The sequence below is a fragment of the Spiroplasma kunkelii CR2-3x genome (genome assembly GCF_001274875.1).
GTDB classification, from domain to species: domain Bacteria; phylum Bacillota_I; class Bacilli_A; order Mycoplasmatales; family Mycoplasmataceae; genus Spiroplasma; species Spiroplasma kunkelii.
In genome coordinates this window covers 461,370-519,040 of the sequence record NZ_CP010899.1, presented here as the reverse complement: position 1 = coordinate 519,040, position 57,671 = coordinate 461,370, and the positions used below count along the sequence as shown (strand labels likewise).

Sequence of the window (57,671 nt, the reverse complement as noted above, 5' to 3'; positions counted from 1 at the left end):
TTAATTTTTTGATAAATTGATAAACCAATTTAAGCAAAAATTTATAATATAATAACAACACTAAATATTGTCTTTAATCAAGTTGGCATATTATATCTCCCCTATAAAAACAAAAAAAATTGAAATTTGCAAACTCGCTCCGCTCATTGTCGCTTTGCTCCTTTAAAAAACACTATTGAAAAAATTATTCCGCATAATTTACTAACGGATAATTTATTCTTTTACTTTTTAATTTCAATATCTTTTGCAATCTTATTAACAGTATTAATAACATTATCTTTACCATACTTTTTAACTAGCGACCGCAAAATAAAATATTGCTTTGTTTGCATAATTTCAACTCCTTAATTAAAAATATTAAAAAAAATTTACTTTCCAAAACTGTAAAAACCAAAAATACAAAATGTTTGTGATTTCTACAAAATAAATAAAAAATGTTATTTAATAACATTTTTAAAACCACGGCTCAAATGGTACATCAAGGCCAAATCAACCATTAATTAAGTCATGAACTGCTTCTATATTAAAATACAACATTACAATTGTTATAACTACTAAAACTAAAAGTACTAACACAACAATTAAAACTATTGCTCAAACTGGTAATTTTCGCTTGCTTGTTTCTTCATCATATTGAAATGGCATTTTTGTTGCATCAATTTTACCCAAAACATTGCTATTATTAAAACCATCTGATGGAGCAAAATCAGGTGATAAACTAAAGCTTGGTGCTGCATTAAAATCTGGTGTTGGTCCAAAATTTGAATTTCCTTGGCCAAAATCATTTTGACCAGAAAAATTAGCACTACCAAAGTCATTTGTTTGATTAAAATCATGGTTTGTACCAAAAGGAGTTCCCTCATTAAACGTATCATCAAAATTATCATCAAAATCGTTATTGATTCCCTGTTGTTGTTTCATCAAATCTGGATTCATAATTGCGTAATGACGACCTGAATCTTGCGAATACTGTCTTTTATTAAAATTAGAATCTTGACCAGCAAATTGTTGCTCTACTTCTGGTGCTACCATTGAAGGATAAGTTAACATTCCGGGATATTGTGACATTTGCGGATAACCCATCATCATTGGATAAGGGAACATTTGCGGATAACCAATCATCGGATTATATGCCCCCATTCCCATCGCATTCATTGGATTAGGAGGCATAATAGGCATAACAAACGGTTGATAAATAATTGGTTGATAAATTGGTTTATTATGTTGCGGTTTAATTTCTGTTCCATTAATTCCCAAAGTTTTTGAAATGTAAGAAGAATTAAAAGGTGGATTAGTTTTTGTTTTAAAATCGTTTGGATTACCAGGAACTCTAATTGGTTTTGTTAGTGGTGTTACTGGTGCATTTTGGTTTAATAAATTATCATTGCCAAAACTATTGTTATTTTCAAACGAATTAAAATGATTTTCATTTCCACCACTAAATTTTGGAACATTATTATTCATACTATATCCCTCCATATCAATATGCCCACTTTTCTTATAAATAAATTATATCACATATTTAAGTAAAATTAAAATAAACTATTGTCATAATTATTAGAAAGGTATATAATTATTTAACATTTTATTTAAGTTTAATACCTTGTTTGTTGTTTTTCACTTTACAAATATTATTGATCTTTTTCATCAACTTCATTAAAAATATGATAACGATGTTTGTATCAAAATAAATATAAAACAATACCTACAATGATAGCTGAAATTAAATCATTTAACCCTAATAATATAAAATAATAAATATTACTTTTGTATGTGCCATCCGATAATCCATGTGTTAAGAAATATCCACATAACATTAAAATTGGTAACACAATAAAAGCACGAAATGAAGAACATAATGCTGTTTTTCGTGCGTTATTAATCCCTTGAAATAACGAAACACCTAAAAATGAAATAGCAGCACAAAGATAACTCATTAACATTAAAACTGCTATTCACCGATATTCATCAACTAAATCAGCAGGAAAAGCAAAAGCCATTAACAATTGTGGCCCAAGAGCAATAAATAATAATAAAATAAAAAGTAATCAACTACTAATAATTGCTAATCCATATCAACAAGTTTGATACATTAGTAAATATTTTTTGCTCCATAATTATACCCAATAATTGTTTTCATCACTTGTGCAATACCTAATGCAATTATTGAAAATAAGACATTAATCGCAATTGCTCCAATTGTAATATAAATTGCAACATGACTTTTTCCATCTGTTTGTAATAATGTTAGTAATAAATAAGGCATCCTGTACGATGAAGCGGCAAAAAACAACTCTTGTTAAAGAGTTGTTTTTTTATTTAAAAACAACCATAAAAAGGAGATGAAAAAAATATGTCTAAAAATACTTTTATTAAATGTAGTAAATGTGGAACACCAAAGCAGTTTCATACAGTTAACCATCGTGAAAAAACAGAATGATTTGAAGATGTTTATTACACTGAATATTAAAATTTTGTTTTTTTAAAACCTTAAATTTTATAAAACAACTTTAAAAATTAAATATATTGGCTCTACAAGTGTTTAATTTAAAATTACATATTTTTTAGGGAAGGTTCCCCAACAAGGCATTTCCGCCGGCATGAAACCATTAGAGCTGTTAACTTGTTTTTTTGCGATTTTGTAAATTAATGACTTTGATTAAGATAGACGCGTAGTGGTGCATTCATAACTATTAATTGCAAGGATAAAAATAAAATCGTGTGCGTAGAGGTTAAATAACTTTTAAGAACTGGGTAAGGATTTCTTAATTAATCTACTAGTGGGGACTTGATGGGGAGGTACTTAATACTACAAGTAACTACAAAATGTAGAACATTGTAGTACTTTGTAGTTAATTGTAAAAAGGAGAATTTAAAAATAACTATGAAAAAGAAAATATGTTTTAAAAAAAGATATTGAGGTTATTGTTTTAAATGTAATAAACAAAATAAATATATTCTTACACACGATGAAATTACTGATGAACATTGAGCATTAAATACTAGAAAGAATTAGGAGGAATTAAATTATGGAAAAAAGATACATATTAATATCAAAAATTTCATTTGATATAGATGACATTGGAAGTGTAAATACAGAAAAATTCTATACATTAGCAGAAGCAAAGGTTGCTGCTAAGCGTGATAATAAAGGCGGATGATTAACAACCATTATTGATTTAGAAAATAAAAATATTGAATGGCAAGGAGATAAATAATATGAAAGAAATTAGAAATTTACAATTATCAGCATTTCAAAAACAAGTTATTAATAAATTAGATGATGAATACTGCTATGAAATTTATACTTATGCATATGATGAAACAATTAAAATTTTTAATAAAAAAATGGAATTAATAATCACAATAAATAAAAGGGATAACTCTGTATCAGAAAATAATCGCCTAGAAGATTATAAAAAAAGAATTAAATTATTAGAACTTATATTAAAGGAAGAAAAATAATATGAGTAAAAATAATATTATAAGATTTAGTATTGATGAATTTTATGAAAAATATCAAACCAAAGAAGATGAAAATTATTCTAAATATGATTTTACCGCAGGTCATTATTATGTTGAAAATGATTGATCATTAAATTTTAAAGAATTACATCTTGATAAATATAATATTGATGAATTTAAACAGTTAATTGAAGATTATGATAATAATCGTAAAAATTGAGAAAAAACCGAAATTTGTAAAGATTGTGAAAGAAGAAAAAGAAATCAAGAATCTTGTAAAGAAGGGAATGAATAATATGTATAAAGATGAAAATGGAAATATTTATACTGAAGAAGATTTATTTAATGAAGCATTAGAAGAATGTCATTCAGAAGAGAGTGCTTATGACTATATTGAGACATTAATTGAAGAAAAGAATTTGGAGGAATTATAATATGAAAACATTAAAAGATATGATTCCGGACTTAACAGGAGTTACTGTTGAAAAAGAAAAATTAAATCAATATTTAGAAAGTGAAAGATTAGATTTAGAAGATGCTAATTTATGAGATGCTAATTTAGAAGGTGCTTATTTAAAAGGTGCTTATTTATGTGGTATTAAAATCACAAAAAAACAATTAGAACAATTAACTATTGAGGAGGATAAATAATGACAAAAACAGAATCAATTAAATTTGATAAATTACAAGAAGAAAATGATGCACTTAAAGCAGAAAATGAAACACTTAAAAAAGAACTTGCTGAAAAAGATAAAGAGTGAGAAAAACTTGTATTAGAAATATATGATTTACAACAACGCCAATTATATAAAGAAGATTTTGATGAATATTGTCAATATGTAAATGGTCGAAGAGAAGATACTTTTATTATAAAAGATAAATCTTTATATAAAAAATTACCTAATAAGGAGGTGAAATAAATGAGTGATATTGTAAAAAATACAGTAAATAATATTACATTTCATTTTCCTTTAAAAGTAGATGATTTTAAAAATGAAAGTATTTTAGCATATAATGTTCAAAAATTTAAAGAAGAAAATAAACAAGAATTAACTGAGTATATTTTTAGACATATTAATCATTATGCTTTAAATGGTTATCAAAATGTACATTTAAAAGATATTCCAAGTGCTATTACTAAAAATAATTTTGTTTTTAAAGAATGATTAGAACTTATTCAAAAATTATTAGATGAACATAATAGAATTGGAAAAATAATTACTAATTATAGAAATTATATTGAAAGATATAGAGTTGAAATTAATAATAATATGACGCAAGCACGCATACAAAAGCAACAAGAGTTTTTAAAAGAACAAGAATTAAAAAAACAGGAATTAATTGAAAAAACAAATAATTTAACACCTGAGATGGGTCTTGATATAGACCAAATTCAAGATGAACAAGTTCGTGTAATGGAACAAATTGAGCAAATTGATAAATCATTAGAACAAAAAGAATTAAAAAAAGTTGGTATTAATTTAATAAAAGAAAAAATATTAATAAAAGATATTGAAATACTGGGCATTGATAATGATTTTTTAGAAAATGCTAATCAATATGAATTAGTTCAATTAATTAAAACTTATTTAGTTATTGATGAAAAAATTGTTAAAAATGAAATTAAAGCACAATGAGATAGTAATGTAAATACTAATACTATTGGTATTAAAGGTATTAAATTCAAAATAAATAAAGGAGTGAAATAAAATGATAACTGAATTACAACAATATATTAAAGGTGCAATTATTAAATATGAATTAAAAGTTAATGATAAATATTTAAAAGAAAATATTTTAGCACTTGAAGAATTAAAAATGAAAAATGGACAAAGTTATATGCAGTTAGTTAATACTGCTGATAATACTAAAATTACAGCATTAGGTATTATTAAATTAAGTAATAAAGGGTTAATTTTTGGAAAAGATTTTAATATTATTCCATTTAAAAATAAATTAACTACTGTTATTGATAGTAAAGTTTATTGTAAAAGAATTGAAGAATCAGGATATAGTCCAAGAAAAGCAATTATTTTTAAAGGTGAGAAATTTGAATGAGATAGTTTAAATTCATGTCCTAAAATACATGAAATTAATTTTAATGCAAATACTAGTGATTATAATGAGATTATTGGTGCTTATGCTTTTGCAAAAGATAAAAATGGTAATTATCAAGGTATTTTATTAAGAAAAGCAGATATTGAACGATTAAAAAATAGTAGTCCGAGTGGAAATAGTGAATATTCACCTTGAAATAAATGACCAAAAGAAATGGTTGAAGCAAAATTATATCGTAAATTAGCATTAGAAATGGGAATTGATATTTCAGATATTGATTTAGATGAAAAAGAAATTAAAGAAGATGGTAATTTTGAATATATTTCATTTAAAGATATTAATGTCGCCAAAAATAAGGGGCAAATTAGCGATGAACCATTATCATCGGCATTCTTAATAAAAATATTAGATATTGTTTTTTCACTCATTTTAGCATTTTCTATTGTATGCAAAATATCTTTATATCTTTTTCCATCACCTAAAAATGAAGTAATTTTATTTATTAAATTTTGTTCATTTCTTTGGTATTTTTTTAAACCCAATTCCTCATCTAAAGGATAGCGATTTATATTTTTTTTTCTTATCATCATATTTGACATATAATCTTCTTTTCAAAGGAATATCTCCATATTCTGTTTTAATTGTTTTTGGTAATTTTGATACTACCTTGTATCCTTGTAATATTTCCCCTTGTTGATATAATTTAAATATCTCATTATCTCTATTAATTAATAAATTTTTAACTTCATTTTGTGTCTCGATTGTTTTATTTTCTTTATAATTTTCTAACAAATTCTGTTTTAACTCCATCTTAATTATTCCCTATCTTTAAAAAACATTTTTAATATAACATTATTAATATTTAATTTGATATTTGATAAGTTTATTTATCTTATCATAAATTTAAAAGCAAGGAGATTTAAAAATGAAAGATTTTACTAAAATTAATAATAAAAAACGAATTACTAGTTATGAGCATTTAAATAAAAAATATGATTTAAATTTTAGTGACTATAATTTTGGTTTTGATTGAGAAGTATTTAAATATTTTGTTGGTGATAACTCCTAAAGGTTGATGAGATTTTGGTACTCATATTAAAAATGCGATGATTTGAATTGTTAACACTATTCCGGGAGTTAAACAAGTTAACGAGTTAGCGAGTGGTGTTGGCAAGGTTTTTGAGACAGTATATAGTTTTTTTAGTCAAATATTTGGGGTATGAAAATTTAATCCTGCATTGTATAGTACAATAACAAATATTTTTTTATTAATTATCTTTATGAAATTTGTACGATTAATATAAAAAAGGAACTGTTATTTAGTTCCTTTTTGTTCTTTTCAGTCAGTAATTTCACCAGTGTTTTCGTTGATTGTTGGTATTTCAGGTTCACCAACGCCATCTCAACGATAAATGTTAATATATTGATATTTTCAATCTATATATTTTCCAATTCATTTTATAATTTTAAAATCATTTTCAATTTTAATAATACCAATATAATTTTTATTATCATTATTTTTTTCATCAATAAAATCATTAGCTAATTTTCAATTACTATTTTCTGGTGGTTGTTGTGTGTTATATGATGGTTTTGGTGATGGTTTTGGTGATGGTTTTGGTTTATTACTTGCCTCGTTTTCATTATTATTTTCTTTATTACAACTGATTAATGTTGTTGTACTTGTTGCGGTTAATCCGATTGTTCCTAAAATACTTATTCATTTTTTCATATATATTGTTTTTTTTTATTGTTTTATATATAATTGATTTTATTATATATCAATTATATATTAATTATTTTGTATTAAATATTAATTTTATATATTTTTGATGGTAGGTGTAAATTAATGAAATATATTATTAATAATTTTAATTTATTTGATTTACAAGCAAAATTAAAAAATTTTTTAAGTAAAAATTATAAAAATAAATATTATAAAAAAATAAAACAAAAAATATTTTCATATATTAATTTGTGTAATGATTATTATATTAATAATGATAAATTTTTGTTGAAAGATTTAATTAAAAAATATTTTAAAAATAAGTTTTCAACTTTTTATTATTGAGCGAATAGAATTTTAATTGCATATAAAAATAATGATTTTGATAAATTGTTATTAAAGTCAACAATTCCTAATAATATTAATTATCAATATAGTAATGATGTTCGTCAAAATATTTGTGATTTATATTTTGAATATTGTAATAAGTGTGCTGGTGGTGTTTTATCTTTATTTTATAATTTAAAAAAAGGGATTAATGGAGAAGAATTAAAAAATAAAGCACCAAAAAATTTAAAAACATTTTTTCGTTGACTTAAAAAAGATGAAAGATGATTAAAAATAAAAAATAAAATTAAAGAAATTAAAAAACAATATCCAAGATATGAAGTTAAAGAAATAGGTTTATTACAGATGGACGCTAAATATTTTGTACCAAGTAAATTTCCAGTTGATAAAAAATATTATGTTTATGATTTTATTGATGAAAAAACAAGATTAGCATTAGGATATGTTTATGATAAAATAAGTATTAATAATGCTATTGATTCTGTTAAAAAAGCAATTAGTGATTTTAAAAATATATTTGGTGTTAAAATAACACGGATTAGAACTGATAACGGTTCTGAATTTATTAATAATTATCGGAATAATCAAAAAAATAATGTTAAAGAAACTAATTTTACTCAATTTTTAACAGATAAAAATATTTTTCATCAGACAACACCTGTTCGTTCTCCACAGTCAAACGGCAAGATTGAAAGATTTCATCAAAATTATACTAAATTATTTGTATTTGAAGAAAAAATATTAAATGTCGTTAGTTTACAGAATAAATTAAATGATTATTATTATTTTTATAATTTTGAAAGAGTTCATAAGTCTTTAAATTTTCAGACACCATTTAACTTTTTGAATAGTTTAATTAAATAATTTTAAATTATTAAGTTTTTGTATTTAAACTAATTTTTAGTTTGTTTAATTTTATATTTTTTATTTATTTATTTTATGATATTTTTATATTATAAATAAATATTTTTATTATTTTTGTTATTTTCTTGTAATCTTTAAAATGTCTGTGGTATACTACATTTTTTTCTCAAATTGTAATATTTTTCACCCATCGGAAGCTAAATCTAAAATATCGTTAATTTTGTAATGTTCCATATAAGAAGCAATTAAATTTCATTTATCTTTAAATAAATTTAAATACATTTTGGCTCATTCTAAACATTGCAAATCATAATGTTTTTTATGATGTGAAATACGGCAATTAGTGGGTTTATAATTAACTCAGTCAAACGATGTTGTTATTTCATCTCAAGTTTTATTAATATACAAACTTTTATATTCTGTCATTTTATCTATACTCCTTAATTATTTTTGCGTAAACCTAATGTTCAGTGTTCATCAGTAATTTTATTTTGTGAAACTGGATAACCTCTAAGCATCAATTCATTTAATTTATTAATAATTTTTTTATTTAACTTTTTCATATTCCACATCCTTACTAGGTAATTTTTTATATAAAGATTTATCTTTTATAATAAAAGTATCTTCTCTTCGACCATTTACATATTGACAATATTCATCAAAATCTTCTTTATATAATTGTTGTTGTTTTAATTCGGCAAGTTCTTTTTTAAGTGCTTCATTTTCTTCTTGTAATTTATCAAATTTAATTGATTCTGTTATAGTCATTATTAATCCTCCTAAATAATATCTAATTGTTCTAATTGTTTTTTTGTGATTTTAATACCACATAAATAAGCACCTTTTAAATTAGCACCATATAAATTAGCACCAGTTAAATAAGCACCTTCTAAATTAGCACCTTCTAAATTAGCACCAGTTAAATAAGCACCTTCTAAATTATCATCTCATAAATTAGCATCTTTTAAATTAGCACGGTGTAAATTAGCACCTTCTAAATTAGCACCTTCTAAATCTAATCTTTCACTTTCTAAATATTGATTTAATTTTTCTTTTTCAACAGTAACTCCTGTTAAGTCCGGAATCATATCTTTTAATGTTTTCATTTAATTTTTTTCCTTTCTGTAAAAAAAACATAATATTCCTTTATTAGTTAATATTTTTATATTTAGTAAATAATTTATTTTATTATTTACTTACTTCGCCGCCCGCTTCACTTTGTGGGTGAGCGGGGGCGGTAGAATATTTTTATAGAGTTTACCCCTCCACGGAAATAAACAAACAATTTACCCAGTTATTAATTACGTTTCATCCATCCCTACACAACTTTATATAAAGAAAATAACCTTTTGGAGCTCCTCCCTCTTGTTTTTTAGTGTCCGATATTGTTTTTTTCGGTTTAACAAAACTCTTTTTATGAAACAAGCAAAAACACACGCTCTGACATTTCGCGGGCGACTAACCCCGCCGAGAATTAAAAAAATAAATATGGGTAAATCCAATCGCTTTCACACTTTCTTTAAGGCTTCGTGTCATAGATGAGTTATTCATCTTTAAGCATCAAAATATTAAGTTTTAGTATTGCATTATTCATCAGATAGTACCTTTATTAAAAATGATATTATTAGCTGTTAAACCAAAAAAATATAATAAATCACAGAAAGGAAATTATAAAAATTAACTAATTAATGGAGAAAATAGGTTAATTTTTAATTTTAAAGATACTATCTGATGAATAATGCAATTAAAAAAAATCGCTCTAATAAGCGATTACTTTAATTTGTATTTAATTACTTTATTTATAATTTTTATAAAACCTAAGCTTTTTTCCGACTATCTAAAAAACTACCTGAATTTACAGAAGAACAATTAAATTTTATTCAAATTAGATTTAATAAATATCGTGATACACCTGAGCAACTTATTTATCGTTATTTTTTGAAATTTAATGTTAAATTTCCTGCTTGTGTTAAAACTTTTTATAAATGAGTTCGTTTGGGTGAGTTTGGATTAAAAAAAGAAAATTTACGATATAGGGGTAAAAAATATAAAACAAAAGGAAAAAAAGATAATCGTGGTCAATTAACTAATTTTAAATCAATTTGAAACATTGAAAATAAATTTTCTAATGTTGGATGATTTGAAATGGATACTGTTGTTGGAAAAAACCATCAATCTTCTCTTTTAGTTTTAGTAGAACAATCAAGTAAAAAATACTTTGCAATAAAATTAGAAAATAATACTGCTAATGAGGTTTTTGAAAAGTTTAAAGAATTAGTTAAAGTAAATAATTTAATTGGGAAAATTAAAGGCGTAATAACTGATAGAGGAAGAGAATTTTATAAATGAAGAGAATTAGAAATATTCGCTGAAACACAAGTATATTTTTGTGAAGCTGGTAAGCCACAGCAAAAACCTTTAATTGAATATATGAATAGTGAATTAAGACATTGATTTTATAAGGGAACTGATTTTAATAAAGTTAGTCAGAAAAAATTAAATTGATTAGTTAATGATGTAATTAATGAAAAAATACGGCCCTGTTTAAATTGAATAAGTGCAAAAGATATATTTTTACAGAATATTAAATAAATTTATTAAAATTACTTAATAAATCCTTTTTAGTGTGCTTAAATATGGTTAAATTAAGCTATATTTATAAAATATTTTATTTTTTTAAAAAAGAGTTGCATTTATTTTAAATGATGTTATCATCAAATTAACAAGAGACAAAATTTGCTGTTTGAATATACTTGATGCACATAATAAAAAAAACATATGCTGGATCTTGATATTTTGAACCAAGTTTAACATTATCTCAATCAATTATTTTTTTAATTTTTAAATCTTGTTCAAAAATAACATTAACGGGAATTAAATCGCCATGAACAATATATTTATTTTTATATTTTAATTTTTGTAAACTTTGTAGGACTGACAAAATACTTTTTAATTCTAACATCCCAGTATTTCCAATTTGAGTAAAAGTATATCCTGCAATTAAATCATATGAAATATAATCTGGAAAAATAGTTATATTAGGAATATAATTATTGTTACTTAATAATTAACTAATAATTGTTTTTGTTTTATTGCTTAATTTAATATATTTAAAAACTTTATTATAATTAATAATAATTTTTTGGTTAGGTAAACCATTATATTTAAAATTTGTTGATAAGTTTATCTCCTAAAAACTTACATTACAATGTTAATTATTACTAAAATAATATAAATATAACACTAAGATTTATTATTTAAATCAGTTTCTGTTACTACTGACAATACTGTTTTAATATGTTCAACTGGTTTAACTTTCGGTCATTCTTGAATAATCTTAAAATCATTATCCAACAAAAAAGTGCTTCGTTCAATGCCAAGATAAACATTATTAAAGATTTTCTTTTTTTTCAAGACACCAAACATTTCACATAATTTAGAATCAATATCACATAACATGGGGAAACTAACATTATTATCATTTTGAAACTTAGTTTGTTTTTTTAAATTATCACGACTAATACCAATAACATTATAACCAGCAGTTAAAAATTTTTGATAATAACGATTATAAGCAACTGTTTCTAAAGTACAGCCTGGTGTTGCTGCTTTCGGAAAAAAATAAAAAATATAGCCCTTTTCTTTTTGAAAATCAGTAATAAGATGTTCTTTTCCATCTGTAAACAAAAACTTTTCTTGTTTTAAATTCATTTTTAAATAACCTCCCCTAAAAATAATAATTAATTATTGTCTTTGAAAAAGTTGGATTAAATATTTTGTTACTTCTAATTTATTTTTTAAAATATTAAATGATAATTTTAAATCTAAAAAAATTAAATATAGTGAAAATTCAGTAATATCAAACTTATATTCTAAATCATTAATTTGCTTAGAAATATTGGCAATTTGCTCACCAATAGTATCATATTCATCAAGAACAGCATTCGTTTGTAAACTTGCTCGTTATTGTAATTCAGTAAGATCTAAATTAATTGTTTGAATTGTTGACATTAGTTCATTCAAAGTTTGTTTATTTTTTTCACGCAAAAAAATTTGTTCTACTTTATTTTTCATTTTTTTACTTTCACCTACTTATAGTTATAATATATCATAAAACTAAAAAAGATTAGTTTTAATAATTAATTACTAATCCTTTAAAACGTGTCACTGAATTAATTGTTTCACGAATCCCTTGAACTCCTTGTCCAGAATCGTGAATTCCTAAAAACGGGAATGAATCAGGTCCTCGTTGAGTACGACCATTAATATTAACAGTTCCTGTTTCTAATTCATTAGCAATATTAAATGCTGCATTAATATCTTTTGTAAAAATACATGCTTGCAATTTAAAATTTGATTTATTTGCTAAAGTAATCATTTCTTCAACATTCTTACAACGAATAATTGGTAAGACTGGACCAAATGGTTCTTCTCATGCTAATCGCATTTCTGAGGTAACATGGTCAATTAAAGTTGCACTAATTAAATTATCTTTTCGTTGATTACCAAGTATTAATGTTGCTTTTTTTACTAAAGCATCATCAATTAAGCCTTGTACAAAATCTGCAGCTTTTAAATCAATGACAGGAATAATATCTTTATTTTCTAATGGCGAACCTGTTTCTAACTTGCTAACTTCTATTTTTAATAATTTTACTAGTTCATCAGCAATTGTTTCATCTACTAATACTCGCTTAACAGCCGTACAACGTTGCCCAGAATATGCATAAGCACCAGCAACAATTTCTTTTACTGCTTTTGTTAAATCAGCATCTTTTAATACTAAAGCTGGATCTTTTCCTCCTAATTCTAATACTAAGTATTTTCCATGTCCTAATTTGCGAATATGATTGCCAACAGCAACTGACCCAGTAAATGAAATAACATCAATTTCAGGATTTAAAACTAATAAATCTCCAATATCACGTCCACGACCAGTTACAACATTAAAAACACCTTTCGGAAAACCAACTTCAAAAGCTAATTTTGCCATATATAACCCAGTTAAACTGCCATTTGTTGCCGGTTTAAAAACAACAGTATTACCAACAACTAAACTTGGTACAATTTTTGCAATACTTAAATTAACAGGATAATTAAATGGTGAAATTGTCAAAATAACACCTTTTGGAACACGAGAAAAAATCCCTAATTTATTTTTAATATTTAAACCATCCCCAGTTAATGTTTCTGGAAAAACTCGTTTTGCTTCTTCAATTGTGTAATCAATATATTCAATACTACGTTCTACTTCAACTTGACCATCTTTTAAACTTTTTCCAATTTCATGGGCCATAATTTTCGCAATCTCTGTCTTATGACTTTCTAATAATTTTGATCATTTTTGCAAATAACTAATTCGTTCAAATAAAGTTAAATTTGCTCATTCTTTTTGTGACTGTCGGGCCCACTTAAACGCTTCATTTATTTCTTTTTCTTTTAGAGCTGGAACACGACCATATGACTTATTATTAATTGGTGAAATTATTTCTAATCAATCCCCATTATTGATTAATTCACCATTAATTAATGCATTCAATTCCAAATTCATTTTTACCGCCTCGTTTCTTTCTACATTATTCTATTTATATTTTATGTTTTTTTAAAATTATTAAAAGATACTTTCCACATTTAAATTATTATTTATAATAAAATGTTTTAATGTTGTTAATGCACGTTCACTATATGCTAAATATTTTTCATTTTTACTTTTAAAATGTTGTTCAAGGAGAGGGATAATTCCAAAATTTGCTTTCATTGGCTGAAAATTAATTTTTGAAGCATTAATAATATAATTAACTAATGCGCTCATCATTGTTTCGGGTGGAAATGTTAACATTGGGTCGTTATTTAATAATCTTGCAATATTTAGGGCACTAATAATTCCTGTGGCTGCTGATTCAACATATCATTCAACGCCAATAATTTGACCAGCAAAAAATACATTCTGATGTTTTTTTACTTGTAAAAATTGATTTAATAAAATTGGAGAATTAATAAAATTATTCTTATGAATAACACCATATCGTACAATCTGAGCATTTGCTAAACCTGGAATCATGCTAATAAGGCGTTTCTGCTCTGAAAACTTCAAATTAGTTTGAAAACCAACTAAATTATATAATGTATAAATTGCATCATCTTGACGTAATTGTACAACAGCATATGGACGATTACCATTTGTGGTTTCTAAACCAACTGGTTTTAATGGTCCAAACAATAATGACTTAATCCCCCTTTTTGCCATTACCTCAATTGGCATACACCCTTCAAAATAAATTTCTTTTTCAAAATCATGTAAAACTACTGTTTCTGCTGTAATTAATGTTTGAACTCATAATTCAAATTCATCCTTGCTCATTGGACAATTAATATAATCTTTACTATTGCCTTGATCATAACGTGATTTATAATATACCTTAGTAAAATCAATACTTTCTTTTGTAATAATTGGTGCGGCTGCATCATAAAAGTAAAAATATTCTTGCCCCAATAATCCTTGAATGGTCGTTTGAAATTTTGATGTTGTTAATGGTCCAGAAGCAATCAATGTAATTGCTTTATCATCAATAGTTGTTGCCTCTTGGTCAATTAAAGTGACATTTGAATTATTTTTTAACCATGTTGTAATATATTCTGAAAACTGATTCCGATAAACAGCTAATGCTCCCCCAGCTGGAACACGGCTTGTATAAGCTGCTTTAATAATTAATGAATTAAATTCTAGCATTTCTTGTTTTAATAAACCAACACCATTCGTTAAACTTTCACTACGTAACGAATTTGAACAAACCAATTCTGCAAATGAATTTTGTTTTTGCACTGGATTTTTTATTAATAGTTTACTTTCATATAAATTAACCTTAAAATCTCGTCGTGCTAATTGATACGCTGCCTCGGTTCCTGCTAATCCAGCCCCAATAATGTTAATCGTTGTAATTGCCATTTGTTATTTTTCCTTTTAATTGTTGATATTGTTCTAAATATTGGGCATATTTTTCTTGTTCAAGTTTAATCTTTTCAGGATTTGCTTTTGCTAAAAAACTTTGATTATTTAAAATATTTTTGCTTCGTTCTAGTTCTTGTTCAAGGCGAGTTAATTCCCCATTGATTTTTTGTTGTTCTACTGTTTCATCAACAATATTATTCAACCCAACTTCTAAAATAATATTCGTTAATGGAATTGTGGCATATTTTTTGTTTGCATCTTTTTCTTGAAGTACACCCATCACTTTACTATTAACCATTTTTAAAATAAATTCATTAATTAATTCAATAAGATTTGTAGTAATATTATTTTTACTACTTATTTGATCAAATCAAATTTCAATAATATCTTCTTTTTTAATTTGATAATTATTTCGCAATTCACGAATTACAGCAACAATTTCCGTTACTAAATTCAAATAATCAACATTATAATTAAAATTAATTTTTGGGTAAACTTCTAACATAATTGACTCTTTTAAATTTAATTTTTGATAAATTTCTTCTGTTACAAATGGAATAAATGGATGTAACATAATTAAAATTTGTTTTAAAACATAAAACAATGTTTGAATTGTTATCTTCTTGATTATGGCATTATTACTTTGTAAATTAACTTTTGTTAATTCAATATATCATGAACAAAACTTATTTCATACAAAATCATACAAATCTTTGCCAACTAAAACAAATTCATATTTTTCCATATTCGTTTGTACTTTAGCAATTGTTTTTGTTAATTCAGTTAAAATTCATTGGTCAATAGCATTTTCTTGATGGTTTAATAATAAATTTTTAATTTCTGTTTCAAAATTAACCAATGGTTTAAAATCACTTGTTAAATTCAGTTCAACATAACGAGCAGCATTTCATAACTTATTAATAAAATTTCAAGCACTATTAACTTTTTCTAAAGAAAAACGTAAATCTTGTCCTGGTGCACTATTTGTAACTAAAAAATAGCGTAATGTATCTGCACCATATTCTTTGATAACATCCATCGGATCAATTCCATTTCCTAATGACTTACTCATTTTTCGGCCTTCTTCATCACGAATTAAACCATGAATTAAAACATCATTAAATGGTTTTTTCTTTGTAAACTCTAATGAGTCAAACATCATTCTTGAAACTCAAAAGAAAATAATATCATAACCAGTCACCAAAACATTAGTTGGAAAATAGCGATGAAATAATGTTTTATCTCAATTTCACCCTAAAGTTGTCATTGGTCATAATGCTGATGAAAATCAAGTATCTAAAACATCTCCATCTTGAATTCAATTTTTACTATTATCTGGTGGAGTTAAGCCAACATGAATTTTTGTTGAATCATCTTTATGATATCATGCTGGAATTTGATGTCCTCATCATAGTTGCCGTGAAATACATCAATCTTGAACATTTTTCATTCAATTAATTAATGTTGTATTAAATCGAGAAGGATAAAATTGAATTTTATTTGGTGATGATTGAAATTTAATAATTTTTTCAGGAAAATATTCCATTTTAACAAATCATTGGTCTGATAAATATGGCTCAACAATAGCACCACTTCGTTCTGAAAAACCAACTTGATGAGAATGATCTTTAATTTCAACAATTAACTTTTGGTGATCTAAATCATGAACTAAATTTTGACGGGCAGTAAAACGATCTTGGTGATGATATTTTCCAGCCAATTCGTTCATTGTTCCATCTAAATTCATACAAATTGGCATTGCTAAATGATTACGCAAAGCAATTTCAAAATCATTAGCATCATGTGCTGGCGTACATTTCATTGCTCCCGTTCCAAAATCTTGGTCAACATAATTATCACAAATAATAGGAAGCAATTCACCATTTGCTGGATTTATCACTTTTTTATTTCAATATTTGCGATAACGATTATCATTTGGGTTAACAACAACACATTGATCAGCAAACATTGTTTCTGGGCGTGTTGTTGCAATTGTCAAAAACTCACTTGTACTATTTTCTAAAAAATATTTAAAATAATACATTTTGCCTTGTTGTTCTTGATAAATAACTTCAATATTTGATAAAGCGGTTTTTTGTACAGGGTCTCAAGAAATAATCCGTTTACCACGATAAATTAATCCTTTTTGGTATAAATCAATAAAAACTTTTTGTACTGCTGATGTTAAATTATTATTTAATGTAAATTGTTCACGTGAATAATCTAATGCTAATCCTAATTTAGCTCATTGCTCACGAATAATTTCAGCATATTCTTCCTTTCATGCTCAAACTTGTTCAATAAACTTTTCTCGTCCTAAATCATGTCGTAAAATATTTTTTGTTATACGTAAACGTTCTTCTACTTTTGCCTGTGTAGCAATTCCCGCATGGTCCATTCCTGGTAAATATAAAGTATCAAATCCTAGTAATTTTTTATAGCGAATAATCAAGTCTTGCAATGTTGTATCTCAGGCATGACCTAAATGTAATTTCCCAGTCACATTTGGGGGTGGAATAACAATACTAAACTTTGGCTGTTTACTTGTAACATCTGCAGTAAAATAACCTTTTTTCTTTCAAAATTGATATTTTTCTGTTTCGACCAAGGCATGGTCATATTTCTTTTTTAATTCTTTTTCCATTTTTGTTTCCTTTCTAAATAAAAACTCCTATTATTTAAATAAAATAATAGGAGAAATTATTTTCTAAATAATTCAGGTACCATTCTTTTTTTAAAAAGTATCACTTATTACCTTAATTAAAATATCAAGTTAAAATATTTAGCAACCTTCATTAAAATAATAGATTAATTTTACACCATCAATTAACTCTCTGAACTTTTTTTAATTACTTCTCTAATATTTATGTTTTTATTATAATTCTTTTTCAATTAATTGCAACCTTTTTTGTTCCTCCAATAATATTATTCTAAAATAAAAATAAAAGTTAATTATAACTTTTATTTTTATTTTTTTCTAATTTTGTGTCTTCTGCCCTTTTAATATTATTGTTTCAATCTTTATACATAAAAAAGACAAATTCACCAAATAAAACAAGAAACAACACAATAATAATCGTCAATATAATAATTAATCAAGTTGCAATCATTTTTTAGTTCTCCAATCCTTCTTTTCACATTTCAACTGGTACTAGTTTAATTTGATATTTTCTTAACACAGTAACCGATAAAATACTACATATTAACTACATAATAATTACTAATAATACTGATAATCATCAAGGTTTTGATAACACTGAACTAATAAAGACATAAAACATAAAAACACTATTAACTGCTAACAACAATGGTGTTAAATACAAAATCGCAAATTTATATGTTTTACCAATTTTAATTCACAAATGTGCATATTGGTTTAGTCTTAATGTTTAAAGATACTAACCAATTACTTTATTCGTTCCAATCTTTAGCTGGTAGTGTTAATATGTTAGTAATGGCTTTAGTTGAAATTATTTTATTTATTCATATTTACAAAAAATTACCAATAATGATTGCCTACCAATGGCAGCCATTAAAATCATTAATAAAATAATAACTTGTTTTTTTCCTTTACCTTGTAATTTGAAAAAATTATATTTATGACAACTTCAATCATTGCAATAATCATTGCAATAATACTACTTAATCCAGCAAATAATAATGCTGTAAAAAATAAAATGCCTAGAAAGTTTCCAAAACCAACAAAGATTTGTTTATTAATAACATTAAAAGTTTGTTGAAAAACATTAAAGATAAAACTAGCACCATCATTCTTTGTAAACGCTTCATCAATTGCTTTGGTATAATCATCAATCGTAATTAATACAGGATTTTGTTCATGAACTAAAATGCCTGCTAAATCAAAAACCATAATTAATGTTAAAAGTGAAATTGATAAAACACCAAATGATAAAATATATGCTTTATTTGTATTATCCTGTGTTTTTGGTGCTGCACCAGCAAATAACATCATAAATCCTGAACCAACACAAACCCGTAAACACACCTAATCCAAAGGCATCACTTCATACTTACAAGTTACCAAAGGAACTTAAGGTTCTTTGCGTTGGCATTAAAACTGTTCCTAGTCCTTCTAATGCTTCTGGAATTGTTAAAACGTAAATTGCTAAAACTAATAAAATAACAAATAAAACTGGAATAAAAATAACATTTGATTTTTCAATTCCTTTTGCTTGAAACATCACAATTGTCCCAGAAATAATAACAATTGCAATAAAGGAAAATACTCCTGCAAATACTTGATGCACATTTAATAAAAATATTGATAAGAGGATGCCTTCCCTGTTTGGTAACAACACTTCCCATGTACTATATTAATAATTTTTCCAATAATTGGATAAAAATAAAATTTTCAAATATTTTGTTCTTGATAAATATTTGTTCATGTTATCTCACTTTGATATTTTATAAAATATAAGAAATAAATAATCATCACAATTGAGCCTATGAAATAAATATATTGAATTGATAAAACAAAACTAAAAAAATAAAGCCGATTAAAATTGCAAACAATAATTGATATAAAATTGTCAATTTTTTCAAGTTTTTTTATTGCAAATCATTCTAATTCTCCCTTTAATAGATATATTATATAACCATAAAAAAAAATACTAATTCTACTTTTTTCAATAAATTAGTATTTTTTTATTTATTTAACTTGTTTTTGATAAACTGATGCTTTTGTTTTATTTCGTCCAAATTTTTCAAACTTAACAATCCCATCAATTAAGGCAAATAAGGTATCATCAGCACCACGCCCAACATTTACTCCTGGGTGAACTTTTGTTCCACGTTGACGATAAATGATTGATCCTGCTCTAATTGTTTGGCCATCAGCTCTTTTTGTACCCAATCGTTTTGAATGTGAATCACGACCATTTTTAGTCGATCCTACTCCTTTTTTTGAAGCAAATAACTGTAAGCCTAATGCGAACTTCATCATTATTCTTCAACCTCCTTTACACTAATAAACTTTTGATATTGCTGATAAATTGTTAAAAATTGATAATAAATTGTTTGTAACATAACTTGTAAGTCAGCACTATTATTTTTTACTGTAATAATAATTAGTCCTTCCTTAACAATGAATTGACAACTATTTGGTTTAATTTGATCAATTGCATTTAAACTACCAATTACAATTCCTGTTATTGCGGCACAAACAAGATCTTTACCATATTCAGCTGCTTTAGCATGACCAGTAATTTCAATTTTTTTAATTTTTTTCTCAGTTTTCGTAATTATAATCTTAATCATAATATTTTACTTGTCACTTTGTTTTGTTTTTTATGCTGGTTTTTTTGCTGATGTTGTTGATGAACTTTTAGTTGCTGGCTTTGCCGCTACTGGTTTTTTATAACCTGAATAAACTGCTTTTGTTATTGCTGTTTTTTCTGTTGTTACTGGTTTTTTATCAGTAACAGGTTTTACAGTTGACTTTGTAGCAGTTGTTGAATTTGTTACCGTAGGTTTAGCTTTGGCATCCGTTGTTGTTCCTTTAGCAGAACCTGATAACAAAATTTGATCAATTTTAACTTTTGTATATGGCTGACGATGCCCATATTTTTTATGTTGTGTTTTCTTTGGTTTATAATGGAAAACAACAATTTTCTTTTGCTTTCCTTGTTTTAAAATTGTTCCTGTTACTGATGCCCCTTTAATAAAAGGAATTCCTACTTCTCCATCAATCATTAAAACTTCAGTGAAATTAACTTTTTCACCTTCATTACCATTTAACATTTCAACAAATATTTCATCACCTTTAGAAACACGAAGTTGTTTCCCTCCAGTTTTAATTATTGCAAACATTTTTACACCTCCAGTTTAGACTCGCCTTGTAAGTAGATAAGTATTGCATATCCTTTAGGTACTTAAAAGTCAAAGAGCGGTTGAAACTGAAACAACCATAATTAATTGTATAGTTATATTAAAAAAAATCAATAAATTTTATGTTTTTCTTAAAAATAAATTATTCTTCAGATTGTAAGACAAGTTCTTCTTTTTTATTACAATTACAACATTCTTCGCAACTATCACATACTTTACAATCTGGATCTAAATCATTAATTTTGTTGCATTTTTTTCCACAATCACAAGTAATTTCACGATATGTCCCCATAATGTTTATATACGTTCCCATTTATTTGCACTCCAATCTTTTTGTTAATTTTATCCCTATATTATTATTATTATTATTATTATATATCTTATTATTTCTTATTATAGACTATATGTTTCATCTTCCTCAACTTGTTCAACAGTAAATCTCCAATTCGTTTTGTTTAATTCTTTTCTATTTTTTGGAAAAAAGTTATTAGCCTCATTAAATATTTTTTATATTCATTAGCATAATCTTGATTATATCCTTTATTTTTTTCAATATTTTTATTTTTTACATTAAATATTGGTTCTAATGATTTGGAATTAATTTCAGCATTAATTCCACTATTTACATATGTTTCTAAAATTTTAGTTGATATTTTAATAGTTTCATCTTTATTAAAACCAAGTTTTTTTAAAAATATATTAAACTATTTTTAAACTGATTTATAACTTCTTTTAAAGGTAGAATTTATTTCTGAAATAAATTTTATATTAAATTTCCTTTTTTATATAAGCAAAGTAATTTATTTTAAAAATATTATTTTTATTTTTAAAATCATCTACATCGTGGTTGATTTTACAATTTTTATTGTAAAGTGTCAATAAGATATAATAAAGAAAATTATAATAATCTTTTATTAAATTTATTTTTAAAATCAACATATTTTAATATTAGTTTCTTTAAAAACACGATATAATATATATAATTTAAGGTAAATGAAAAAAATGAAACAAAAAAAGTATCGACAGAATCCTAAAATTAAGCGAATGTTTTTAACTAAAGGTGAATATGAGGCAACAAAATTAGCACAAAATTTTTGTCCGTTATATGACTAATGCCTTTCAAGATAAACGCATTCGAAATGAATTAATTGATACTAAAAATGAAATTTATATGACCGATATTAGTAATGATGATATTCAAACATATACCATTGCAATTAGTACACAATTAGATTACCATGAAGATGCTACACATGTTAGAGGGTTAGTAAAAGACTATGTTGATAATGACTTAGACTTTTTATGATATACCATTAGTGAACAAATTGATGAAAAAGAACAAGCTTTTTTTGAATAATTAGGATTTATTAAAAATTAAATTTTAGTTGGAAATGTACTTGATTTAACAAAATGAAAAAAAAGTAAAATTAAAAGTTGATAAAAACCTTAAATTTCAACGTGTTAATGATAATAAACGATTAAATGATTTTAGTAAAATTCTTGAAAGTGCAATGGGACCAAAAAATTGAGATTATGCATTTTATAAAACTTTATTAAAATTAAATAAAAATAAAGATACCGCTGAAATTGATTTATTATATAAAAATGATCTTCCTGTAGCAACTGGAAATATTTAATTTGAAAAAGATATTGCAATTATTGATTATATTTCAACTCATCAAAATTTTCGCCAACAAGGATTAGCAAAACTAATGATGAATCATTTAATTAATCGTGTTTATAATCAAGGTTACGATTTTTGGTTGGGTTGATTGCAACATCACAAGGATATAATGTTTATCACAAATTAGGATTTCGTCCAATTAACTTATATTTAAGTGAATACATTACAAAAACAAAAAGCACTAATTTAAGTCAAATTGCAACCAAAATTAGTCGTGGTAAGATTAAACATCTTCAAACAATGAAACAAACAGCAATTAATAATATGATAAATAATTTTAGTTGTAAGAAATGTAATAAAGAAATTACTGATAATAAATTTTAATGGCTTTTAAAAGATTAAATGATTTTGCTATTAAAAATTATCAGCAAAACTGTTATAGTTTTTCAATAAAAGATAAATGAGTAATTTTAGTTAAAAGAGATGATAATAATTAATTTATCTTATAAATTTATCTTATAATTAATAACAAATAATCTTCAATAAAATAGACACATAAAATTAATTTTATGTGTCTATTTTAGATATTCAAACCTTGTTATTTTTTTTGTTTATGTTTCACTTTTAAAACTTTTTTAGTTCGTAAATCTTCTTGATATTCATTAAAATATGGATCAGGCTCATCAACTAATTTGTTACGATATTTTCTTCAGTAGTAAACTAAAATTGGAATAATAATTGCTGCTGAAATTAAATCATTTAAACCAATAAAGAAATAATAGAAAATTGGATTTCCAGTTGCTTGACTAATGCTAAAACCAATTCCAATTAATTGTAAAATTACAATAATTGAACGTAAACTACTTGTAAATGTTGCTAAAAAGGAACGATTAATTCCTTGGAACAACGTTAAAGCAATATAAGTTAATGAACAAAATGGATAAGTCATAAAGTTTAAAACAATTCATCAACGATATTTCGTTGCATATTTTTCAGGAAAAGCAAATAACATCATCATATATTTTCCAAAAATAATAAAGACAATTAACATTAAACAAAATCAAATAATAATTAATAAACTAACCCGTTTTAAAACTTCTCAAATTCGAGCATTCTTTTTTGCCCCATAATTATAAGCAATAATACTACGAGCCCCTTGTGTAACACCAACCCCTGCTGATAATACTAATGTCATTCATGGCACAATTGAAGAATAAAGTTCCTGAAAAACAGCAACCCCGTTATGATATTCTTGGTTTGGTAACTGAACAACAAGGGATATTGCAACATAAGATGTAACGACTAAAGCAGCATTATTAATAAAATTTGGTAATCCTGCTTTAGTAAAATTAGCAATATTTTTTCCTTCAATTTGGAATAAGTCATTTCAGTAAAATTTTGAATAACTATTTTTTGTTTTAAAAACAATAATAAATCCTCAAATTACTTGTACTGTTCAAGAAAAAACTGTTCCCAACATTGCTCCTGACATTCCAAGATGACAAACTCTCATAAAGAAAATGGCAGCTGCGGCATTAATTAATAATGAACTTAAAATCATAATTATTACTCATTTCATTCGTCCTTCACTACGAATTAAGGACATAAAATAATAACTTAAAAACATCATTGGTGCTGCTGCTAACATTGGAAATGAATATTCTCAACATAAACTTTCTGTAATTGGATTATAATGTTTTACCATTTGAGAAGTAATAAATATAGCGTTTCATCCCGGAAATACAATACAAAAAATTGCAAATGCGACAATGATTGAAAAAAGAACTGTTAATGAAAAACCATTTCCTGCAATTCGACGCATACTTGGAATATCACGTTGCCCATAAGCAATTGAAAAATTCATTGCACAACCCATTCCAATCATAATACTAAACGACCATTGTAAGTTATATGTTTGTGAAGCATATTGAGTTGCAACATTAATAAATGACCGCATATCAGCTAAAGGAATTTCTGTAACACTAATATTTTTTAACCAATTATATGCATCAATATAAAATTGGTCATGAATTAAATCGGGTGCGGCAAATGATAATGCTAAACTTTTATCAACAATATTGTATAACCCTTGAACAATCATTAAGAAAACAGTTGGAACACAAAAGTATGCTATTGTTTTTCAAGGTTTTTCAAACCGTATTTTTTTTTCACGATCTGTTAAAACTTCTGACAAATTAATTTCCTCCCACCTAATAAAAAAATAAAAAAACCTTACTATGTAAAGTAATTTTAAAACTACATTAATAATCTTCGTTATAATTATAGCTCAAAAAAATTATTTTACTAAGGTTTTTTAACATTAATTACTTAATGCACTTGCTTTACCAAAATTTTTATTAACTGAAAAAACAACACGATCATAAATTTTGGTAATATTTGTTACAAATGATTTAATAGTAATTAAAATTACTTTTTCTTCAAAAGCACGATAAGCAATTTCTTTAATTTGTTCATTGCCATTTTATAAATGTAAAATTAAACCATCTTCTAATTTTTTGTAGAAACCACACACATTTTGTATTTTTGGTTTTTACAGTTTTGGAAAGTAAATTTTTTTTAATATTTTTAATTAAGGAGTTGAAATTATGCAAACAAAGCAATATTTTATTTTGCGGTCGCTAGTTAAAAAGTATGGTAAAGATAATGTTATTAATACTGTTAATAAGATTGCAAAAGATATTGAAATTAAAAAGTAAAAGAATAAATTATTCCGCGTAATTTATTAGCGGATAATTTATTCAATAATGTTTTTTAATGGAGCGAAGCGACAACGAGCGGAGCGAATTTGCAAATTTCAATTTTTTAATTTTTTAGAAGGGAGTTATATTATGCCAATTTGATTAACGACCAATATTTAGTGTTCTTATTGTATTGGGGATTTTTCTTTATATTGGTTTAGGAATTTATCAAAAAATTCGTCAAATTAAACGAAATAAAAAAGATAAAAAAGAAATTGAAAGAAAGGAGGATAAAAAATAATGTTAGGTATGTATTTAACAACGGCGGTTAATTTTTTAACAACAACAGCACCTACACCTAAAACTATGACTGAGGGTATGACTGGTATTTGAACTGGATTAACTAGTGCATTATGAAAAGTTAAGGATGGTGTAACAAATATTTTACCTGAGATAATGGTTTTCTTAGGCGATGCGTGAATTATTTTAATTCCGTTTGCTATATTTTGTATTATAAAAATATTAAATTTTTTCCGTATTATGGTTAAAGGAGTTTAGTATTTATTATTTATCATATATTTTAGTTGTGGCACACTAACTATTTATATGATTTGATTGAATAATTTTATATTTTAATAACTATTGTTAAAAATTAAATAGTATTTTTAAGTGTGCCAATTTTTATTATTTTATATATTTAACATTGTTAATAACATTGTTTATTAAAAAAACAGTACATTAACATTCTCATCTATAACATTGTTAATAAATATTGTTTATTACAATATATAAACATTATATTAACATTTTTTATAACATTGTTAATAATCAGTGTTTATTACAATAAATAAACATTATATAAACATTATTTATAACATTGTTTATTAAACAAATATTTAGTTAGGAGATTATATTATGGATATGAAATTTAAAACAACTAAGGAATATAAAAAAATAAAGAGAGATTTTATTAAAGATATTTTTTGATTAAATTTGATTTGTTTTTTTGGACATATTATTAATTTATTTATTTTAAGTTTATTTATTTATCTTTCAATATTAAGTTATGGTAAAGATTTTCCATTCTTTGAAATTATTATGTCTGTATTTGCTTTTATATCATTTATTTTTATGATTATTATGCATATAAAATATATTTTTGAAATTAAGGTGGATTTTGATGTTGAAAAAGAAAAATTAATTCAATATTGACAAATTGAAGGAGTTGATAAAATTGAGTAATTATATTAAGAAAAATCAGAATATAGAAAATTATTTTATTAGTAAGGAATTTATCCCTTTTACAACAGATAAAGCAAGTTTTATTAATTTACCCAATCATAATCGCCATATTGGTTTTTGGTTGAGTAATAAGTTTATTTATCCGAGTGAAAAACATTCAGAGCAAGTAGCAATCGGTTTGATTTATGATAATTCTTATCCTATTATAAAGTATGATGAAAATTTAAAGCGAAATATTTGAAAATATTTAACTGGAACAGAATTAATCAATTTATATAATCAATATAAACAAAATTATTTTACTAAAATGAAAGAAGCGTTATTTTCAAGTGAACCTAAAAAAGTAAAAGCAAATAATAACAATAATAATTTAATAAATTGAACTGTTGAAAAAGAGCAACAATTAATTAAAGATTTGGAAGATTTAAATTAAATGAGTTTATATGATTATTGAGTTCAATTTGTTAGTTATATTATTGGTGCAAATGCCCCTGAGTTTTTATATGTTATATCGTTTGTGTTATTTATTGTTTTGTTTTTTGGAATTTTTTTTAAACTTATTCAAAAAATGTGGAGTTTTTAAAAATGCAAAATGATTGAATTAAATTAAAAGAGTTTTTTATTCATATATTTTTGTTTATAGATAAAACAAATGTTGAAACTATTACAATGTGGAATTTAACGCAAAATGAATATTTAACTTTAATGGTTGGTATTTGAATTGTTATTTTGTTCTTAACTTGGTTTTTCTTGTGAATGGTTTTTAAAATAGTTGGGTATTTTAAATAATGAAAAATTTTGTATTTTTCTTTAAAAATTATTGTTATATTAGTGGTTCAATGTTTTTGTTTAGTTTAATTGATTTATTATTTTGGATAATTTCTTTGTATTGTGTTGGTTTAGTATTTTGATTGTTGTTTGCTTTGCAGTGTGTTTATTTTGTGTGATGATTGTGAAAAAATATTTTTTATCAGTTAAATGCTTTTCGGTTAGTTCAATTTATTTGAGATAATCCGTTGTCGGTAATTATTGGTAAATTAGGAACTGGTAAAACATTACTTTTAACTTATTTATCGCAAACTATGAAATTATTGACAGATGAAATTTATAGTAATTATCCGTTAGAAGATGATAAAGTTAAATTTTTAACATTTAAAAATTTAGATTTTACCGATATAACAAAACGAGTTCCACCCGATGATAGTGTTATTTTATTTGATGAAAGTTATTTGTATATTGATGGAACTAGTCCTCACGATGAGAAAAAAGTTCATAGTGGTAAAATACCGTGAATTGTTTTAGCGAGACATTTTGGTAATCGTGCGTTGTTTACTGCTCAGCGTGAGGGTATGATTTGAAATAATATTCGCCAGTTAGCAAGTGGAATTATTATTCCAATTTCATTGAAAAAACTTGTTGCTAAAAAGGGATTTAATTTTTTTAATCGTTTCTTTATTATGCGAATTGGAATTTTTCAAGATATAACAGATTATGAAATTTGAAAAACAAAATCAGTAGAACGAACAGCAGAAGGTAAACGAGTAAAACATAAGTCGGATGTTGGATTAGGAATTCGGTTTTTTAAAATAATTATTCCGCTTGAATTTGCCAATAAGTATGATAGTCAATGATTAAAATTTGTGCGTGATTTAAAAAATGATGAAATTATTAATAAAAAAGAATATTATTGGTCGGAAATTACAAAATTAAGTGTTAAAGAACGATTGGAGTTATTTGATATTGATATTTTGAAAAAGAATTTAAAACCTAAAAAAGAGAAAGGAAATAGGAAAGATGATTAATTTATTAGTTGAAAATAATAATAGTAATTGAGACAAGATTTTTAGTTTTGTTTTTGATATATTTTTGTTTATTTTTGATGTAATTTGAAATACAAAATTACCTATGACAAATACGTCGATTGCTTATTTTTTAATTTTTTTTATGGTTATTAAGTTATCAATTTACGCAATTCACGGCACATCAACACAGTATAATAATTTAGGTTCAACAGTTAATAATGGTGTTTCGCAAATATATTCGTCAACTGTACGAAAAGGTATTAATGTTGGTAAAAATGTTTATCAGAATAGTAATAAGCAACAAGTTAAACGAGAAATTAAACGTCAAAATATTAGACAACAAGCAAAAATTAAAAGAGGTGTTAAATAATGATTAAATTAGTTTTATTGGTGGAGGCAATCGCTATATTTGGAACTGGTTTTATTACTGTTATTATTAATCAATTTACATCAGCAAAAAATATTATTATGGATTTATATAATTCTGATACGTGGTTAATTTGATTATTTGGTAGAATGGCAGTTTTGTTTAGTCATCCGTTAATGTTAACAATATCGAGTTTATATATTGTTGGGTTTATTGTTTCAAAAACATTGTATAGTTAGGAGTTAAGTTTATGAAAAAATCGTTATCTTTATTTGCCATATTTATTTTAAGTTTTTTAGGTTTGGTTATTCCATTTATTACTTTAACGGCGTTTAGACCGTTAAATGAGAAGTATTATACGCTTAAACAAGAGAAATAGTACTGGTAAAGGTATTAATGAAACTGATTTTATTAATACAATGTTTTTACGCAGCAGTTTTTTTGAAAATTGGTCTGAAACAAATTATTTTATTAATCCAACTTTAAAAACATCAAAAAAATTATTGTTTAATGATAAATGGTATTTGGATTTTTTACAAGATAGTTATTCAACAGGAGTTGTTTATGATAAACCAAGTTCATCTTTTTTTAGTTTTTATCACATGTGAGATAGTTGAAAAAATACATATATGGTTGAAAAATTTTATGATGTTAAAAAGGAAAATTTTTTAAATGATTTAACTGATTTTATTTATGCTTTTGCCGTAAAATATAATATGTATGATGTGTCTAAAAAAATTGTGGATAATGTTGAGCGTTATAAAGAAAATCATTATCCAAGAGTTAAGTTAAAACAAGATAATTGAAAATTAATTACTGATTATAATTATTTTGACAAAAATATTGATGATAAATGGTATTTTTTATTTTTAAAAGATGAAAAAAAAGAATTAAGAAATTTAAAATTTAAAAATAATTCTAATAATGCTTATGGAATTATTGAATCAAATGGTTTTATTTTTTTCAAATATCTTATAAAAAATACTTATTTACGAAAAGGATTAATTAAAGGTTTTTATCGTTGAGATGGTGATGGTGAACCTGAAACACCAACTATCAACGAAAACACCGGTGAAATTACTGATTGAAATACTTATCAACAAAATTTTGTAAAAGAATTTATTGATTATTCTTTAACTGCTGTTTTGCAAGAAAATATTAGAGTTCAACAAGGTGGTAGTGCGGATTATGAAAATCCGAATAAGGTTGGAACAAAGCGGATAATTTTTGATTTTGAGACAGTTGATGAATTGGATGTTAAAAATATTAAAAAATCAATTTATCGAATGATTTTGACTGTTGATGAAGCAAATTTAATTATTTCGGGTAGTTTAGAGTTGAATAATGTTAATAGTGATGATTTAAGTTTTAATTTTAGTTTTATACGAACGGGAACGGGTGAAGTTTTTAATTTTAATGGTTCAATTTATTCATCCATAAATAATAAAGATTTAAGATATTTTCAACAGTTTAACGGTCGTTTTGATTTATCTAATTTTTTACAGTCATTTTTCGCAAGTGCTTTGGTGCCAGTGTTTCAAAATCGTAGTTCATTTATTGAAAATGGATATATTGATAATTTACAGTATAATACTGTTTTAGTTAACTTTTTTGCTTTGAAATTAAAAAATTTTAATAATATTTTATTGAGTGAGAATATTAATGATAAATTACAATTTGATAAATTATTAAATAGTATGTTTAAGATTTCACAGAAATTTTATACTAATTATTTACGAACGATTTTTGATTTAGAAAATAATACTTATGTTCAAGGTTATAATAAAAAATATGGTTTATTAGTAAATAATGGTTTTAAAATTTATCCACGATATTTTTATTTTTCGGATAAATATAAGCAATTAGATATTAAATTATATTCAGCATTTAAAAATCGGTTTTATACCATTAATAATTATGGTAGTGTTTTTAATTATGATTTTTCGGTTGCTAATAATTATGATATTAAGTTAAATTCAGGTTATGTTTTTGGTGGTGATTTACAATCAAAATATGGTTTACAATACAAGAAAATTGAAGAACAAAAAATCGGTTACAATGTTTTTGAATTGCAAGCTCAAAAAGAGAATGATATGTACCGATATTATGATTTTAATTTTGGGATTTATAATTGACAAGAGATAAATAGTGGTGGTTTATTTCCTGATAAGCAATGATGACAAGTACAATATGTAACGCCTGAGGGTTGATGATATTTTGGTGCTCATATTAAAAATGCCGTAATTTGAATTGTTAATACTATTCCGGGAGTTAAGCAAGTTAACGAGTTAGCGAGTGGTGTTGGCAAGGTTTTTGAGACAGTATATAGTTTTTTTAGTCAAATATTCGAAGTATGAAAATTTAATCCAGCATTGTATAATACAATAACAAATATCTTTTTATTAATTATCTTTATGAAATTTGTACGATTAATATAAAAAAGGAACTGTTATTAAGTTCCTTTTTGTTTTTTTCAATCAGTAATTTTACCGGTGTTTTTGTTGATTGTTGGTAATTGTGGTTCACCATCACCATCTCAACGATAAAAACCTTTAATTAATCCTTTTCGTAAATAAGTATTTTTTATAAGATATTTGAAAAAAATAAAACCATTTGATTCAATAATTCCATAAGCATTATTAGAATTATTTTTAAATTTTAAATTTCTTAATTCTTTTTTTTCATCTTTTAAAAATAAAAAATACCATTTATCATCAATATTTTTGTCAAAATAATTATAATCAGTAATTAATTTTCAATTACTATCTTTTGGTGGTTGTTGTGGTTTTAGTGTAGTTTCTGCTTTATTGCCCTCGTTTTTACTATTATTATTTGATTTAAGTGTTTTACAAGCAATTAAACTTGTTGTGCTTGTTGCTGTTAATCCGATTACTCCTATTATGCTAAGTCATTTTTTCATATAGATTACTCCTTTTTATTGTTTTATATATAATTGATTTTATTATATATCAATTATATATTAATTATTTTGTATTAAATATTAATTTTATATATTTTTGATGGTAGGTGTAAATTAATGAAATATATTATTAATAATTTTAATTTGTTTGATTTACAAGCAAAATTAAAAAATTTTTTAAGTAAAAATTATAAAAATAAATATTATAAAAAAATAAAACAAAAAATATTTTCATATATTAATTTGTGTAATGATTATTATATTAATAATGATAAATTTTTGTTGAAAGATTTAATTAAAAAATATTTTAAAAATAAGTTTTCAACTTTTTATTATTTAGCGAATAGAATTTTAATTGCATATAAAAATAATGATTTTAATAAATTGTTATTAAAGTCAACAATTCCTAATAATATTAATTATCAATATAGTAAAGAAGTTCGTCAAAATATTTGTAATTTATATTTTGAATATTGTAATAAGTGTGCTGGTGGTGTTTTATCTTTGTTTTATAATTTAAAAAAAGGGATTCATGGAGAAGAATTAAAAAATAAAGCACCAAAAAATTTAAAAACATTTTTTCGTTGACTTAAAAAATATGAAAGATGATTAAAAATAAAAAATAAAATTAAATAAATTAAAAAACAACATCCAAGATATGAAGTTAAAGAAATAGGTTTATTACAGATGGACGCTAAATATTTTGTACCAAGTAAATTTCCAGTTGATAAAAAGTATTATGTTTATGATTTTATTGATGAAAAAACAAGATTAGCATTAGGATATGTTTATGATAAATTAAGTATTGATAATGCTATTGATTCTGTTAAAAAAGCAATTAGTGATTTTAAAAATATATTTGGTGTTAAAATAACACGGATTAGAACTGATAACGGTTCTGAATTTATTAATAATTATCGGAATAATCAAAAAAATAATGTTAAAGAAACTAATTTTACTCAATTTTTAACAGATAAAAATATTTTTCATCAGACAACACCCGTTCGTTCTCCACAGTCAAACGGCAAGATTGAAAGATTTCATCAAAATTATACTAAATTATTTGTATTTGAAGAAAAAATATTAAATGTCGTTAGTTTACAGAATAAATTAAATGATTATTATTATTTTTATAATTTTGAAAGAGTTCATAAGTCTTTAAATTTTCAGACACCATTTAACTTTTTGAATAGTTTAATTAAATAATTTTAAATTATTAAGTTTTTGTATTTAAACTAATTTTTAGTTTGTTTAATTTTATATTTTTTATTTATTTATTTTATGATATTTTTATATTATAAATAAATATTTTTATTATTTTTGTTATTTTCTTGTAATCTTTAAAATGTATGTGGTATAATACACATCTTCTAATTTTTCAATTATGGGAAGATTTAATTTTTTACAGCATTTTCTAAACTTCCTAACATTGGTTTTTCCATTACGGTAAATTGATAATAGTTTTGGAATAACAGTACCCGAAAACACAACCTTACCATAATTTAGAATTGTAATTTCATCGGCCAAATCTTGCAATTCAGTTAAAATATGTGAACAAATTAAAATTGTATTACCTTGGTTTTTAGCTTTAATTAAATCATTGAATAATTCTTTGCGAGCAGTTGGGTCTAAATTAGCCGCTGATTCATCTAAAATTAGGACCTTTGGATCCGCAATTAATGCTTGTGCTAATAAGACCTTTTTCTTCATTCATGATGAAAATGTATTAGGATTCTTAGTTCGAAATTTTCATAAATTTAGATTTTCTAAGATTTGTTTTGCTTTTACTTTTGATTATTTATACTTAACATCTCGTAAATAACTCATTTCAATTAAATATTTTTTATAAACATTTAAATGTTTTGGAAACCTAGCATTTTTAGGAATATATCCAATAATTTTTTTGCTGCTGGTGAGTTTTCTTTTAAACCATTAATACTAAATTACCACTTGTTGGAATAATTACTCCAACTAATGATTTAATTGTTGTGGTTTTTTCTAAACCATTTGGTCCAATAAACCCATGAATTTTCCCTTTTGCAACATTCATATTAATATCATCAACAGCGACAAATTTTTTAAATTTTTTTGTAAATCCATGAATCTCGATTGCTAAATCAGGATTTGGTGTAAAATTATTTTTTTTGTTTTCATAACTATACAAATTCCTTTCTTGTAATTCACCATAATGTTAATCCTGCTAATGCAAGTATTACTAATAAATAACCCGTATAAAAACCAGATAAACTAGTTAATTTTACTGGTTTATTAAAGTTTCCCATTAAAAAATAATTTGTTTTTGTCTTAGAATCACTTGTCTCAAAAGCAACAGAATCAATTTTAACATCTAAATAATTATTAATTGGTAACAAACATTGTTGCAGCCATATTATTTGCTCCTGATACACTAGCACTAGCATTTCCTGTTCACATTACAACTCATTGTTGTCATGGATTTAAGTATGCCATTAATTTATAATTTATTTGAGCTTTTTTAAAACTATTTAATTTATCTTCTGGTTGTTGCTCGTTATCATGAATAACATTATATGGATAATATATTCCTTATTGTGATCAATAAGATATTTGGGAAATAAATTGAGTATACAATGACATAACTGGATCATTAATATAAACATTTTCACTATATAAATTACGATCTAAAAATTCACGAAAATCTGAAGAAAAATTATTAAATTTATTTTGAATAGTTTTTGACAATGTGTTAAAAACAAGCGATGCAATTCTACTTGATGCAATGATTCCTTCTGAAAAATAACTATTTTTTGTATAACCAAAAATTGTTGGTGAAAAAATTAATTTATTATATATTGTTTTAATAATTTGTAAATTGTAAATGCCAACCGATAAAAAGTTAACTATTAATTTAATTAACTTTTTTAAGTTAATTATAGGAGGTTGAAATTATGCAAACAAAGCAACATTTTATTTTGCAGTCGCTAGTGAAAAAGTATGGTAAAGATAATGTTATTAATAATGTTAATAAGATTGCAAAAGATATTGAAATTAAAAAGTAAAAGAATAAATTATTCCGCGTAATTTATTAGCGGATAATTTATTAAATAGTGTTTTTTAATGGAGTGGAGCAATAACGAGCGGAGCGAGTTTGCAAATTTCAATTTTTTAATTTATGAAAGGAGATGTATTATGCCAACTTGATTAACTACAATTAGACCTTGTTTGGGAAATTTTACATCAAGACAATATTTTAAAAAAATTTTTTCAAATTAAATTAATATTTGTGTATGATTAATAAAATCTATTTTTTTTGTTATATTTAATTTTAAAATATTAAAAATATTATTTTTAATTTGTTATTTTTTATAATTATTGATTTTTATTTTTAATTTGTTATAGTTTTATTAACTTTTTATCGTTTAGTTTTACAGTATACAATTTGATAAATATTTTTTGTTGTTTTACTTTTTAATTTTGTTTAATCTAACACATTTATATTAATTTTAGCATCAAATGATGGTTTTGTTCTTGAAAATGTAATTGGTTATTGTAAACTTACATCATTATAAAAATCCGATAAAATATTAATTCCTTTATCACTATTATTTGTAAATGTAACTTCATTACCAATTGTAGGTTTAACAACATTAAATTTAATTATCTTATAACCATCAAATTCTAATACATTAGTATTAATTAATTTGCTAATATTGGGTAATCATTTGTTGTTTTTTTAACTTCTGTAACAACATCATTTCAAAAAATTGGGTTTCAGGTAGCAAATAATTTAATGACCACTAAATAAATATCCCACGCTAATGAAGTCACATCAAAATCTTCTATATCTTTACTACTATTATACGAAAATTATATACTAAGTTTTCGAATTTAATAAATCATCACATGTTTTTTTAAGATCAGAGTCCTTAAATTTAACAGGATTTTTTGCTAAATCTGCGGTTTTAATCAAATATTGTGATGCTTCATCACCTTTACTTGCATTATAAAAAAATGGAATCATCGCTCCAATTGCTTTTAAAAAACCAATTGTAAATAAAATGCCAATAACACCTTTTGCATTTAATCCTAAAGAAATTAAAATGCCAATTGTGGTTAAAAATAATTGTAAAATAAAACTTGTTAAAATCATAAAGTTAACTTTACTTAAAATTACTTTTCCAAATGCTGTTCCTTTTGGCCCCATTCCGAATGATAAAATTGGTGGTAATAATAAAATAATTATTGTATAGTGTATATTTAAGCTCCAAATTTATATTTCTTTTTAATTTGATAAAAAAATCATTTTTAACAAATGAAACTCTTTTTTTAAAAAAATAAAATATTTTATAAATATAGTTTAATTTAATCATATTTAAGTACGCTAAAAAAGCATTTATTAAATTTTAATTAATAAATTTCTTTAAATATTCTGTAAAAACATTTGTTTAGCACTTATTCAATTTAAAGACGGTCGGAGTTTAACTGATGAAATTGTAATATTATCACAAGATTTTCAAGCATTAGATAAAGATACTAAATTAACTAATTTAGATAATAAATTAGAATTTAATCCAACTACTGATGGAACATTAGAAAGTTATGTTATTGATTTAATTAATTTACAAACTATTGGTAAAACTAATTTTAAAATTACAACATATTCAGAAAATCCATTTACTTTAAATGATAATATTACTGCATTTCAAAACTTTCAAGGTGAATGACAAACAATGGCAAAATTTATTAAACCAAATGGTAATGTTCAAGCATGAAATAGTGTTATTAAAACAAGTGATTTATATTATGATTTATTAGAAGAAACAACATTTTTTTACCCTCAAGCCGTATTACCACCAAATCCATTTACATATAAACCATATACTGTAAATATATTAGATGCTAAAACAAATAAACCATTAAAAACTAATATTACTGTAAATTCACACTGTATTAATCGTGGCAATTTATTTTTAGATAATTTATATAATTCTTATTATGAATTAGAAATTGATTTAAAACAAATTGACCCAACAATTACTACTTTATCACAATTATTAAATGCTTATTCATTAATTCAATTTAATAATCTTAATAATTTATATGTTTGGTGTATTGAACCAGATATAAAATATTTTATTCCTAATAGAAATGTTAATTTATTAGCTAGGGAAAATAGTTGCGGCTATAATTTAGGTTTATTATCTAACGCAACTTTAAAAAAGAAGGTTTACCGCAACTTGACAATGTTATATTCAAAGAATAACAAAAAACCTGCTAAAAAACAGCAGCAAAAAAACCTTTGAAAAAAGTATGAATAAAAAATAAGTAATATTAACAATAACTATATTTTCTAGTTCCTGTTTTTATAAAATAGAAAAATAAGATTAAGAATTTTAAATAATTAGGACTATAATATATAAAAGAAAAGAAGTTGGATCATGAAAACATTTGGCAAGTGAAGTATAGCTTTAATATGAATTATTGTATTAATTATTTTAGTTTTAACCTTATTTTTTTTGGGAATATATTATGATGGTTATTATTGAGAAGGAAAAGGATTACCAGTTAATATTAATGATATTAAAACATTTCATGGTAATGGTTATCAGTTAATCGGTCATTTGGGAATTGACAAATTAATGCGATTAGCATCCTCTGGATCATTTATTTGAGGATATTCAAATATTATTGTTCCTTATGGTGGGCAAGAAATTGATTTAATGACATGGTTACACCAACCGGTTAATGTTAATAATAATAGTGGAGTGATTCAATGACCCCAAAATTATAAATTAGAAGCCGGAAAAAATTTTGCAGAAGTAGTTGGTAGTCTATTAATTGTGCTATTAGTGGCAGTTCCCGTTTTAATCTTAATTGGAATATATGTTACAAAAAAAATTATAAAAGCAATAACACATCCTTATTCAATTGAATATTTAGACACACAGAAAAAATTGAAAAAAACAATAAAACAAGCTAGAAAAGCACTGAAAAAAATGAATATAGCTGTTAGTAAGGGATATGAAACATCCACAACATTAGCACTAGAACAAGAACGATGAGCTAATTTAATTGTTAATGCTGAAACAGATTTTCTTAAAGAAGAAGAACTTTTTAAAGCTCAGGATAATAAAAACCAGTTGTGAAAAAATTAGTAACTACCGGTAAAAAATAAAAGCTATATAATGAAATTATAAATAATTTCATTTTTTAAATATGTTATAATTTGAAAGGTGAGAAAAGGGGATTAAATTATGAGTAATTTTAATCAATTTGGTTTTAAGCGGTTTTTAAATTTAGGCCTTACTGAATTAAAATTTGTTGAACCAACTATTGTGCAAGAAAAAGTAATGCCATTATTATTAAAACATAAAAATATTATATGTAAGGCACATACAGGAACTGGAAAAACATTTGCGTTTTGTTTACCAATTTTAAATAATATAAATTATGAGCAAACAAAAATTCAATCTATTATTGTAACCCCAACCCGTGAATTAGCAAAACAAATTTATGATAATATTCGTTTTTTTAAAAAATTTAAACCAAATTTACAAGTTAATTATTTTATTGGTGGCGAATATATTAAACGTCAAATTGAACAATTGCAACGAATTCAACCACACATTATTATTGCCACTCCAACACGACTAAAAGATTTGTTTGAACAACAAAGTATAAATTTAGGTAAATTAACAACTTTTATTATTGATGAATGTGATATGCTTTTTGATTTAGGTTTTATTGAAAATGTTGATTATATTTTGAGCAAAGTGAATCCTAATGTTCAAGTATCTGTTTTTTCTGCAACAATTCCACCTGAGTTAAAACCTTTTTTAATCAAGTATTTAAAAAATCCTCATTATTTAGATTTAAATGCCAATCAAATAACAAATCAAAACATTACACATATTTTAATTCCAACAAAAAATCAAGAACGAGAAACAATTTTATTAAAACTTTTAAAAACATTTGATCCATATTTATGTTTAATTTTTGTTAATAAAAAAACAGATATTAATAAGTATTATGATTTGTTATTAAAACATAATTATTCTGTTATCCAATTACATGCTGGATTAGAACCACGATTACGAACACAAGTTGTTAAACGAATTCGAAATTTAGAATATAAGCATGCTATTGCCAGTGATATTGCAGCGCGTGGAATTGATTTTATTGGTGTTAGTCATGTTATTTCAATTGATTTACCAAATGATTTAGAATATTATATTCATCGTAGTGGTCGTACTGGACGGGCAAATTATACTGGTTATAGTTATGTTCTTTATGATACAAAAAATTTAAATTTAGTCCAACAATTAATGACAAAAGGAATTACTTTTAAAACAAAGAAATGAAATCAACAAGGAGAATTGGTTGAAACAGTTCTTAGTGATGATAGGCCTAAAAAACAATCTTCTTTTGCAGTTGAGAATGAAATTAATAAAATTATTAATCGTTATAAAACAAAAGATAATAATAAAAAAATTAAACCTGGTTATAAGAAAAAACGAAAAGCGGAAATTGATGAATTTAAAAAACAAGTTCGTCGTAGTCACATTAAAGAATCAATTAAAAAAAAGAACGAGCAAATAAATTATTTAATAAAGATTAAAAAGAAAACTTAATGTTTTTTGTTAATTTTTTTTTAAAATGTATAATGTACTATGAAGCTCCAAAAAAACAACTCTAACAAGAGTTGTTTTTTATTTGAAATAAAACAACTCCTAAAAGGAGACAATTATAATTAAAGAACAAAAAATATGTGATGTTAATGATTGTTATAAAGTAATATCATTTATTACTAAAGAATTTGTATCAAATAAAGTTTTATGAACTTGTGAAAAACATAGAAATTTATTGAATAAAGTAAAAGATAAAACACAAAAGCAATTTTATCAAAAACTATAAAATTCAAAAATTATCTTTGATTATGAAACTGGTTTGTTAAAAATTTGATTTTATAAAACTTAATGCAGAGTGGGACGGTTATTTAAAATAACTAAGTGCTTTTTTTCACCAGAGGCGGTCTAGCCCAGCGGTAATCAACCCGGAAATAATAGACGCAATAACTTGCCATAGTCGTGATAAGTCCAGGTTTAATATCAAAGGACAATAAAAATAGAGATAGTGACTTTACAATTAAATCTGCGAAAGATTTACTTCTTAGAAGTGGCAAGGGTTAAAAACCACAAAGCCAGCACTGGGCTCTTCAAGGTGTGAGTAAATTTAATTTAAAAACTGAACGCTTTGATCTGAAAATGGTGCAAATGAAGAGAGACATATGTTATGGCGTCAAACAAATAAAAATAGTTGTATATTTACAAAATACAAAATATAGAACAACAAATTAAGAAGGTAAATATGAAAAATTTAAATAAAACTTGTCTTAAAAAAGATAATGAGGATATTGTTTTAAATGTAATCAAGAAAATAAATTAAATGAATTAATGCGTAAAAGTTACCTTGTTTCACAAGATCAAATTACTGATGAACATTTAGTTAGGAGATTATATTATGGATATGAAATTTAAAACAACTAAGGAATATAAAAAAATAAAGAAAAATTTTATTAATGATATTTTTTGATTAAATTTGATTTGTTTTTTTGGACATATTATTAATTTATTTATTTTAAGTTTTTTTATTTATATTTCAATATTAAGTTATGGTAAAGATTTTCCATTCTTTGAAATTATTATGTCTGTATTTGATTTTATATCATTTATTTTTATGATTATTATGCATATAAAATATATTTTTGAAATTAAGGTAGAATTTGATGTTGAAAAAGAAAAATTAATTCAATATTGACAAATTGAAGGAGTTGATAAAATTGAGTAATTATATTAAGAAAAATCAGAATATAGAAAATTATTTTATTAGTAAGGAATTTATCCCTTTTACAACAGATAAAGCAAGTTTTATTAATTTACCCAATCATAATCGCCATATTGGTTTTTGGTTGAGTAATAAGTTTATTTATCCGAGTGAAAAACATTCAGAGCAAGTAGCAATCGGTTTGATTTATGATAATTCTTATCCTATTATAAAGTATGATGAAAATTTAAAGCGAAATATTTGAAAATATTTAACTGGAACAGAATTAATCAATTTATATAATCAATATAAACAAAATTATTTTACTAAAATGAAAGAAGTATTATTTTCAAGTGACCCTAAAAAAGTAAAAGTAAATAATAACAATAATAATTTAATAAATTGAACTGTTGAAAAAGAGCAACAATTAATTAAAGATTTGGAAGATTTAAATTAAATGAGTTTATATGATTATTGAGTTCAATTTGTTAGTTATATTATTGGTGCAAATGCCCCTGAGTTTTTATATGTTATATCGTTTGTGTTATTTATTGTTTTGTTTTTTGGAATGTTTTTTAAACTTATTCAAAAAATGTGGAGTTTTTAAATATGCAAAATGATTGACAAAAATTAAAAGAGTTTTTTATTCATATATTTTTGTTTATAGATAAAACAAATATTGAAAGTATTACAATGTGAAATTTAACACAAAATGAATATTTAACTTTAATGGTTGGTATTTGAATTGTTATTTTGTTCTTAACTTGGTTTTTCTTGTGAATAGTTTTTAAAATAGTTGGGTATTTTAAATAATGAAAAGGTTTGTATTTTTCTTTAAAAATTATTGTTATATTAGTGGTTCAATGATTTTATTTAGTTTAATTGATTTATTATTTTGGATAATTTCTTTATATTGTGTTGGTTTGGTATTTTGATTGTTGTTTGTTTTACAGTGTGTTTATTTTGTGTGATGATTGTAAAAAAATATTTTTTATCAGTTAAACGCTTTTCGGTTAGTTCAATTTATTTGAGATAATCCGTTGTCGGTAATTATTGGTAAATTAGGAACTGGTAAAACATTACTTTTAACTTATTTATCGCAAACTATGAAATTATTGACAGATGAAATTTATAGTAATTATCCGTTAGAAGATGATAAAGTAAAAGTTTTAACATTTAAGAATTTAGATTTTACTGACCGAACAAAACCAGTCCCACCCGATGATAGTGTTATTTTATTTGATGAAAGTTATTTGTATATTGATGGAACTAGTCCTCACGATGAGAAAAAAGTTCATAGTGGTAAAACAAGAGAATAGTACTAATAAAGGTATTAATGAAACTGATTTTATTAATACAATGTTTTTACGCAGCAGTTTTTTGAAAATTAGTCGGAGACAAATTATTTTATTAATCCAACTTTAAAAACATCAAAAAAATTATCGTTTAATGATAAATGGTATTTGGATTTTTTACAAGATAGCTATTCAACGGGAGTTGTTTATGATAAACCAAGTTCATCTTTTTTTAGTTTTTATTACATGTGAGATACTTGAAAAAAATACATATATGGTTGAAAAATTTTATGATGTTAAAAAGGAAAATTTTTTGAATGATTTAACTAATTTTATTTATACTTTTTTAATTACTATTCTCTGGTGGTTGTTGTGGATTATATGATAGTTCTGGTTTATTGTTTTCTTTGTTTTCATTTTTATTATTTGGTTTTTTACAACTGATTAGTGTTGTTGTGCTTGTTGCGGTTAATCCGATTGTTCCTAAAATACTTAGTCATTTTTTCATATTTTTATCTCCTTATTTAAAACGTTATAATTATTGTATATAAATTATAACATATTTTAATATAATTAGGAGGTAAGGTGTGAAAAAATATGAAAGATTAGATATTAACGAAATAGTAAATTTAGAAAAATTAAAAGATAATGAATTATTTAAAAAAGAAAAATGAAACAATTAATATTAGAAAAATTGCTAAGCAAATGAATGGGTCTTATTCTATAATTTGAGAAGAATTAAATATGTTTGATAATATTAATGATTATAATGCTTCAAAAGCACAAAAAATACATGATAAAAATAAAAAACAATGTCGTAAGTATTTAATGTTAAATTCACAAGAACTAAGTTATTTTTTGAATGAATATAATAATTTTGGTCGTTCGCCACAAAATATTATTACTTCGTATGAATTACAATATAATGTAAAATTTGGTGTATGTTTTAAAACAATGTATAAATATATTAGATTAGGTTATTTTAATTTAAAAAAAGAAATGTTATATTTTAAAAATAAAAAAAGAAAAACAAAAAATGGTGAAAAAAATGATAATCGTGGTGTATTGATTAATATAGAGATTATAAACAATTTTTAAATGATTATGGAAATGATTTAAATTTTAGTGGAATTTGAGAAATGGATACTATTGATTGTGGTAATTTTCATTTGTTATTTTTAGTGAATCGTAAATCTAAAATACTTTTTTATGATATTTTTTTTAGTAAAAAGGCAAGTGTTGTATTAACAATTTTAATGAAAATGATTAATCAAATTGGTATTAGCAAATTTAGTTGTATTTTTACCGATAGAGGAAAAGAATTTTATAGATGAAAAATAATAGAAAAACATTTTAAAATAAGAGTCTATTTTTGTGATGCTGGTAAACCTCGTCAGAAAGAATTAGTAGAAAGAATAAATAGAGATATAAGGCGATGATTAGGTAAAAATGAGTCATTAATTAATATTTGTAGTAGATTAAAATCTATTTTACATATATTAAATAATACAATTAGACCTTGTTTGGAAAATTTTACATCAAGAGAATATTTTAAAAAAATTTTTTCAAATTAAATTAATGTTTGTGTATGATTAATAAAATCTATTTTTTTGTTATGTTTAAATTTTATAATTTTGAAAATAAATATTAAAAATAATATTTTTATTTTGTTATTTTTTGTAATTATTGATTTTTATTTTTAATTTGTTATAATTTTATTAACTTTTTATCGTTTAGTTTTAGAGTATACAATTAGTTAAAAATCCATTTAAAATTTAAAATTATTTTGTACAGAATTTTGAATCCATCTATTAAAAAAGACATTTTGCAATGTCTTTTATTTAATAATTAATGATGGTTGTGTCATTTCAGTAGGAATTTCTTCACCTAATAAATTTAAGATTGTCGGAGCAATATCAGCAATTGCCGGATTATCTTTTCGTAATTGTAACCCCTCTTTTGTAATAATAATTGGAACCAATTGTGAAGTATGCTTTTTATTAGGACCCCCTGTTTCATCAATCATAATTTCAGCATTTCCGTGGTCAGCAGTAATAATCATAATTCCGTTAACTTTCTCAATTGCTGCATAAATTTTGCCAAGACAATCATCAATAGCTTTAATTGCTTCGATTGCGGCTGGTAAGATTCCAGTATGCCCAACCATATCACAATTTGCAAAATTTAAAATAATAACATCAAATTCATTTCGATTAAGTTCAGAAATTAATTTATCAGTAATTTCATACGCTGACATTTCTGGTTTTAAATCATAAGTTGCTACTTTTGGTGATGGAATTAAATCTGCTGAAGCCCCTGGTAATGTAATTTCGGCTTGTGTTGCTAGACCATTTTTAAAATAATCTTTTCCACCATCAAAAAAAAATGTAACATGAGCAATTTTTTCTGTTTCAGCAATTCGCAATTGACGGTAACCTTTTTTACTTAATCATTCTCCTAAACCATTAATAACTTCAATTGGTTTAAAAGCAACATGTTTTGAAACAACTGTTTCTGCATATTCCATCATTGAAACAAAATAAATATCATATAATTTTGGCATAAAATAAGTTTGTGCATCATTACCCGGAAAATTAGGATTTGTTAAAGCCGAAGCTATTACAATAGCACGATCAGGACGAAAATTAGCAAAAAAGACAGCATCACCTGATTTAATATAACCTCTTGGAGTATTAATATTATATGCTGGCATTAAAAATTCATCATTACGGCCAGCTTGATATTCACAGTCAATATATTCTATTGGGTCACTAAATTCCGAGCCTTTTCTTGAAACTAAAACATCATAAGCAACCTGCACTCGGTCATATTTTTTATCACGATCCATTGCGTAATAACGACCACCAATGGTTGCAATTTCGCCAACTTTTAATTTGTTTTGTAATTGTTGAAATTGTTTAAGATAAATTTTAATACATTCTGGTTTCGTATCACGTCCATCACCAAAAATATGCAAATAAATTTCTTTTACTCCTTCTTGTGCTGCTAATTTATAAACAGCAAAAATATGGTTTAAATGTGAATGAACACCACCATCTGAAAATAATCCCATAATATGAAAAGAACCATTATTTTTTTTTGCAAAATTAATTGCAGCTAAAAGTTCCGGATTTTGATTAAATGTTCCATCTTTAATTGCTTTATTAATTAAAGTTAATGATTCATATTTAATGCGACCTGCTCCTAAATGAATATGTCCAACTTCAGAATTTCCCATTTGTCCTTCTGGTAAACCAACTCATTCTCCTGCCGCATGTGCTGAAACTCATGGATATTTTGCTTTTAGCTTTTCAACATTGACCATATGCCCTTGTGTTACAGCATTTCCTTTTGAATCAGGTGCAATCCCCCACCCATCAATAATTGACAATAAAATTGGATGTTTAACTTTCATTTTATTATTTCTCCTCTTTTTCTCTTTTCTTAACAATTATATAATTATTTTCTATTATTGAGAATATATTTTTCAATCATTTTTGCAAAACCACCTGTTTCAAAAATTGTCGTTACTTCTTTTGCTATTGCATTGATTTGTTCTTGACTATTCTCCATTGCAATTCCCAATCCTACATTTTTAATCATTCAATAATTATTCATACTGTCACCAATTGCCATAATTTCTGATAAAGCAGTATTACATTGGGATGAAATTCATTTCAAACCAGCTAATTTACTAATCTCTGGAGCATTTATTTCTGCTGTTCCTGAGGCATCAATTGCAATTTAAATATTTTGCCCACGAGCTGCAATAATAAAATCGTCTTTTTCATGAACATCCATTACAATACATTTATAACTTTTATTTTGAATTGTTAATGCAGAATCATATTGAATAAACTCTCCATCAAAAAATGCTAATTCAGGATTATTTTCAGCAACAGGATTAAAATTAACAATAACTTTGGTTAAATCATCAGTATAACATCATAATTTTTTATGATATTTTTTTGCCAATTGGAATAAAAAATTAACTTGAGAAGTAGACAAGGTTTGTTGATGAACAATTGTATGTGTCTTAATATCATAAATATATGCACCATTAAAACCAATAAAGTATTGATGAAAATAATCCATTTTTATTTTAATAGCTTCTGATAACGAAGTTAATACTGGTCGTTCTGTTGCAAAAATAACTTGTACCCCCATTTCTTATGCTTTAATAATTGGCATAATATTGGTCTTGTGAATCCCTTGATGAAGGGAACAAGCAGTTCCATCCATATTTAATGCAATTAATTTAATTTTAGTCATAATTCCCTACTTTCTATTAAAATATCATAATTATATTTGTATTGTAAAGATGCAAGTAGGTAATTTTAACCTTGTTAATATAATATTATATGTTTTATTTTAAAATGCAATATTTTTTCAAAAAAAAAATTATTTTTTTTAAATATAAGTTAATATTTAAGCACGGCAAAAAGAAAAGTTTGCTACAAATATATAATTCATATTTAAAAAAATTAAATATTAATATTTTGTAAAAATACCTCTTTTGAGGATACTCAACCTAAACTCGGTCGAGGCTTTTCATTAATAATTTTCATAACTTTATTAATTTCTTTTTGAATAACAGTATTAAAATCAGTTCCTTTAGGTAAATATTCTCTAATATCTCTATTTATTCTTTCAACTTTTGCTTTTTGTGTCGGAATTCCAACATTACAAAAATAAACATTAGCATTAGTAATTTTCTCCATCTCTTTTCATTTACTAAATTCTTTACTTTGATCTGTAATAATTCCTTTTATATTTATCTTATAAAGTTTATTTATAATAATACTTTTAAGAGCTTTATTAACTGTTGAAGAACAAAAAAAATGAATATTTAGAAAGTGAAAGATTAGATTTATTTGAAGCCGATTTACGAGGTACTAATTTACATTTTGCTAATTTATAAGGTGTTAATTTAAAGCGTGCTGATTTAGAAGGTGCTAATTTACGCGGTGTTTATTTATCAGATGCTGATTTAACTTATGCTAAATTACAAGATATTGTTTTACGTAGGGCTGATTTTTTTTTTTTTTAAAAAAAAATTAAACGTGTAAAATTAAGTGCAACAAATCTTTATTAATTAAATAATATAATAAAAATTACAAAAATCAACTATAAATTTAAAAAAAAATTAAAATATTTTAATTTTTCTTTTATTTTATCCACATTTAAACACACTAAAAAATAATTTATTAAATTTTATTAATAAATTTATTTAATATTCTGTAAAAATATTTCTTTTGCACTTATTCAATTTAAACAGGGCCGTATTTTTTCATTAATTACATCATTAACTACTCAATTTAATCGTTTCTGACTAACTTTATTAAAATCAGTTCCCTTATGAAATCAATGTCTGAATTCACTATTCATATATTCAATTAAAGGTTTTTGACGAGGTTTACCAGCATCACAAAAATATACTTGTGTTTCAGCAAATATTTCCATTTCTCTTCATTCACTAAATTCTTTTCCTCTGTCAGTTATTACGCCTTTAATTTTCCCAATTAAATTATTTACTTTAACTAATTCTTTAAACTTTTCAAAAACTTCATTAGAAGTATGATTTTCTAATTTTATTGCAAAATATTTTCTACTTGATTGTTCTATTAAAACTAAACAACTAGATTGATGGTTTTTTCCAACAACAGTATCCATTTCAAATCATCCAACATTAGAAAATTTATTTTCAATGTTTCAAATTAACTAATATTAGATTTATTGATGAAGCATAACATGAAAAGGGAACTTTTGGTTGTTTTCAAACGGATTGTATCGTTGGAAAAGAACATCAATCTGCTTGTTTAATTTTTACCGAAGAAAAAAGTTTATACACGATTTGTTTTAAATTAAATCAACATATTTCATAAGAGGTTACTCCTGTTAAATCTTTAATCATATCTTGTGATGTTTTCATTAATTCCTCCAAATGTAAAATAAAAAACCATATTTTTAAATATGGATTAAAAATTAAATTCTTAAACAAGAATTATCCCTTAAACAACTACATTTGCATTTTCAGTTGCTATTTCATCTTTTAAAAGTCAATCTCTTAATTGCGGATGAAAACCATAAATAGCGCCTACACAACCACCCAAAATCGCTAAAACAATTAAAATAGTAATAAAAACAATTAATCAAGGACGTATTTTCTTTGCACAATTTTTACATTGACATTGAATTTTTTCAATATTTGCTTGATGTTTTTTGCTATTAATTCCTTTTTGATGCTTATTATCAAATAAATCAGGTGGTCCTGGTATTCCAATATTCATATTTTTGCCAAGTCCAACTTTAATATTTGGATCAATTGGGGCATTTAAGAAATCTGATGGTTTAATTGAAGTACGATTTTGCATATTAGCAATTCGTTCAGCAATCGTTTGAGATTGAGTTCCTTGTCCCGATAATTGTTGTGAATTTTCTTGCATAGTATTTATTTGTTGGTTATTTTGTTGTCCTCAATTACTAACATTAGGAGAATATTGTTCATTTAGATTTTGTTGTTGATATTGCGACGATGATTTATCCCCTTGTTTATTACTAAGCTGATTATAATTTTGATTAGGTCCATTCTGCTGCTGATACTGTGAACCAAGATTTGATTGTTGATTAAATTGCTGTGGTCAAATATTTTGCGGTGGACATTGCATTAAATTTTGCTGTTGATATTGTTGTAATAATTGAGCCCATTGGTTATTACTAAGTTGATTATAATTTTGACTATTACCATTTTGTTGTCGATATTGTTGTGAACCAATATTTCTTGTTGGTGAATATTGTTGTTGCGAAATATTTTGTTCGACTTGTCCAGATGTTACTGGGTTATAATTTTGATTAGGTTCTTTTTGTTGATAATTTTGTTGTGAAACATTAAAATTATTTCCCTGGTTAAAAAAAGTTTGCTGTTGGCTACTTTCTGGCTTGTTGCCTGAATCATTGTTAAAAGAATGTTTAAAATTCATTTTATGCCCTTCCATTTCATCAATAATTAAATACTTTTTATTTTTGTATAATAATTATAACATAAAAATGTCCGCAATTTTAGGATAATATTGCTTTTGTAAAAACATTATTAATAATTACACTTGGTCGTTTATTATGATATAAAATATCATATAAAGCTTCAAATAAAGGTAATGTAATATTATTTGCACGCGCATCTAACACAATTGTTTTACAAGTTAAAACACCTTCTACTGTTTTTACTTGCTCTGATAAAACTTTTTGAGCATCATCAACTTTAGCAATTGCAAAACCAAGCGAATAATTCCGTGATTTACTTGAGGTAGTTGTTAAAATTAAATCAGCTAATCCTGCAAAATTAAAAAAAGTTTCAATTTGAGCTCCTTTTGTTTTGGCAAAAAGTTTAATCTCATTTAACCCCATTGTAATTAATGATGCTTTAGCATTATCAGATTCATAAAGACCATTAAAAATTCCTGAGGCAATTGCTACTGCATTTTTTAAAGCAACAGCATATTCACTACCAATCACATCCGTATTAGCAAAAGTAACAAAATATTCATTATTAAACAAATCACGAACTTCTTGCGCAATTACTAAATCCTGTGAAACTGCCATAATACACGTTGGTTTTCGTTGTAAAACTTCTTTTGCAATGCTTGGGCCATAAATACCTGCATATGCTTTTAAAATTTTTGTATTTATTAATTTTATAATTGATTTTGATAAAACTTCGTGTGTTTCAGGATCTAATCCTTTAGCGACATTAATGATAACAACTGGTTTTGTTACTGTTTGATTGATTTTCTCAATTATTAATTTAATAGCAACAACAGGAATTCCTAAAATAATATATTCAGCATCTTCAACTGCTTCAGCAAAATTTGTTGTGGCCTTAATTTCTTTATTAATTTTTAAATTACCAAAAAAATGACGATTTAAATTTTCGTTGTTAATATCATTAACTTCTTTCTTATCAATTCCATACATAATAACGTTATGATCATTATCTGTCAAAACATTTGCTAAAACTGTCCCATATGCTCCTGTTCCAATAACAGTAATATTTTTTTGTGTTTTTTTCATCATAATTTTCCTCGTTACTTTCTCTCTCTAAATAATATTTTAATTGGTACTCCCTCAAATCCAAAATATTCTCGAAGTTGATTTTCAAGAAACCTTTTATAAGAAAAATGAAGATATTTTGGATTATTACAAAACATAATAAAAGTTGGCACAACACCTTCAGGCTGAGTAGCATAATAAATTTTTAAACGCCCACCATTAAAATCTGGTGGTGGATTTAACAATTGTGCTTTTACTAAAATTTCATTTAGAACACTAGTTTTTACTCGCTGCGTTAAACCAACATAAACTTCATCAATTGTTTGAAATAAAATATGTAATCGTTTTTTTTCTAAAGCAGAAACAAAAACCATTTTCGCATAATTTAGATATTTAAAATATCCGCGAATACTTTGTTTATTTTTTTTCATTGACCGTTCATCTTTTTTTATTACCGCATCTCACTTATTAACTACCAAAATAATTGGTTTATTTTGTTCAAATGCAATACCAGCAATATTTGTATCTTGGTCAGTAATAGGAACTGTCCCATCAATAATTAATAAAACAAGATCACTTCGTTTGATTGCACTAACAGCACGAAGAACACTATATTTTTCTAATTTTTCATAAACTTTCCCTTTTCTACGAATTCCAGCAGTATCAATCACAGTATAAAGTTGATTATTCCGTTTAAATGATGTATCAATTGAATCTGTAGTTGTTCCTGCAATTGGTGATACAATAACTCGTTCTTCACCTAAAATAGCATTTGTTAAAGAAGATTTTCCAACATTTGGTTTACCGATTAAAGAAAAATGAATTCCTTCTGTTTTTGGTTGAACTGGAATTTGATCTAAATGAGAAATTACTTTGTCTAATAAATCACCAATTCCAATTCCATGAGTAGCAGATACAGCGATTGGCTCACCAAATCCTAATGTCATATATTCATACAATTCACTTTCTTTTTCTTGCTTATCATATTTATTAACAACTAAAAGAACCGGTTTTTTAGCACGATATAGTATTTTTGCAACCATTTCATCATCTGGGGTAATTCCTTCTTTGTACGATAAAACAAAAATAATAATATCAGCTTCTGCAATTGCAATTTCTGCTTGAATTTTAATCTCTTGTGCAAACATTGCTGTATTATTTAATGTAATTCCTCCCGTATCAATTATTAAAAATTCTCTTGTTAATCATTCTGAGAAAGCATAAATTCGATCGCGTGTTACACTAGGAGTATCTTCAACAATTGCAAGGCGATTTTTAATAACACGATTAAATAATGTTGATTTCCCAACATTTGGACGCCCTACAATTGCAACAGTTCCTTTTTTTGCCATTTATTTTCCTGCTTTCTTATAATTACATACTATTTCATAAATTTTAGTTACCGTTTGTTCAAATGTTAACTTGCTACTATCCACAATAACTGCATCAGGAGCAATTTTTAATGATCCAACCACTCGGGTTGTGTCAACATAATCTCGTTCTTTTAATTTAGCAGTAATTTCTGCCAAATTATTCGGAACAATATGGTTTTCTTGATTTTGATTTCATCGGCGGTTAGCTCGCGCTGTAATACTCGCTGTTAAGTAAATTTTCACTTCAGCATCAGGAAGAACAACAGTAGTAATATCTCGCCCAACAACAACATTACCTTTTTTAATCACTAATTTTTGTTGCAAGCAAACCATTGCTGCTCGAATAAAATCAAGTCCAGTAATTTTGTTGATATTATCCAGAACAAGATCAGTTTGCAACTTATCAGTAATATCTTTCCCATTGACATAAACACGGTTATTAATCACTTGATAATTAAAGTTTGTTAATTGTCCTTGTAACTGATAATTATTTGTAAAATCAACTCCAACTTTTACACAAAAATAAGTAAAAGCACGGTAAGTTAACCCAGTATCAATAAACTGATAATTTAGTTTTTTGGCCAATTCATAACCAGCAGAAGATTTTCCACTACCAGCGGGGCCATCAATCGCAATATTTATTTTCATAATCTACTCCTATTTTCTATAACATAAAGATTAAAACTAAACAAATAGCTAATAAAATAACAAGCAAAAGCATAGTACTAAATAACATTTTATAACCTGATTTTATTTTTCGATAAACAAATAATACATTATTATGTTTTTCTTCTAAAAGAGCGCTTGATTCTTTTAACATTTCTGCTGTTGATCGTTGATCATTTTTACGCATATGTGAAATTGTACTAAATTCAATATTAGCTGAATTAATTTTAAAATCACTATTTTCTGCTTGAATTTTATCACTTAATCGATGATAAGTAATTTTTTCTGCTAAAATACTTTCTAAAATTGCTTTATATTTTTGATATGTTGGTTTATTTAGCAATGTTTCAGCAATTAAAATATTATGCATAACATCACCAGCATCTTGGTCATTTTTTTTATTAGTTTGAATTGTTGCTTTAGTTGTATTAACAACTTGTTCTAGCAATTGTTGCAAATCATATTTAAAATCAGATGGGTATGGTTGTTCATCTGGGTTTTTATCCAAATATACTTTTTCTCAACTAAATTCTTGTTCAAAATCTAATTTAACGCTACCAAAAAAATTATCATCAATAGCGTTTAACTTCGCCATGTAACTATTAATGACTTGACTAGTTTGATTAATTTCTTGATTAACCTCAATCTCTTTCTTAATCATTTCACGTAGCTGGGCAAATTTCTCCATTCTAGTTTCCATGTTAAACCTCCAACTTTTTTAAACTACATTAAAATTATATATTATTATTAAAATTTTTGTTATTATTAATATTATAGTAAATAAATAATGGAGTGATAAATATGGCAAATCGTGATATATCAAAAAAAAGAACATATGTAAATACTGACTTATGTATTTCTTGTGGTAGCTGTATTATGATTGATGAAACTGAAACATTTTTTATGGATGATGATGGTTTTGCAAATACCATTGATAATGATAAGGAGTTAGTGGAGGCACAAATGGTGTGTCCAACAGCAGCAATTTTTATTAAAACATTAAAAGAATTTAAAGAAAATCGGAAAAGTAGTCTTGATACTGATTAAAAAAATGTTTTATAATTTTTATAAAACATTTTTTTAATAATTATTTTCTTGGCGAGTAAAATTAATTTTATTTTTTTTATTATAAGCGTTAAGTAAATCATATTCAGTAAATTTTAACTGTTCAGCAATAATTAAATACTGATTTAAAACTTTAAAATAAACTTCTGATGTTTGATTTTTAATTAGTTCTGTTGCAACTGCAAAACAATCTAAATAAAGTTTTGTTAAATTAATATTTTCCTGACAATATTCATTATGGTATTGATACGTTTTAAAGTCAACGGTTAAACTATTACCAATACTAATTAAAAAATGAATTCCATCAATATATTCTTCTAATAAAATATCTTTTCCTGAAGCCGGTTTGACACTTCAATATTTAAAATCACGTTGTTCATTAATAAATTCTGCTAACTCAACTAAAAAAGCCAAAATTCGTTTCTCAAATGTTTTATTATCATTTAAGTTAAATTTTGTTAAAATATGCTTATCTAATTTTTTTTGGTTTTCTAACAAATAATTAAAAGTATTCTTACTTAACATTTTTGCTAATCTCCTTTGCAGTTCTCATTTGTCCTAAAATTGCTTTTGCATTAGGAATTTTATCATATTTTTTTACAATTTGCCCTGTTAACGAAGCAATTATTCGTTCTGAAGCAAATGGGTCACGTGGATCATAAATTCAAGCATTATTAAAAATTGTTTCTACATTTTCTGCACCCATTGTCCCAATAACAATAGCATGAAAGCAATTCCGACGCTGTTTTAATAAATTTATCTTTCTTATTAAATCAGGTGATAAATCAGAAGTTAAAAAATCACTAATTAATAACAAATCAGCATTAAAATATTCATTACTATTCATTACTGTTAAAGTATGTTCTAATACCGGCTCAATATCTGTATCCCCAGCAAAACTTTTTGATAAAAATTCAATTAATTTTGGTAATGAATATTTTAAAGAAGATAAATTATAAACATCTAAACTTTTAGAAAAATTAATCATGTAACAAGGGCGATGCTCTGCTAAAGCAATTTTTGTAATTGCTAAAGCAAGAGCTTTGGCAATTTGTTCTGGATTACCTCGCATTGAAGAAGAGGTATCAATTGATAAAATGATTGGACCTTTTTCTTGAGGAACATATGTTTCAATTGTTCGTAATTTAATTTGTTCTTTGGGAACTTTATCTTGTGATAAAAATTCAAATGTTGTTAATTTGCCCTCAATATATTTTTTATAAAAAATATATTTTAAAACTGGATCTTTTAATAAAACTAATTCGGCGGGAAACATATGTTCTAAATCTTTAGATTCAGTTGCTCCAATAATTTCTTCTGGTAAAAAACCAATTGGTTTTCATTCATAATTTATTACAATTTCTTCTAAAATTCGTTGTTCAATTAAATTACTTTCACCTTGAAAACGCCCTAATAATGTTGCAATTTCCATAATTGCTGGATTAGTTTCCAAAAATTTTGCAAATTTATCAATGACTGACATATTAACACCTTTTTTTAATTCTACTGGATTTCATATTTTGCCAAAAAAGTTTCATACTGTTTTTAATAAACTATTAGCTTTATTATAAATTTCCACTTTATTATATAAATCTTGCATAAACTTTGTTCTTAATTCTTCAATTTTTGCAAAACGATAATCATTAATTCTTTTAATTAAAATGGATTCTCAAATTCCAATAAAATCACGAAATAAAATATTTGGATTATTGTTTTGTTTTTTATTAAATTCATAACGATAATAATTTAGTCGATCATAAAATGGTGAATTAACTTTAAATAAAAAATCTTGTGTTGAAGCATAATTCTTTTTTAAACCATCATAACCATTAACTTTAATCCAATGAAATAAATAAATTTCTTTTTCGATATTTGAATCTAACTTAATTTTTATAATTTCATTTTCAATTTGATGATCATAAAAATTATTAATAGCTTGGTCAAAAATTTCACTTAATCACCGGTTCGTTGTTTTCATCAAAGCAAACCTTGGATTAACTAAATCCGTATTTTTTAATGCTGTTAACTTACTAGCTAGTTGAACTCCCGCTTTTTGCTCTAAATATGGATTCACATTGAATCCTCCCTTGTTTTACTCATTTAATTTTTTGTTAATTGTTCAAAATTACTATTATTTATTTTTTGCTCTGAATTTGAAAATTGTTCTAATTCTAACCAATTTTCATTAAAATTTATTTTATTATCACTAAAGGCATTATTAACTGCCAACATAAAACGTTCTTTAAAAAAGAGGCAATTTAAAGATAATAATCGTTCTTTTTCATCCGGAAAAGCAATTGTTAAACTATCAATTTCTCGTTCAACAGCTAAAATTCTTTTTTCAAGTTTTGAATTATTATTCACTTTTGAATTCTTAATTTCAATTTTAATTTCTTCATTTGTTTTAATAATTTTAAAAGTACTATCATTAACATAACTAATCTCTGTTTGCAAAACATCTGCCATATTATCTAAATCTTCACCATAATATAAATCAATTAATGTGGGTTGTGTATTATTATGACGAGCATCAATAAAATCTTCAACACGAATAAAACAAATTGGATACTGTTGATTTTTTCAAAAAATTCGGTAGAATATTCCTTGTAATTTTCCATCAAAAACATCCAAATATTCACTTTTGCAACTATTAAATTCTTGAATATCTTCATACTGAGCTGATAATTCTTCTAATTCTTTGCTTAAACGATTCTTTTTTTCACGAACATCATACGTTAAAGCATCTAAATAAAATTCATTAAAAATAGAATTATATGTTTCTTCTTGTTGTTCATCATCTCAAATACAATATGGAATGACTAACCAATCAGCTTTATCAACTGTATCACGACCATTATAAAATGCTGAAGCTTTCATTAAATGAGCAATCTTCTTTCAACGACGATCTGAAATATAATATTCACCTTCAGTCGCAATATACATTGCTTTTCGAAATCGAGAAATAAAATCAAAAGTTACTGGTGTTATTTTAATCTTATTAATTTCTTTTCGTCATGTATCATATTCTTCATGTGTAATTTGTAAAGCTTCATCAACTTTTACATTTAATTCAGTTACTCCAGCAATCATATCATTAAAGTTTTCTTCGTCTTTTAACCCTTGTGCAATATAACGAATAATAAAACGGTCATATAACGCTTCAAGACCTTGTCCTTCTGATGGCAACTCATTTGACGCTGAAATTAATAATTTCATTGGAACTTTTATATCTACTCCAGCATTACGAAAAATCTTTTCATTAATAATTGTTAATAAAGTATTTTGAATTGATGGTCCCGCTTTTCAAATTTCATCTAAAAAAACAATTTCAGCCGTTGGTAAATATTTATCAATTAAGCGCTTATACACTCCTTTTTGTAAATCTTCAATTGAAATTGGTCCAAAAATTTCTTCTGGTGTTGAAAAACGATTCATTAAATATTCAAAAATAGTACCATTTTTAAAAGCATGCTTTAAACGACGTGAAACTAACGATTTAGCAATTCCGGGTTTTCCTAAAAGAAAAATTGATTCACCACTTAGCATCGCTAACATTGCTAAATTAAAAATTTCTTCTTTTTCATAAACATTTTGTTGTAATTGTTTGGTTAATTCTTCTAATCTTTCTGTAAGTGTCATCATTTTATTTTTTCTCCTAAACTTCTAAATTAATTCTTCGTTTAACATCATCTGATTTAACAATTAAGAAGCATGCTCCAACAATTCAAATAGAAGTAATTATTAGAACTAAAACAATAAAAACTAATAATCAAATATTAATTGGTTCAGCGGGATTTCCTTTAATACTTCCTAGAATCAATAAAATTGCACATAAAATTTCAACAAATAAAAAATATAAAATTGCTAACATAATATAAGCAATACCTCATCCATAAATAGCACCCGCAGTTCGGACCATTGTCATCGGAATAAAATATAATAAACTAAATAATAAACTAAGAAATAAGAACCCATAACTTAAAAGGTCTTTAACATAAATATCAGCAAAAACTTTAATATTTGGATCAAGATAATTACTTAAAGAAACTAAAATTGCCTTTTGACCAATAAAATAAGCTAAAACAATTGCTACTAACTGTCCAAAAATAATAAAACTTCGCCCTACTCGTTCAAGTGGACTATCCCAAAACATTTGTCGTTGTGAAAAATCATTGTGCTGAGTTGGTGACAAATAACTAAAACGTTTCTGCTCTTGTTTAGATAATTCTTTAACTTCCTCCTCATATTTTCGGCGTTCTTCTTCAGTATCAAGCAACTCTAAATCTGGAAATTTACTTCCATATGTTGGCTTATTTTTAAACATTTTGTTCCCCCTTTGGTATTTAACTCTATTTTAATTTGTGTAAACATTTTAACATTTTCCTTAAATTTAAGCAATTAAATTATTTTTTTCCTATTTTTTAACAATCAAAATATTTGATATTGTTCCCTCAAAATATTTTTCTCCAAAACTTGTTACTTTAATATAATATCAATAATTACCTTCTTCTAA

General features: G+C 24.7%; 78 protein-coding genes and 10 pseudogenes (1 of these 88 only partly in view). 44 read left to right on the top strand and 44 right to left on the bottom strand.

The genetic code is table 4. The features are described from left to right. The 3 genes and pseudogenes from SKUN_RS10470 to SKUN_RS02845 all read right to left on the bottom strand — a co-directional run. Nucleotides 1-5, bottom strand: partial view of a hypothetical protein gene (locus SKUN_RS10470; protein ID WP_235511372.1) — the 5' end (the start) only. 46 nt of this gene lie to the left of the window's left edge; the window shows 5 of its 51 coding nt (coding positions 1-5); the start codon lies at nucleotides 3-5; the stop codon falls past the left edge of the window. A 448-nt stretch (nucleotides 6-453) separates the two neighbouring features. After that, nucleotides 454-1,464 (bottom strand): hypothetical protein, encoded by a 1,011-nt coding sequence (locus SKUN_RS02850; RefSeq protein ID WP_053390765.1) that lies wholly within the window; start codon nucleotides 1,462-1,464, stop codon nucleotides 454-456. A gap of 167 nt (nucleotides 1,465-1,631) precedes the next feature. Then, nucleotides 1,632-2,260: pseudogene (locus SKUN_RS02845) on the bottom strand (MATE family efflux transporter); the annotation flags it as partial. Between the two features lie 624 nt (nucleotides 2,261-2,884). On the opposite strand from SKUN_RS02845, the gene SKUN_RS11245 reads away from it, so the two are divergent. Genes SKUN_RS11245 through SKUN_RS02810 form a run of 9 tightly spaced genes read left to right on the top strand, consistent with a single transcriptional unit; the run spans nucleotide 2,885 to nucleotide 6,084 of the window. After that, the gene (locus SKUN_RS11245; RefSeq protein WP_268794807.1) at nucleotides 2,885-3,016 is read left to right on the top strand and encodes a hypothetical protein; all 132 of its coding nucleotides are present in this window, start codon (nucleotides 2,885-2,887) and stop codon (nucleotides 3,014-3,016) included. A gap of 13 nt (nucleotides 3,017-3,029) precedes the next feature. Then, nucleotides 3,030-3,218 (top strand): hypothetical protein, encoded by a 189-nt coding sequence (locus SKUN_RS02840; RefSeq protein ID WP_053390763.1) that lies wholly within the window; start codon nucleotides 3,030-3,032, stop codon nucleotides 3,216-3,218. A gap of 1 nt (nucleotide 3,219) precedes the next feature. Then, a complete protein-coding gene (locus tag SKUN_RS02835) occupies nucleotides 3,220-3,465 on the top strand; it encodes a hypothetical protein (protein WP_053390762.1) in 246 nt (81 codons plus the stop codon). Nucleotide 3,466: 1 nt separating this feature from the next. Next, nucleotides 3,467-3,760 (top strand): hypothetical protein, encoded by a 294-nt coding sequence (locus SKUN_RS02830; RefSeq protein ID WP_053390654.1) that lies wholly within the window; start codon nucleotides 3,467-3,469, stop codon nucleotides 3,758-3,760. Beyond that, nucleotides 3,753-3,899, top strand: coding sequence for a hypothetical protein (locus tag SKUN_RS09130; RefSeq protein WP_158500745.1), 147 nt, complete (start codon nucleotides 3,753-3,755; stop codon nucleotides 3,897-3,899). Before SKUN_RS02830 ends, SKUN_RS09130 begins: the two co-directional genes overlap by 8 nt. Before the next feature lies 1 nt (nucleotide 3,900). Then, nucleotides 3,901-4,116: a pentapeptide repeat-containing protein gene (locus tag SKUN_RS02825; RefSeq protein WP_053390761.1), complete on the top strand. Its 216-nt coding sequence runs from the start codon at nucleotides 3,901-3,903 to the stop codon at nucleotides 4,114-4,116. After that, the gene (locus SKUN_RS02820; protein WP_053390760.1) at nucleotides 4,116-4,385 is read left to right on the top strand and encodes a hypothetical protein; all 270 of its coding nucleotides are present in this window, start codon (nucleotides 4,116-4,118) and stop codon (nucleotides 4,383-4,385) included. The genes SKUN_RS02825 and SKUN_RS02820 overlap by 1 nt, the downstream gene beginning before the upstream one ends. Further along, nucleotides 4,386-5,174, top strand: coding sequence for a hypothetical protein (locus SKUN_RS02815; protein ID WP_053390759.1), 789 nt, complete (start codon nucleotides 4,386-4,388; stop codon nucleotides 5,172-5,174). Nucleotide 5,175: 1 nt separating this feature from the next. Beyond that, the gene (locus SKUN_RS02810; RefSeq protein ID WP_053390758.1) at nucleotides 5,176-6,084 is read left to right on the top strand and encodes a recombinase RecT; all 909 of its coding nucleotides are present in this window, start codon (nucleotides 5,176-5,178) and stop codon (nucleotides 6,082-6,084) included. On the opposite strand, the gene SKUN_RS02805 is transcribed toward SKUN_RS02810, so the two are convergent. Beyond that, nucleotides 6,019-6,333 carry a hypothetical protein gene (locus tag SKUN_RS02805; protein WP_053390757.1) on the bottom strand — a complete coding sequence of 105 codons (315 nt, stop codon included), beginning with the start codon at nucleotides 6,331-6,333 and terminating at the stop codon, nucleotides 6,019-6,021. The genes SKUN_RS02810 and SKUN_RS02805 overlap by 66 nt on opposite strands. A 115-nt stretch (nucleotides 6,334-6,448) precedes the next feature. On the opposite strand from SKUN_RS02805, the gene SKUN_RS11605 reads away from it, so the two are divergent. Both SKUN_RS11605 and SKUN_RS02800 read left to right on the top strand, forming a co-directional pair. Continuing rightward, the gene (locus SKUN_RS11605) at nucleotides 6,449-6,592 is read left to right on the top strand and encodes a hypothetical protein (RefSeq protein ID WP_200903018.1); all 144 of its coding nucleotides are present in this window, start codon (nucleotides 6,449-6,451) and stop codon (nucleotides 6,590-6,592) included. Between the two features lie 22 nt (nucleotides 6,593-6,614). Beyond that, a pseudogene (locus tag SKUN_RS02800) lies at nucleotides 6,615-6,827 on the top strand (spiroplasma phage ORF1-like family protein); the annotation flags it as partial. Nucleotides 6,828-6,838: 11 nt separating this feature from the next. On the opposite strand, the gene SKUN_RS02795 reads toward SKUN_RS02800, so the two are convergent. Continuing rightward, nucleotides 6,839-7,255: a lipoprotein gene (locus SKUN_RS02795; RefSeq protein WP_053390639.1), complete on the bottom strand. Its 417-nt coding sequence runs from the start codon at nucleotides 7,253-7,255 to the stop codon at nucleotides 6,839-6,841. A 117-nt stretch (nucleotides 7,256-7,372) separates the two neighbouring features. Here SKUN_RS02795 and SKUN_RS02790 point away from each other — a divergent pair, with 117 nt between their 5' ends. Beyond that, nucleotides 7,373-8,461 carry an IS481 family transposase gene (locus SKUN_RS02790; protein ID WP_053390755.1) on the top strand — a complete coding sequence of 363 codons (1,089 nt, stop codon included), beginning with the start codon at nucleotides 7,373-7,375 and terminating at the stop codon, nucleotides 8,459-8,461. Nucleotides 8,462-8,614: 153 nt separating this feature from the next. On the opposite strand, the gene SKUN_RS02785 is transcribed toward SKUN_RS02790, so the two are convergent. Genes SKUN_RS02785 through SKUN_RS02775 form a run of 4 tightly spaced genes read right to left on the bottom strand, consistent with a single transcriptional unit; the run spans nucleotide 8,615 to nucleotide 9,567 of the window. Beyond that, on the bottom strand, nucleotides 8,615-8,887 hold the full coding sequence (locus SKUN_RS02785) for a hypothetical protein (RefSeq protein ID WP_053390754.1): 273 nt from the start codon (nucleotides 8,885-8,887) through the stop codon (nucleotides 8,615-8,617). Nucleotides 8,888-8,901: 14 nt separating this feature from the next. Continuing rightward, nucleotides 8,902-9,024 carry a hypothetical protein gene (locus SKUN_RS11240; RefSeq protein ID WP_268794797.1) on the bottom strand — a complete coding sequence of 41 codons (123 nt, stop codon included), beginning with the start codon at nucleotides 9,022-9,024 and terminating at the stop codon, nucleotides 8,902-8,904. Continuing rightward, a complete protein-coding gene (locus SKUN_RS02780) occupies nucleotides 9,008-9,229 on the bottom strand; it encodes a hypothetical protein (protein WP_053390753.1) in 222 nt (73 codons plus the stop codon). Before SKUN_RS02780 ends, SKUN_RS11240 begins: the two co-directional genes overlap by 17 nt. 11 nt (nucleotides 9,230-9,240) lie before the next feature. Beyond that, on the bottom strand, nucleotides 9,241-9,567 hold the full coding sequence (locus SKUN_RS02775) for a pentapeptide repeat-containing protein (protein WP_053390752.1): 327 nt from the start codon (nucleotides 9,565-9,567) through the stop codon (nucleotides 9,241-9,243). A gap of 745 nt (nucleotides 9,568-10,312) precedes the next feature. On the opposite strand from SKUN_RS02775, the pseudogene SKUN_RS02770 reads away from it, so the two are divergent. Beyond that, a pseudogene (locus tag SKUN_RS02770) lies at nucleotides 10,313-11,053 on the top strand (IS30 family transposase); the annotation flags it as partial. A gap of 127 nt (nucleotides 11,054-11,180) precedes the next feature. On the opposite strand, the gene SKUN_RS10460 reads toward SKUN_RS02770, so the two are convergent. The 7 genes from SKUN_RS10460 to SKUN_RS10455 all read right to left on the bottom strand — a co-directional run bounded on the left by SKUN_RS10460 (nucleotide 11,181) and on the right by SKUN_RS10455 (nucleotide 18,772). After that, nucleotides 11,181-11,423: a phosphotransferase gene (locus SKUN_RS10460; protein ID WP_235511325.1), complete on the bottom strand. Its 243-nt coding sequence runs from the start codon at nucleotides 11,421-11,423 to the stop codon at nucleotides 11,181-11,183. Between the two features lie 281 nt (nucleotides 11,424-11,704). Further along, nucleotides 11,705-12,172 carry a peroxiredoxin gene (locus tag SKUN_RS02760; RefSeq protein ID WP_053390751.1) on the bottom strand — a complete coding sequence of 156 codons (468 nt, stop codon included), beginning with the start codon at nucleotides 12,170-12,172 and terminating at the stop codon, nucleotides 11,705-11,707. A gap of 421 nt (nucleotides 12,173-12,593) precedes the next feature. Then, nucleotides 12,594-14,012, bottom strand: coding sequence for an NADP-dependent glyceraldehyde-3-phosphate dehydrogenase (locus SKUN_RS02750; RefSeq protein WP_053390750.1), 1,419 nt, complete (start codon nucleotides 14,010-14,012; stop codon nucleotides 12,594-12,596). Nucleotides 14,013-14,072: 60 nt separating this feature from the next. Continuing rightward, nucleotides 14,073-15,407 (bottom strand): methylenetetrahydrofolate--tRNA-(uracil(54)-C(5))-methyltransferase (FADH(2)-oxidizing) TrmFO, encoded by a 1,335-nt coding sequence (gene trmFO, locus SKUN_RS02745; RefSeq protein ID WP_053390749.1) that lies wholly within the window; start codon nucleotides 15,405-15,407, stop codon nucleotides 14,073-14,075. Next, a complete protein-coding gene (locus SKUN_RS02740) occupies nucleotides 15,388-18,054 on the bottom strand; it encodes a valine--tRNA ligase (protein WP_053390748.1) in 2,667 nt (888 codons plus the stop codon). The genes trmFO and SKUN_RS02740 overlap by 20 nt, the downstream gene beginning before the upstream one ends. Nucleotides 18,055-18,358: 304 nt before the next feature. Further along, complete coding sequence (locus SKUN_RS09125) at nucleotides 18,359-18,520, bottom strand: hypothetical protein (RefSeq protein ID WP_158500744.1); 162 nt, start codon at nucleotides 18,518-18,520, stop codon at nucleotides 18,359-18,361. Nucleotides 18,521-18,616: 96 nt separating this feature from the next. Next, nucleotides 18,617-18,772: a hypothetical protein gene (locus SKUN_RS10455; protein WP_235511324.1), complete on the bottom strand. Its 156-nt coding sequence runs from the start codon at nucleotides 18,770-18,772 to the stop codon at nucleotides 18,617-18,619. 23 nt (nucleotides 18,773-18,795) lie between these two features. Here SKUN_RS10455 and SKUN_RS09655 point away from each other — a divergent pair, with 23 nt between their 5' ends. After that, nucleotides 18,796-18,963: a hypothetical protein gene (locus tag SKUN_RS09655; protein ID WP_162489920.1), complete on the top strand. Its 168-nt coding sequence runs from the start codon at nucleotides 18,796-18,798 to the stop codon at nucleotides 18,961-18,963. On the opposite strand, the gene SKUN_RS10450 is transcribed toward SKUN_RS09655, so the two are convergent. The 6 genes and pseudogenes from SKUN_RS10450 to SKUN_RS09780 all read right to left on the bottom strand — a co-directional run bounded on the left by SKUN_RS10450 (nucleotide 18,952) and on the right by SKUN_RS09780 (nucleotide 21,570). Then, a complete protein-coding gene (locus tag SKUN_RS10450; protein WP_235511323.1) occupies nucleotides 18,952-19,416 on the bottom strand; it encodes an SLC5/6 family protein in 465 nt (154 codons plus the stop codon). The two genes, SKUN_RS09655 and SKUN_RS10450, sit on opposite strands and share 12 nt — an antisense overlap. A 25-nt stretch (nucleotides 19,417-19,441) precedes the next feature. Next, nucleotides 19,442-19,678 (bottom strand): hypothetical protein, encoded by a 237-nt coding sequence (locus SKUN_RS10445; protein ID WP_235511322.1) that lies wholly within the window; start codon nucleotides 19,676-19,678, stop codon nucleotides 19,442-19,444. A gap of 401 nt (nucleotides 19,679-20,079) precedes the next feature. Next, nucleotides 20,080-20,370, bottom strand: coding sequence for a 50S ribosomal protein L27 (rpmA, locus tag SKUN_RS02730; RefSeq protein WP_053391571.1), 291 nt, complete (start codon nucleotides 20,368-20,370; stop codon nucleotides 20,080-20,082). Nucleotides 20,371-20,372: 2 nt separating this feature from the next. Then, nucleotides 20,373-20,687 carry a ribosomal-processing cysteine protease Prp gene (locus SKUN_RS02725; RefSeq protein WP_053390747.1) on the bottom strand — a complete coding sequence of 105 codons (315 nt, stop codon included), beginning with the start codon at nucleotides 20,685-20,687 and terminating at the stop codon, nucleotides 20,373-20,375. A gap of 261 nt (nucleotides 20,688-20,948) precedes the next feature. After that, nucleotides 20,949-21,239, bottom strand: a pseudogene (rplU, locus tag SKUN_RS10440) (50S ribosomal protein L21); the annotation flags it as partial. A gap of 160 nt (nucleotides 21,240-21,399) precedes the next feature. Further along, nucleotides 21,400-21,570 (bottom strand): hypothetical protein, encoded by a 171-nt coding sequence (locus SKUN_RS09780; RefSeq protein ID WP_186823454.1) that lies wholly within the window; start codon nucleotides 21,568-21,570, stop codon nucleotides 21,400-21,402. Nucleotides 21,571-22,362: 792 nt separating this feature from the next. On the opposite strand from SKUN_RS09780, the gene SKUN_RS10435 reads away from it, so the two are divergent. The 4 genes from SKUN_RS10435 to SKUN_RS10425 all read left to right on the top strand — a co-directional run bounded on the left by SKUN_RS10435 (nucleotide 22,363) and on the right by SKUN_RS10425 (nucleotide 23,265). Further along, nucleotides 22,363-22,614 carry a hypothetical protein gene (locus SKUN_RS10435; RefSeq protein ID WP_235511320.1) on the top strand — a complete coding sequence of 84 codons (252 nt, stop codon included), beginning with the start codon at nucleotides 22,363-22,365 and terminating at the stop codon, nucleotides 22,612-22,614. A 154-nt stretch (nucleotides 22,615-22,768) separates the two neighbouring features. Further along, nucleotides 22,769-22,894 (top strand): hypothetical protein, encoded by a 126-nt coding sequence (locus SKUN_RS11235; RefSeq protein WP_268794865.1) that lies wholly within the window; start codon nucleotides 22,769-22,771, stop codon nucleotides 22,892-22,894. Between the two features lie 12 nt (nucleotides 22,895-22,906). Next, nucleotides 22,907-23,068, top strand: a complete 162-nt coding sequence (locus tag SKUN_RS10430; protein WP_327196284.1) for a GNAT family N-acetyltransferase — start codon at nucleotides 22,907-22,909, stop codon at nucleotides 23,066-23,068. Beyond that, the gene (locus tag SKUN_RS10425; protein ID WP_235511319.1) at nucleotides 23,017-23,265 is read left to right on the top strand and encodes a hypothetical protein; all 249 of its coding nucleotides are present in this window, start codon (nucleotides 23,017-23,019) and stop codon (nucleotides 23,263-23,265) included. Before SKUN_RS10430 ends, SKUN_RS10425 begins: the two co-directional genes overlap by 52 nt. Nucleotides 23,266-23,479: 214 nt before the next feature. Here the strand turns inward: SKUN_RS10425 and SKUN_RS02710 are convergent, their stop codons facing one another. Then, nucleotides 23,480-25,075: an MATE family efflux transporter gene (locus tag SKUN_RS02710; protein WP_053390745.1), complete on the bottom strand. Its 1,596-nt coding sequence runs from the start codon at nucleotides 25,073-25,075 to the stop codon at nucleotides 23,480-23,482. A 698-nt stretch (nucleotides 25,076-25,773) separates the two neighbouring features. On the opposite strand from SKUN_RS02710, the gene SKUN_RS08270 reads away from it, so the two are divergent. The 10 genes and pseudogenes from SKUN_RS08270 to SKUN_RS02670 all read left to right on the top strand — a co-directional run bounded on the left by SKUN_RS08270 (nucleotide 25,774) and on the right by SKUN_RS02670 (nucleotide 31,429). Then, on the top strand, nucleotides 25,774-25,881 hold the full coding sequence (locus SKUN_RS08270; protein WP_235511318.1) for a hypothetical protein: 108 nt from the start codon (nucleotides 25,774-25,776) through the stop codon (nucleotides 25,879-25,881). Continuing rightward, nucleotides 25,881-26,138 carry a hypothetical protein gene (locus SKUN_RS02705; protein WP_053390744.1) on the top strand — a complete coding sequence of 86 codons (258 nt, stop codon included), beginning with the start codon at nucleotides 25,881-25,883 and terminating at the stop codon, nucleotides 26,136-26,138. Before SKUN_RS08270 ends, SKUN_RS02705 begins: the two co-directional genes overlap by 1 nt. 357 nt (nucleotides 26,139-26,495) lie before the next feature. After that, complete coding sequence (locus tag SKUN_RS02700) at nucleotides 26,496-26,822, top strand: hypothetical protein (RefSeq protein ID WP_053390685.1); 327 nt, start codon at nucleotides 26,496-26,498, stop codon at nucleotides 26,820-26,822. Then, nucleotides 26,815-27,255 (top strand): DUF3627 domain-containing protein, encoded by a 441-nt coding sequence (locus tag SKUN_RS02695; RefSeq protein ID WP_083436093.1) that lies wholly within the window; start codon nucleotides 26,815-26,817, stop codon nucleotides 27,253-27,255. The genes SKUN_RS02700 and SKUN_RS02695 overlap by 8 nt, the downstream gene beginning before the upstream one ends. Further along, nucleotides 27,256-27,405 carry a hypothetical protein gene (locus SKUN_RS09120; protein ID WP_015988090.1) on the top strand — a complete coding sequence of 50 codons (150 nt, stop codon included), beginning with the start codon at nucleotides 27,256-27,258 and terminating at the stop codon, nucleotides 27,403-27,405. Between the two features lie 2 nt (nucleotides 27,406-27,407). Further along, a complete protein-coding gene (locus SKUN_RS02690) occupies nucleotides 27,408-27,611 on the top strand; it encodes a DUF2649 family protein (RefSeq protein ID WP_015988088.1) in 204 nt (67 codons plus the stop codon). Next, nucleotides 27,611-28,624, top strand: a complete 1,014-nt coding sequence (locus tag SKUN_RS02685) for a hypothetical protein (RefSeq protein ID WP_053390742.1) — start codon at nucleotides 27,611-27,613, stop codon at nucleotides 28,622-28,624. The genes SKUN_RS02690 and SKUN_RS02685 overlap by 1 nt, the downstream gene beginning before the upstream one ends. Beyond that, nucleotides 28,617-28,994, top strand: coding sequence for a hypothetical protein (locus tag SKUN_RS02680; RefSeq protein ID WP_015988083.1), 378 nt, complete (start codon nucleotides 28,617-28,619; stop codon nucleotides 28,992-28,994). The genes SKUN_RS02685 and SKUN_RS02680 overlap by 8 nt, the downstream gene beginning before the upstream one ends. Next, the gene (locus SKUN_RS02675) at nucleotides 28,994-29,230 is read left to right on the top strand and encodes a hypothetical protein (RefSeq protein ID WP_015988086.1); all 237 of its coding nucleotides are present in this window, start codon (nucleotides 28,994-28,996) and stop codon (nucleotides 29,228-29,230) included. Before SKUN_RS02680 ends, SKUN_RS02675 begins: the two co-directional genes overlap by 1 nt. An 11-nt stretch (nucleotides 29,231-29,241) precedes the next feature. After that, nucleotides 29,242-31,429 (top strand): annotated as a pseudogene (locus SKUN_RS02670) (spiroplasma phage ORF1-like family protein). Nucleotides 31,430-31,443: 14 nt separating this feature from the next. On the opposite strand, the gene SKUN_RS09775 reads toward SKUN_RS02670, so the two are convergent. Next, nucleotides 31,444-31,911, bottom strand: coding sequence for a lipoprotein (locus SKUN_RS09775; RefSeq protein ID WP_053390741.1), 468 nt, complete (start codon nucleotides 31,909-31,911; stop codon nucleotides 31,444-31,446). Between the two features lie 117 nt (nucleotides 31,912-32,028). Here SKUN_RS09775 and SKUN_RS09770 point away from each other — a divergent pair, with 117 nt between their 5' ends. Beyond that, the gene (locus tag SKUN_RS09770; protein WP_200903016.1) at nucleotides 32,029-32,547 is read left to right on the top strand and encodes a hypothetical protein; all 519 of its coding nucleotides are present in this window, start codon (nucleotides 32,029-32,031) and stop codon (nucleotides 32,545-32,547) included. Continuing rightward, on the top strand, nucleotides 32,548-33,117 hold the full coding sequence (locus tag SKUN_RS09765) for a DDE-type integrase/transposase/recombinase (RefSeq protein ID WP_327196283.1): 570 nt from the start codon (nucleotides 32,548-32,550) through the stop codon (nucleotides 33,115-33,117). It begins immediately after the preceding gene. A 117-nt stretch (nucleotides 33,118-33,234) separates the two neighbouring features. Here the strand turns inward: SKUN_RS09765 and SKUN_RS10420 are convergent, their stop codons facing one another. From SKUN_RS10420 to SKUN_RS10400, 5 genes are all read right to left on the bottom strand, one after another. Next, nucleotides 33,235-33,621, bottom strand: a complete 387-nt coding sequence (locus SKUN_RS10420; protein WP_235511317.1) for an ATP-binding cassette domain-containing protein — start codon at nucleotides 33,619-33,621, stop codon at nucleotides 33,235-33,237. 214 nt (nucleotides 33,622-33,835) lie between these two features. Beyond that, nucleotides 33,836-34,075, bottom strand: coding sequence for an ATP-binding cassette domain-containing protein (locus SKUN_RS10415; protein WP_235511315.1), 240 nt, complete (start codon nucleotides 34,073-34,075; stop codon nucleotides 33,836-33,838). Then, complete coding sequence (locus SKUN_RS10410) at nucleotides 34,068-34,283, bottom strand: hypothetical protein (protein ID WP_235511314.1); 216 nt, start codon at nucleotides 34,281-34,283, stop codon at nucleotides 34,068-34,070. The genes SKUN_RS10415 and SKUN_RS10410 overlap by 8 nt, the downstream gene beginning before the upstream one ends. Before the next feature lie 193 nt (nucleotides 34,284-34,476). Further along, nucleotides 34,477-34,632, bottom strand: coding sequence for a hypothetical protein (locus SKUN_RS10405; protein ID WP_235511313.1), 156 nt, complete (start codon nucleotides 34,630-34,632; stop codon nucleotides 34,477-34,479). A gap of 1,132 nt (nucleotides 34,633-35,764) precedes the next feature. Continuing rightward, on the bottom strand, nucleotides 35,765-36,094 hold the full coding sequence (locus tag SKUN_RS10400; protein WP_235511312.1) for a hypothetical protein: 330 nt from the start codon (nucleotides 36,092-36,094) through the stop codon (nucleotides 35,765-35,767). Between the two features lie 526 nt (nucleotides 36,095-36,620). Between SKUN_RS10400 and SKUN_RS02640 the strand changes: the two genes are divergently transcribed. The 9 genes and pseudogenes from SKUN_RS02640 to SKUN_RS11745 form a co-directional block, all read left to right on the top strand. Next, nucleotides 36,621-37,208: a hypothetical protein gene (locus SKUN_RS02640; protein WP_053390740.1), complete on the top strand. Its 588-nt coding sequence runs from the start codon at nucleotides 36,621-36,623 to the stop codon at nucleotides 37,206-37,208. Nucleotides 37,209-37,328: 120 nt separating this feature from the next. After that, nucleotides 37,329-38,045, top strand: coding sequence for a hypothetical protein (locus tag SKUN_RS02635; protein WP_235511311.1), 717 nt, complete (start codon nucleotides 37,329-37,331; stop codon nucleotides 38,043-38,045). A gap of 99 nt (nucleotides 38,046-38,144) precedes the next feature. Next, a complete protein-coding gene (locus SKUN_RS02630) occupies nucleotides 38,145-39,521 on the top strand; it encodes a DEAD/DEAH box helicase (protein ID WP_053390739.1) in 1,377 nt (458 codons plus the stop codon). An 889-nt stretch (nucleotides 39,522-40,410) separates the two neighbouring features. After that, entirely contained in the window at nucleotides 40,411-40,737 is a 327-nt protein-coding gene (locus SKUN_RS02625; protein ID WP_053390738.1) for a hypothetical protein, read from the top strand. Then, entirely contained in the window at nucleotides 40,730-41,170 is a 441-nt protein-coding gene (locus SKUN_RS02620; RefSeq protein WP_083436092.1) for a DUF3627 domain-containing protein, read from the top strand. The genes SKUN_RS02625 and SKUN_RS02620 overlap by 8 nt, the downstream gene beginning before the upstream one ends. After that, the gene (locus SKUN_RS08265; RefSeq protein ID WP_015967972.1) at nucleotides 41,171-41,320 is read left to right on the top strand and encodes a hypothetical protein; all 150 of its coding nucleotides are present in this window, start codon (nucleotides 41,171-41,173) and stop codon (nucleotides 41,318-41,320) included. A 2-nt stretch (nucleotides 41,321-41,322) separates the two neighbouring features. Beyond that, the gene (locus tag SKUN_RS02615) at nucleotides 41,323-41,526 is read left to right on the top strand and encodes a DUF2649 family protein (protein WP_053390736.1); all 204 of its coding nucleotides are present in this window, start codon (nucleotides 41,323-41,325) and stop codon (nucleotides 41,524-41,526) included. After that, nucleotides 41,526-42,020, top strand: a pseudogene (locus SKUN_RS11595) (hypothetical protein); the annotation flags it as partial. The gene SKUN_RS02615 and the pseudogene SKUN_RS11595, both read left to right, overlap by 1 nt. Further along, a pseudogene (locus SKUN_RS11745) lies at nucleotides 41,977-42,360 on the top strand (spiroplasma phage ORF1-like family protein); the annotation flags it as partial. The pseudogenes SKUN_RS11595 and SKUN_RS11745, both read left to right, overlap by 44 nt. Here the strand turns inward: SKUN_RS11745 and SKUN_RS09115 are convergent. After that, entirely contained in the window at nucleotides 42,355-42,516 is a 162-nt protein-coding gene (locus tag SKUN_RS09115) for a lipoprotein (RefSeq protein ID WP_158500743.1), read from the bottom strand. The pseudogene SKUN_RS11745 and the gene SKUN_RS09115 sit on opposite strands and share 6 nt — an antisense overlap. A gap of 140 nt (nucleotides 42,517-42,656) precedes the next feature. On the opposite strand from SKUN_RS09115, the gene SKUN_RS02605 reads away from it, so the two are divergent. Both SKUN_RS02605 and SKUN_RS02600 read left to right on the top strand, forming a co-directional pair. Then, on the top strand, nucleotides 42,657-43,106 hold the full coding sequence (locus SKUN_RS02605) for a hypothetical protein (RefSeq protein ID WP_053390734.1): 450 nt from the start codon (nucleotides 42,657-42,659) through the stop codon (nucleotides 43,104-43,106). Between the two features lie 41 nt (nucleotides 43,107-43,147). Continuing rightward, entirely contained in the window at nucleotides 43,148-43,582 is a 435-nt protein-coding gene (locus SKUN_RS02600) for a DDE-type integrase/transposase/recombinase (RefSeq protein WP_053390733.1), read from the top strand. Between the two features lie 263 nt (nucleotides 43,583-43,845). Here the strand turns inward: SKUN_RS02600 and gpmI are convergent, their stop codons facing one another. The 4 genes and pseudogenes from gpmI to SKUN_RS02585 all read right to left on the bottom strand — a co-directional run. Further along, nucleotides 43,846-45,423, bottom strand: coding sequence for a 2,3-bisphosphoglycerate-independent phosphoglycerate mutase (gene gpmI, locus SKUN_RS02595; protein ID WP_053390732.1), 1,578 nt, complete (start codon nucleotides 45,421-45,423; stop codon nucleotides 43,846-43,848). A gap of 44 nt (nucleotides 45,424-45,467) precedes the next feature. Further along, nucleotides 45,468-45,722: an HAD hydrolase family protein gene (locus SKUN_RS10385; RefSeq protein WP_268794885.1), complete on the bottom strand. Its 255-nt coding sequence runs from the start codon at nucleotides 45,720-45,722 to the stop codon at nucleotides 45,468-45,470. Between the two features lie 30 nt (nucleotides 45,723-45,752). Further along, entirely contained in the window at nucleotides 45,753-46,175 is a 423-nt protein-coding gene (locus SKUN_RS10380; protein ID WP_235511308.1) for an HAD hydrolase family protein, read from the bottom strand. Nucleotides 46,176-46,492: 317 nt separating this feature from the next. After that, nucleotides 46,493-46,840 (bottom strand): annotated as a pseudogene (locus SKUN_RS02585) (IS30 family transposase); the annotation flags it as partial. Between the two features lie 98 nt (nucleotides 46,841-46,938). On the opposite strand from SKUN_RS02585, the gene SKUN_RS11740 reads away from it, so the two are divergent. Then, nucleotides 46,939-47,058 carry a pentapeptide repeat-containing protein gene (locus SKUN_RS11740; RefSeq protein WP_083436141.1) on the top strand — a complete coding sequence of 40 codons (120 nt, stop codon included), beginning with the start codon at nucleotides 46,939-46,941 and terminating at the stop codon, nucleotides 47,056-47,058. A 176-nt stretch (nucleotides 47,059-47,234) separates the two neighbouring features. On the opposite strand, the pseudogene SKUN_RS02580 reads toward SKUN_RS11740, so the two are convergent. Then, nucleotides 47,235-47,720 (bottom strand): annotated as a pseudogene (locus SKUN_RS02580) (IS30 family transposase); the annotation flags it as partial. A gap of 2 nt (nucleotides 47,721-47,722) precedes the next feature. Between SKUN_RS02580 and SKUN_RS11875 the strand changes: the two are divergent. After that, nucleotides 47,723-47,890 (top strand): annotated as a pseudogene (locus SKUN_RS11875) (IS30 family transposase); the annotation flags it as partial. Nucleotides 47,891-48,019: 129 nt separating this feature from the next. Here SKUN_RS11875 and SKUN_RS02570 read toward each other — a convergent pair. The 5 genes from SKUN_RS02570 to SKUN_RS02550 form a co-directional block, all read right to left on the bottom strand. Next, nucleotides 48,020-48,988: a hypothetical protein gene (locus SKUN_RS02570; protein ID WP_053390728.1), complete on the bottom strand. Its 969-nt coding sequence runs from the start codon at nucleotides 48,986-48,988 to the stop codon at nucleotides 48,020-48,022. A 79-nt stretch (nucleotides 48,989-49,067) separates the two neighbouring features. Continuing rightward, nucleotides 49,068-50,078, bottom strand: a complete 1,011-nt coding sequence (locus SKUN_RS02565; protein WP_053390727.1) for an NAD(P)H-dependent glycerol-3-phosphate dehydrogenase — start codon at nucleotides 50,076-50,078, stop codon at nucleotides 49,068-49,070. 11 nt (nucleotides 50,079-50,089) lie between these two features. Continuing rightward, on the bottom strand, nucleotides 50,090-51,406 hold the full coding sequence (gene der, locus SKUN_RS02560; RefSeq protein ID WP_053390726.1) for a ribosome biogenesis GTPase Der: 1,317 nt from the start codon (nucleotides 51,404-51,406) through the stop codon (nucleotides 50,090-50,092). Then, entirely contained in the window at nucleotides 51,407-52,075 is a 669-nt protein-coding gene (gene cmk / locus SKUN_RS02555; RefSeq protein WP_053390725.1) for a (d)CMP kinase, read from the bottom strand. Nucleotides 52,076-52,091: 16 nt separating this feature from the next. Continuing rightward, nucleotides 52,092-52,793: a hypothetical protein gene (locus tag SKUN_RS02550; RefSeq protein ID WP_053390724.1), complete on the bottom strand. Its 702-nt coding sequence runs from the start codon at nucleotides 52,791-52,793 to the stop codon at nucleotides 52,092-52,094. Between the two features lie 101 nt (nucleotides 52,794-52,894). Between SKUN_RS02550 and SKUN_RS02545 the strand changes: the two genes are divergently transcribed. After that, nucleotides 52,895-53,140, top strand: a complete 246-nt coding sequence (locus tag SKUN_RS02545) for a ferredoxin (protein WP_053390723.1) — start codon at nucleotides 52,895-52,897, stop codon at nucleotides 53,138-53,140. A gap of 33 nt (nucleotides 53,141-53,173) precedes the next feature. On the opposite strand, the gene SKUN_RS02540 is transcribed toward SKUN_RS02545, so the two are convergent. From SKUN_RS02540 to SKUN_RS02525, 4 genes are read right to left on the bottom strand one after another with little or no spacing between them, the layout of a single operon-like run. Next, on the bottom strand, nucleotides 53,174-53,683 hold the full coding sequence (locus tag SKUN_RS02540) for a dUTP diphosphatase (protein ID WP_053390722.1): 510 nt from the start codon (nucleotides 53,681-53,683) through the stop codon (nucleotides 53,174-53,176). Next, complete coding sequence (locus SKUN_RS02535; protein WP_053390721.1) at nucleotides 53,673-55,232, bottom strand: vWA domain-containing protein; 1,560 nt, start codon at nucleotides 55,230-55,232, stop codon at nucleotides 53,673-53,675. Before SKUN_RS02535 ends, SKUN_RS02540 begins: the two co-directional genes overlap by 11 nt. A 26-nt stretch (nucleotides 55,233-55,258) precedes the next feature. Next, complete coding sequence (locus SKUN_RS02530) at nucleotides 55,259-56,800, bottom strand: AAA family ATPase (protein WP_053390720.1); 1,542 nt, start codon at nucleotides 56,798-56,800, stop codon at nucleotides 55,259-55,261. Between the two features lie 13 nt (nucleotides 56,801-56,813). Then, nucleotides 56,814-57,482 (bottom strand): hypothetical protein, encoded by a 669-nt coding sequence (locus SKUN_RS02525; protein WP_053390719.1) that lies wholly within the window; start codon nucleotides 57,480-57,482, stop codon nucleotides 56,814-56,816. Between the last annotated feature and the right edge of the window lie 189 nt (nucleotides 57,483-57,671).